53 protein-coding genes (2 of these 53 cut by a window edge) are annotated in these 57671 nt (G+C 56.9%); 15 read left to right on the forward strand and 38 right to left on the reverse strand.

The window, feature by feature from the left end; genetic code table 11:
- From pepB to trmJ, 10 genes are all read right to left on the reverse strand, one after another.
- A protein-coding gene (gene pepB / locus MKleb_RS20385; RefSeq protein ID WP_025106597.1) for an aminopeptidase PepB crosses the window boundary here: on the reverse strand, window positions 1–1261 show its 5' portion. 26 nt of this gene lie to the left of the window's left edge; the window shows 1261 of its 1287 coding nt (coding positions 1–1261); the start codon lies at window positions 1259–1261; the stop codon falls past the left edge of the window.
- Between the two features lie 106 nt (window positions 1262–1367).
- A complete protein-coding gene (iscX, locus tag MKleb_RS20390) occupies window positions 1368–1568 on the reverse strand; it encodes a Fe-S cluster assembly protein IscX (RefSeq protein ID WP_004104502.1) in 201 nt (66 codons plus the stop codon).
- Between the two features lies 1 nt (window position 1569).
- Complete coding sequence (fdx, locus tag MKleb_RS20395; protein ID WP_004104503.1) at window positions 1570–1905, reverse strand: ISC system 2Fe-2S type ferredoxin; 336 nt, start codon at window positions 1903–1905, stop codon at window positions 1570–1572.
- Between the two features lies 1 nt (window position 1906).
- On the reverse strand, window positions 1907–3757 hold the full coding sequence (gene hscA / locus MKleb_RS20400; RefSeq protein WP_025106596.1) for a Fe-S protein assembly chaperone HscA: 1851 nt from the start codon (window positions 3755–3757) through the stop codon (window positions 1907–1909).
- Window positions 3758–3772: 15 nt separating this feature from the next.
- Complete coding sequence (hscB, locus tag MKleb_RS20405; protein ID WP_004104505.1) at window positions 3773–4288, reverse strand: co-chaperone HscB; 516 nt, start codon at window positions 4286–4288, stop codon at window positions 3773–3775.
- Between the two features lie 75 nt (window positions 4289–4363).
- Window positions 4364–4687: an iron-sulfur cluster assembly protein IscA gene (gene iscA, locus MKleb_RS20410; RefSeq protein WP_004104506.1), complete on the reverse strand. Its 324-nt coding sequence runs from the start codon at window positions 4685–4687 to the stop codon at window positions 4364–4366.
- Window positions 4688–4706: 19 nt separating this feature from the next.
- Window positions 4707–5093, reverse strand: coding sequence for a Fe-S cluster assembly scaffold IscU (gene iscU, locus MKleb_RS20415; RefSeq protein WP_002913991.1), 387 nt, complete (start codon window positions 5091–5093; stop codon window positions 4707–4709).
- 26 nt (window positions 5094–5119) lie between these two features.
- Window positions 5120–6334, reverse strand: a complete 1215-nt coding sequence (gene iscS, locus MKleb_RS20420; RefSeq protein ID WP_004134936.1) for a cysteine desulfurase — start codon at window positions 6332–6334, stop codon at window positions 5120–5122.
- Window positions 6335–6510: 176 nt separating this feature from the next.
- Window positions 6511–7002: a Fe-S cluster assembly transcriptional regulator IscR gene (gene iscR, locus MKleb_RS20425; RefSeq protein WP_004853217.1), complete on the reverse strand. Its 492-nt coding sequence runs from the start codon at window positions 7000–7002 to the stop codon at window positions 6511–6513.
- A 237-nt stretch (window positions 7003–7239) separates the two neighbouring features.
- Window positions 7240–7980 carry a tRNA (cytosine(32)/uridine(32)-2'-O)-methyltransferase TrmJ gene (trmJ, locus tag MKleb_RS20430; RefSeq protein ID WP_025106595.1) on the reverse strand — a complete coding sequence of 247 codons (741 nt, stop codon included), beginning with the start codon at window positions 7978–7980 and terminating at the stop codon, window positions 7240–7242.
- Window positions 7981–8100: 120 nt separating this feature from the next.
- Here trmJ and suhB point away from each other — a divergent pair, with 120 nt between their 5' ends.
- A complete protein-coding gene (gene suhB / locus MKleb_RS20435) occupies window positions 8101–8904 on the forward strand; it encodes an inositol-1-monophosphatase (RefSeq protein WP_004853221.1) in 804 nt (267 codons plus the stop codon).
- 54 nt (window positions 8905–8958) lie between these two features.
- On the opposite strand, the gene MKleb_RS20440 is transcribed toward suhB, so the two are convergent.
- Window positions 8959–9945 carry a nickel/cobalt transporter gene (locus MKleb_RS20440; RefSeq protein ID WP_025106594.1) on the reverse strand — a complete coding sequence of 329 codons (987 nt, stop codon included), beginning with the start codon at window positions 9943–9945 and terminating at the stop codon, window positions 8959–8961.
- Complete coding sequence (locus MKleb_RS20445; RefSeq protein ID WP_025106593.1) at window positions 9936–10574, reverse strand: DUF1007 family protein; 639 nt, start codon at window positions 10572–10574, stop codon at window positions 9936–9938. The genes MKleb_RS20440 and MKleb_RS20445 overlap by 10 nt, the downstream gene beginning before the upstream one ends.
- Before the next feature lie 124 nt (window positions 10575–10698).
- Between MKleb_RS20445 and csiE the strand changes: the two genes are divergently transcribed.
- Complete coding sequence (gene csiE, locus MKleb_RS20450; RefSeq protein ID WP_032750899.1) at window positions 10699–11976, forward strand: stationary phase inducible protein CsiE; 1278 nt, start codon at window positions 10699–10701, stop codon at window positions 11974–11976.
- Here csiE and MKleb_RS20455 read toward each other — a convergent pair.
- From MKleb_RS20455 to MKleb_RS20470, 4 genes are all read right to left on the reverse strand, one after another.
- Entirely contained in the window at window positions 11973–13106 is a 1134-nt protein-coding gene (locus MKleb_RS20455; protein WP_004853228.1) for a 3-phenylpropionate MFS transporter, read from the reverse strand. The genes csiE and MKleb_RS20455 overlap by 4 nt on opposite strands.
- A 77-nt stretch (window positions 13107–13183) precedes the next feature.
- A complete protein-coding gene (locus MKleb_RS20460; RefSeq protein WP_217076165.1) occupies window positions 13184–14020 on the reverse strand; it encodes an aldose 1-epimerase in 837 nt (278 codons plus the stop codon).
- Window positions 14020–15456, reverse strand: a complete 1437-nt coding sequence (locus MKleb_RS20465) for a sugar porter family MFS transporter (RefSeq protein ID WP_025106590.1) — start codon at window positions 15454–15456, stop codon at window positions 14020–14022. The genes MKleb_RS20460 and MKleb_RS20465 overlap by 1 nt, the downstream gene beginning before the upstream one ends.
- A gap of 70 nt (window positions 15457–15526) precedes the next feature.
- Entirely contained in the window at window positions 15527–18802 is a 3276-nt protein-coding gene (locus MKleb_RS20470; protein ID WP_108703520.1) for a DUF5107 domain-containing protein, read from the reverse strand.
- 112 nt (window positions 18803–18914) lie between these two features.
- Here MKleb_RS20470 and MKleb_RS20475 point away from each other — a divergent pair, with 112 nt between their 5' ends.
- Both MKleb_RS20475 and MKleb_RS20480 read left to right on the forward strand, forming a co-directional pair.
- Window positions 18915–20111 carry an ROK family transcriptional regulator gene (locus MKleb_RS20475; RefSeq protein ID WP_025106588.1) on the forward strand — a complete coding sequence of 399 codons (1197 nt, stop codon included), beginning with the start codon at window positions 18915–18917 and terminating at the stop codon, window positions 20109–20111.
- Window positions 20112–20184: 73 nt separating this feature from the next.
- Window positions 20185–20607 (forward strand): DoxX family protein, encoded by a 423-nt coding sequence (locus MKleb_RS20480; protein ID WP_025106587.1) that lies wholly within the window; start codon window positions 20185–20187, stop codon window positions 20605–20607.
- A 55-nt stretch (window positions 20608–20662) separates the two neighbouring features.
- On the opposite strand, the gene glyA is transcribed toward MKleb_RS20480, so the two are convergent.
- Window positions 20663–21916 (reverse strand): serine hydroxymethyltransferase, encoded by a 1254-nt coding sequence (gene glyA, locus MKleb_RS20485; RefSeq protein WP_009654385.1) that lies wholly within the window; start codon window positions 21914–21916, stop codon window positions 20663–20665.
- A gap of 325 nt (window positions 21917–22241) precedes the next feature.
- Between glyA and hmpA the strand changes: the two genes are divergently transcribed.
- Window positions 22242–23432, forward strand: a complete 1191-nt coding sequence (hmpA, locus tag MKleb_RS20490) for an NO-inducible flavohemoprotein (RefSeq protein WP_025106586.1) — start codon at window positions 22242–22244, stop codon at window positions 23430–23432.
- A 58-nt stretch (window positions 23433–23490) separates the two neighbouring features.
- Here the strand turns inward: hmpA and glnB are convergent, their stop codons facing one another.
- From glnB to purL, 5 genes are all read right to left on the reverse strand, one after another.
- Window positions 23491–23829: a nitrogen regulatory protein P-II gene (gene glnB / locus MKleb_RS20495; RefSeq protein ID WP_002914032.1), complete on the reverse strand. Its 339-nt coding sequence runs from the start codon at window positions 23827–23829 to the stop codon at window positions 23491–23493.
- A 65-nt stretch (window positions 23830–23894) separates the two neighbouring features.
- On the reverse strand, window positions 23895–25232 hold the full coding sequence (glrR, locus tag MKleb_RS20500; protein ID WP_014230390.1) for a two-component system response regulator GlrR: 1338 nt from the start codon (window positions 25230–25232) through the stop codon (window positions 23895–23897).
- On the reverse strand, window positions 25219–25923 hold the full coding sequence (gene qseG, locus MKleb_RS20505) for a two-component system QseEF-associated lipoprotein QseG (protein ID WP_217076166.1): 705 nt from the start codon (window positions 25921–25923) through the stop codon (window positions 25219–25221). Before qseG ends, glrR begins: the two co-directional genes overlap by 14 nt.
- 13 nt (window positions 25924–25936) lie before the next feature.
- Entirely contained in the window at window positions 25937–27373 is a 1437-nt protein-coding gene (locus MKleb_RS20510) for a sensor histidine kinase (protein WP_025106584.1), read from the reverse strand.
- A gap of 562 nt (window positions 27374–27935) precedes the next feature.
- Window positions 27936–31823, reverse strand: coding sequence for a phosphoribosylformylglycinamidine synthase (gene purL, locus MKleb_RS20515; protein ID WP_025106583.1), 3888 nt, complete (start codon window positions 31821–31823; stop codon window positions 27936–27938).
- 174 nt (window positions 31824–31997) lie between these two features.
- Here purL and mltF point away from each other — a divergent pair, with 174 nt between their 5' ends.
- Window positions 31998–33614: a membrane-bound lytic murein transglycosylase MltF gene (mltF, locus tag MKleb_RS20520; protein ID WP_014839219.1), complete on the forward strand. Its 1617-nt coding sequence runs from the start codon at window positions 31998–32000 to the stop codon at window positions 33612–33614.
- Here mltF and tadA read toward each other — a convergent pair.
- Together tadA and yfhb are read right to left on the reverse strand one after the other, a co-directional pair.
- Window positions 33611–34117, reverse strand: a complete 507-nt coding sequence (gene tadA / locus MKleb_RS20525) for a tRNA adenosine(34) deaminase TadA (RefSeq protein ID WP_014230397.1) — start codon at window positions 34115–34117, stop codon at window positions 33611–33613. The two genes, mltF and tadA, sit on opposite strands and share 4 nt — an antisense overlap.
- Before the next feature lie 58 nt (window positions 34118–34175).
- The gene (gene yfhb, locus MKleb_RS20530; protein ID WP_004853258.1) at window positions 34176–34811 is read right to left on the reverse strand and encodes a phosphatidylglycerophosphatase C; all 636 of its coding nucleotides are present in this window, start codon (window positions 34809–34811) and stop codon (window positions 34176–34178) included.
- 209 nt (window positions 34812–35020) lie between these two features.
- On the opposite strand from yfhb, the gene MKleb_RS20535 reads away from it, so the two are divergent.
- Both MKleb_RS20535 and MKleb_RS20540 read left to right on the forward strand, forming a co-directional pair.
- Window positions 35021–35869 (forward strand): MurR/RpiR family transcriptional regulator, encoded by an 849-nt coding sequence (locus MKleb_RS20535; protein WP_025106582.1) that lies wholly within the window; start codon window positions 35021–35023, stop codon window positions 35867–35869.
- Window positions 35870–36035: 166 nt separating this feature from the next.
- Window positions 36036–36296, forward strand: coding sequence for a YfhL family 4Fe-4S dicluster ferredoxin (locus tag MKleb_RS20540; RefSeq protein ID WP_004114478.1), 261 nt, complete (start codon window positions 36036–36038; stop codon window positions 36294–36296).
- Between the two features lie 46 nt (window positions 36297–36342).
- Here the strand turns inward: MKleb_RS20540 and acpS are convergent, their stop codons facing one another.
- From acpS to rpoE, 11 genes are all read right to left on the reverse strand, one after another.
- Window positions 36343–36723, reverse strand: coding sequence for a holo-ACP synthase (acpS, locus tag MKleb_RS20545; RefSeq protein WP_014230399.1), 381 nt, complete (start codon window positions 36721–36723; stop codon window positions 36343–36345).
- Window positions 36723–37454, reverse strand: a complete 732-nt coding sequence (gene pdxJ, locus MKleb_RS20550; RefSeq protein ID WP_014839220.1) for a pyridoxine 5'-phosphate synthase — start codon at window positions 37452–37454, stop codon at window positions 36723–36725. Before pdxJ ends, acpS begins: the two co-directional genes overlap by 1 nt.
- An 11-nt stretch (window positions 37455–37465) precedes the next feature.
- A complete protein-coding gene (gene recO / locus MKleb_RS20555; RefSeq protein ID WP_004853269.1) occupies window positions 37466–38203 on the reverse strand; it encodes a DNA repair protein RecO in 738 nt (245 codons plus the stop codon).
- Between the two features lie 198 nt (window positions 38204–38401).
- Entirely contained in the window at window positions 38402–39307 is a 906-nt protein-coding gene (era, locus tag MKleb_RS20560) for a GTPase Era (RefSeq protein ID WP_004104571.1), read from the reverse strand.
- Entirely contained in the window at window positions 39304–39984 is a 681-nt protein-coding gene (gene rnc, locus MKleb_RS20565; protein ID WP_004104573.1) for a ribonuclease III, read from the reverse strand. Before rnc ends, era begins: the two co-directional genes overlap by 4 nt.
- A 226-nt stretch (window positions 39985–40210) precedes the next feature.
- Window positions 40211–41185, reverse strand: coding sequence for a signal peptidase I (gene lepB, locus MKleb_RS20570; protein WP_025106581.1), 975 nt, complete (start codon window positions 41183–41185; stop codon window positions 40211–40213).
- A 15-nt stretch (window positions 41186–41200) separates the two neighbouring features.
- A complete protein-coding gene (lepA, locus tag MKleb_RS20575) occupies window positions 41201–43000 on the reverse strand; it encodes a translation elongation factor 4 (protein WP_025106580.1) in 1800 nt (599 codons plus the stop codon).
- Between the two features lie 185 nt (window positions 43001–43185).
- Window positions 43186–43665: a SoxR-reducing system protein RseC gene (gene rseC / locus MKleb_RS20580; protein ID WP_025106579.1), complete on the reverse strand. Its 480-nt coding sequence runs from the start codon at window positions 43663–43665 to the stop codon at window positions 43186–43188.
- Entirely contained in the window at window positions 43662–44618 is a 957-nt protein-coding gene (gene rseB, locus MKleb_RS20585) for a sigma-E factor regulatory protein RseB (protein WP_004853278.1), read from the reverse strand. Before rseB ends, rseC begins: the two co-directional genes overlap by 4 nt.
- Entirely contained in the window at window positions 44618–45268 is a 651-nt protein-coding gene (gene rseA / locus MKleb_RS20590; protein ID WP_004853279.1) for an anti-sigma-E factor RseA, read from the reverse strand. The genes rseB and rseA overlap by 1 nt, the downstream gene beginning before the upstream one ends.
- A 32-nt stretch (window positions 45269–45300) precedes the next feature.
- Window positions 45301–45876: an RNA polymerase sigma factor RpoE gene (gene rpoE / locus MKleb_RS20595; protein ID WP_004104583.1), complete on the reverse strand. Its 576-nt coding sequence runs from the start codon at window positions 45874–45876 to the stop codon at window positions 45301–45303.
- Between the two features lie 424 nt (window positions 45877–46300).
- On the opposite strand from rpoE, the gene nadB reads away from it, so the two are divergent.
- Window positions 46301–47920 carry an L-aspartate oxidase gene (gene nadB, locus MKleb_RS20600; RefSeq protein WP_004853280.1) on the forward strand — a complete coding sequence of 540 codons (1620 nt, stop codon included), beginning with the start codon at window positions 46301–46303 and terminating at the stop codon, window positions 47918–47920.
- Here the strand turns inward: nadB and trmN are convergent.
- Window positions 47905–48645, reverse strand: coding sequence for a tRNA(1)(Val) (adenine(37)-N(6))-methyltransferase TrmN (gene trmN, locus MKleb_RS20605; RefSeq protein WP_014839225.1), 741 nt, complete (start codon window positions 48643–48645; stop codon window positions 47905–47907). The two genes, nadB and trmN, sit on opposite strands and share 16 nt — an antisense overlap.
- Before the next feature lie 132 nt (window positions 48646–48777).
- Here trmN and srmB point away from each other — a divergent pair, with 132 nt between their 5' ends.
- Window positions 48778–50109 carry an ATP-dependent RNA helicase SrmB gene (srmB, locus tag MKleb_RS20610; protein ID WP_004853282.1) on the forward strand — a complete coding sequence of 444 codons (1332 nt, stop codon included), beginning with the start codon at window positions 48778–48780 and terminating at the stop codon, window positions 50107–50109.
- Between the two features lie 45 nt (window positions 50110–50154).
- Here the strand turns inward: srmB and grcA are convergent, their stop codons facing one another.
- Window positions 50155–50538, reverse strand: a complete 384-nt coding sequence (gene grcA, locus MKleb_RS20615; RefSeq protein WP_004104596.1) for an autonomous glycyl radical cofactor GrcA — start codon at window positions 50536–50538, stop codon at window positions 50155–50157.
- A gap of 311 nt (window positions 50539–50849) precedes the next feature.
- On the opposite strand from grcA, the gene ung reads away from it, so the two are divergent.
- Window positions 50850–51539: a uracil-DNA glycosylase gene (gene ung / locus MKleb_RS20620; protein WP_025106578.1), complete on the forward strand. Its 690-nt coding sequence runs from the start codon at window positions 50850–50852 to the stop codon at window positions 51537–51539.
- A gap of 55 nt (window positions 51540–51594) precedes the next feature.
- On the opposite strand, the gene MKleb_RS20625 is transcribed toward ung, so the two are convergent.
- Window positions 51595–52668, reverse strand: a complete 1074-nt coding sequence (locus tag MKleb_RS20625) for a tRNA/rRNA methyltransferase (protein ID WP_004123719.1) — start codon at window positions 52666–52668, stop codon at window positions 51595–51597.
- A gap of 203 nt (window positions 52669–52871) precedes the next feature.
- On the opposite strand from MKleb_RS20625, the gene trxC reads away from it, so the two are divergent.
- The 4 genes from trxC to pssA form a co-directional block, all read left to right on the forward strand.
- Complete coding sequence (trxC, locus tag MKleb_RS20630) at window positions 52872–53297, forward strand: thioredoxin TrxC (protein ID WP_004104599.1); 426 nt, start codon at window positions 52872–52874, stop codon at window positions 53295–53297.
- 69 nt (window positions 53298–53366) lie between these two features.
- On the forward strand, window positions 53367–54065 hold the full coding sequence (locus MKleb_RS20635) for a tRNA-uridine aminocarboxypropyltransferase (protein ID WP_025106577.1): 699 nt from the start codon (window positions 53367–53369) through the stop codon (window positions 54063–54065).
- Between the two features lie 35 nt (window positions 54066–54100).
- Window positions 54101–56779: a bifunctional acetate--CoA ligase family protein/GNAT family N-acetyltransferase gene (locus MKleb_RS20640; RefSeq protein WP_025106576.1), complete on the forward strand. Its 2679-nt coding sequence runs from the start codon at window positions 54101–54103 to the stop codon at window positions 56777–56779.
- A gap of 93 nt (window positions 56780–56872) precedes the next feature.
- Window positions 56873–57671, forward strand: the 5' portion of a protein-coding gene (gene pssA, locus MKleb_RS20645; protein WP_014230410.1) for a CDP-diacylglycerol--serine O-phosphatidyltransferase. It continues 557 nt past the right edge of the window; 799 of the gene's 1356 nt are visible here — the first part of the coding sequence; the start codon lies at window positions 56873–56875; its stop codon lies beyond the right edge, outside the window.

The following is a 57671-nucleotide window of genomic DNA, read 5'->3' on the forward strand; positions in this document are numbered from 1 at the left end:
TAGTGCGCACGCCGAGGCCGGTCGCGCCCGCCGACCACTGCTCAACCGCAGATTTGCGGTAGGTCGCCGAGCAGTCGATATGCAGCCAGCCTTCATGATAATTCTCCACGAAGTGGGACAGAAAGCCCGCCGCGGTGCTGGCGCCGGCCGGATAGGCCGCGCTGCCGGTATTGTTCAGTTCAGCAAAGTTGGACGGCAGCTGGCCGCGGTGGAACTCAGCCAGCGGCAGGCGCCAGAAAGCTTCGTTTTCAGCCTGCGCGCTCGCCAGCAGGCGATTCGCCAGCGCATCATCAAAGCTGAACAGCGCGTGATAATCATTGCCCAGCGCGGTTTTCGCCGCGCCGGTCAGCGTGGCGGCATCGATGATCAGCGCCGGCTTTTGCGCCGAAGCATCGATCAGGCCGTCCGCCAGCACCAGGCGACCTTCCGCATCGGTGTTCATGATTTCCACGGTTTTGCCGTTGCGATAGTGAATAATATCGCCCAGTTTGAAGGCGTTACCGCTAATCAGGTTATCGGCGCAGCACAGATACAGCTTCACGCGCTTGTTCAGGCCGCGCGTGATGGCGAACGCCAGCGCGCCGGCCACCGTCGCCGCGCCGCCCATATCGGACTTCATCGAGTCCATAAACGCGCTCTGCTTGATGCTGTATCCGCCGGAGTCAAAGGTGATGCCTTTACCGACCAGGCAGGCGTACACCGGGGCTTCTTTGTCGCCGGTTGGGTTATAGTCCAGCGCCAGCAGGACCGGCGGACGCTCGGAGCCGCGGCCGACGGTGTGGAGGCCCAGGTAGTTCTGTTCGCGCAGATCTTCGCCCTTGGTGATGCGATAAGAGACGTTATCGCAGGCCACGCTGCACAGCAGGTCTACCGCACGCTGCGCCAGCTGTTCCGGCCCCAGCTCTTCCGCCGGGGCGTTGATGGTGTCGCGGACCCAGTCAATAATGGTCAGGCGGTTATCCAGTTCGCTTTTCTGCGCATCGTCGAGGGCCGGCCACTCCACTTTGCGGCTGCCTTTCGGGCCTTTATAACCGGCCCAGAACGCCCATGCGCGATCGGTATCCCAGCCCTTGCCGTCAAGCGCGACATGTTTGATGCCCATGCCGTCAATTTTTCGCGCCGCGCGCTGAATCAAACCGAGGTCGTCTTTGCCGTTCAGATGCAGGGCGATGCCGTCGTTATTAATGCTGTAAGATGCTTTTTCTCCCCAGCGCGCATCGGCTGGCTGAGCGGTAAGCGTAATTTTCATAGCTTCGGTCATTATCATTATCCTTCTTAGCAAACGGGCCGCCGTATGGCAGCCCGTAAAGTTCTTTCGCTCGTTGATTCATCCGGCTTAAACCACCGGGTAAATCATGACGCGAAAATTATTCTGCTTCGTCTAACCAGACTAGCAGAATCGCCTCAAGAATTTTTTCATTGGATGCGTTCGGATCGTCATCAAACTCTTCCAGATCGCAAATCCACTGATGCAGATCGGTGAAGCGAACGGTTTTCGGGTCGAGATCCGGGAAAGCGTCGTACAGCGCTTCGCCGATTTCACGACTATCGGTCCATTTCAGTCCCATATTAATGCTCGCGTGCGTGGTTGATGGTGTAACGCGGAATTTCGATGACCAAATCTTCGTCAGTCACCCGCGCCTGGCAGCTCAGACGGCTGTCGGGCTCAAGCCCCCAGGCCTTATCCAGCATGTCGTCTTCATCTTCGGTACTTTCCGCCAGCGAGTCAAAGCCTTCACGCACGATGCAGTGGCAGGTGGTACAGGCACAGGATTTTTCGCAGGCGTGTTCAATCTCAATACCGCTACGCAGCGCTGCATCAAGAATGGTCTCACCGGTCTCAGCTTCCACAACTACGCCATCCGGACACAGGTCCTGGTGGGGCAGAAAAACAATTTTTGGCATTTTAAACCTCGTCCACGGATTGGCCTTTCAGCGCAATACGGACCGATTGATCCATACGACGTGCGGCAAATTCCTGGGTTTGTGTGTCGATATTTTTAATCGCTTCTTTGATTGCATCGGCATCATCGCCTGCCGCTGCGGCGCGCACTTGCTCCGCGGCGTCATCGATAGCCTGACGCTCTGCGGCGCTTAACAGCGCGGCGTCGGCGGCCAGCGCGCTGACCAGACTTTCCAGTACGCGCGCGGCTTCAACTTTTTGCTCGGCCAGCATACGCGCCTGGACATCCTGTTCGGCGTAGCTCATCGAATCTTTAATCATGCTGGCGATCTCGCCATCGGTCAGACCGTAGGACGGTTTCACCTGGATAGAGGCCTCAACGCCGGTCGATTTCTCCATCGCCGTCACGCTCAGCAGGCCATCGGCATCCACCTGGAAGGTCACGCGAATATGCGCCCCGCCCGCCGGTAATGCCGGAATGCCGCGCAGCGCAAAGCGCGCCAGGGAGCGGCAGTCCTGCACCAGCTCGCGCTCGCCCTGCATAACGTGGATAGACATCGCCGTCTGACCATCTTTGAAGGTAGTGAACTCCTGCGCGCGCGCCACCGGAATGGTGGTGTTACGCGGGATAACCTTTTCCACCAGGCCACCCATGGTTTCCAGCCCCAGAGAGAGCGGAATGACATCAAGCAGCAGCAGCTCGCTGTCCGGCTTATTGCCCACCAGGATATCCGCCTGAATCGCCGCGCCGATGGCGACAACTTTATCCGGGTCGATAGAGGTCAGCGGCGTACGGCCAAAGAATTCGCCGACGCGTTCGCGCACCAGCGGCACGCGGGTCGAGCCGCCCACCATCACCACTTCCAGCACCTCTTGCGCCTCAACGCCGGCGTCTTTCAACGCGCGACGGCAGGCCAGCAAGGTGCGTTTGACCAGCGGCGCGATCAGGGCATTAAACTGGCTACGGGTCACCTCCCCCTGCCAACCGCCGACGTTCACCTGCGCCGTCTCGGCATCGCTGAGGGCGATTTTCGCCGCGATCGCCGCGTCAAGCAGCTCGCGCTGCAGGCGGTTATCGCTGCGATCGTTCAGGCCAGCCTGCTCGCGCAGATAATCGGCCAGCAGATGATCGAAATCGTCGCCGCCGAGCGCGGAATCGCCGCCGGTGGCCAGGACTTCAAACACGCCGCGGCTCAAGCGCAGCACGGAGATATCAAAAGTACCGCCGCCGAGATCGTAAACCGCGATGACCCCTTCCTGACCGGAGTCCAGGCCGTAGGCTATCGCCGCCGCGGTCGGCTCGTTCAGCAGACGCAGCACGTGCAGGCCCGCCAGACGCGCCGCGTCTTTGGTTCCCTGCCGCTGAGCATCATCGAAGTAGGCCGGCACGGTAATCACCACGCCGTCGAGCTCGCCCGCCAGCGCCTCGGTGGCGCGTTCGGCCAGCGCTTTTAGAATGTCGGCAGATACGCGGATCGGATTGAGCAAACCTCCCGTAGTCTGAATCATCGGCAGGCCGTTTTCGCTGGCCTGCAGCTGATAAGGCAGATGTGGGTAGCGGGCCTCGATATCGGCCAGAGAGCGGCCCATCATGCGTTTGACGGAGCTGATGGTGTTGACCGGATCCAGAGCGGCGTTTTGTCGCGCGTCATAGCCCACCGTCAAACCCGAAGCCTGATAGTTCACCACCGACGGCAGCAAATAGCGCCCCTGATGGTCGGGCAGAGTTTCGGCCTGGCCGCTACGCACGGTAGCCACCAGTGAATTGGTGGTGCCCAGGTCGATACCCGCCGCCAGACGTCGCTGGTGCGGCGCGGCGCTCAGTCCGGGCTCACTAATTTGTAATAAGGCCATAATTGCTTCCGAAAATTAAAAATCGAGCAGTTTTTCTTCGAGTTGTTCCGCACTGCTTCGCAGTTTATCGAGAAAACGCAGCTTGCGCACGGTATCCGCCGCCGCCTCCCACGTCTCGTTATTCAGTTGTTCAACCATCAGCTGATGCCGGGTATCAAATTGCGCTTTGACCCGCTTGATAAAGCTTTCCAGCCGCGCTTCATCTTTCGCCTTGCCTATCTCATCGAGCTCTTCGCGCAGTTCCAGCTGTTCCATCAGGAACGCGGTATCGCGCACGGTATGCTGCTCGCTGGCGAGATCGAAACCGTGAAGTGAAAGGAGATATTCGGCGCGGGTCAGCGGATGACGAAGGGTTTGCCACGCCTGATTAATGGTGGCGGACTGCTGCACCGCGGCGAGCTGTTCGGCCGCGCTGCCGCTGGCGAACTTATCGGGATGATACTGGCGCTGTAGCTCCTGGTACCGGGCAGCCAGGGGTTCTAACGAAAGGGTATAGCTGGCCGGTAACCCGAAGAGGGTAAAATAGTCCATAGCAACCTCAGGGTTAACGAGATAAAGCAAACCCCACTTACGGACGTCCGCAGTGGGGTTTAGATTACATTGCGATTATACGTTAAAGCTTTCGCCGCAGCCGCACTCGTCTTTCACGTTCGGGTTGGTGAACTTAAACCCTTCGTTAAGACCTTCTTTGACGAAGTCCAGCTGCGTACCGTCGAGGAACTGCAAACTTTTGCCGTCGATCACGACCTTCACGCCTTTGTCTTCAAACACGGTGTCTTCTGCCGCCGGCTCGTCAACAAACTCCAGTACATAAGCCATACCCGAGCAGCCGGAAGTTCTGACTCCCAGGCGCAGACCAAACCCTTTACCGCGGTTGGCCAGAAAGGTGTTGACTCGCGCTGCTGCACTGTCGCTTAAAGTAATCGACATAACAAACCTCAACTCTTAATTATTTTGCTTCACGTTTGCTTTTGTAATCCGCAATCGCGGCTTTAATCGCGTCTTCCGCCAGAATAGAGCAGTGAATTTTCACCGGCGGCAGCTCAAGCTCGTCTGCGATATCGGTGTTTTTGATCGCCTGAGCTTCGTCCAGCGATTTCCCTTTCACCCACTCGGTCACCAGGGAGCTGGAAGCAATAGCGGAACCGCAGCCGTAGGTCTTGAAACGCGCGTCTTCAATGATACCTTCATTGTTGACTTTAATCTGCAACTTCATCACGTCGCCGCACGCCGGTGCGCCAACCATGCCGCTGCCGACGTTTTCGTCGCTATTGTCGAAAGAGCCGACGTTGCGCGGATTCTCGTAATGATCGATAACTTTTTCGCTGTAAGCCATGATGAATTCTCCTTATTGGTGCCGAATTAGTGATGTGACCATTCAATGCTGTTCAGATCCACGCCCTGCTTGAACATTTCCCACAGCGGAGAAAGTTCGCGCAGACGACCAATGGAGTTGCGAACCAGATTGATGGTGTAGTCAATCTCTTCTTCGGTAGTAAAACGACCTAAAGAGAAACGAATAGAGCTATGCGCCAGCTCGTCGGTCATCCCCAGCGCGCGCAGCACGTAGGACGGCTCGAGGCTTGCGGAAGTACAGGCGGAACCGGAGGAGACCGCCAGGTCTTTCAGCGCCATAATCAGCGACTCGCCTTCAACGTAGTTAAAGCTGACGTTGAGAATGTTCGGCGCGCCCTGCTCGAGATCGCCGTTCAGGTAGACCTCTTCCATATCTTTTACGCCGTCCCACAGACGGTTACGCAGGCCGCGCAGGCGGGCCATTTCACTTTCCATCTCTTCTTTCGCGATACGGTAAGCTTCACCCATACCGACGATCTGGTGGACAGGCAGCGTCCCGGAGCGCATGCCGCGCTCGTGACCGCCGCCGTGCATCTGCGCTTCGATACGAATACGCGGTTTACGACGCACGTACAGCGCGCCGATGCCTTTCGGGCCATAGATTTTGTGGCCGGAGAAGGACATCAGATCAACTTTCAGCTGGCTCAGGTCGATAGGCAGTTTGCCCACGCTCTGGGTCGCGTCAACGTGGTAAATGATACCGCGGGCGCGGCACATCTCGCCGATGGTAGCGATATCCTGCACCACGCCGATTTCGTTATTCACGTGCATAATGGAAACAAGGATGGTGTCATCACGCATCGCGGCTTCCAGCTCTTTTAAATCGATAATGCCGTTACGCTGCGGGGCGAGGTAGGTCACTTCAAACCCTTCGCGCTCCAGCTGACGGCAGGTGTCCAGCACGGCTTTATGTTCGGTTTTGCTGGTGATGATGTGCTTGCCTTTTTTCTGATAAAAGTTGGCTGCACCTTTAATCGCCAGGTTGTCGGATTCCGTCGCGCCGGAAGTAAAAACGATTTCGCGCGGGTCAGCGCCGACCAGCTCGGCAATCTGATTACGGGCGATATCTACCGCCTCTTCAGCCTGCCAGCCAAAACGGTGTGAACGCGAGGCCGGGTTACCAAAGGTCCCGTCCAGGGTCAGGAACTGCATCATTTTCTCGGCAACACGCGGGTCCACCGGCGTGGTTGCGGAGTAATCGAGATAGATCGGTAATTTCATTGCTCTATAAACTCCGTACATCGCTTCAATGCAAGGAATCAGGCAACCGGCTGGATGTACGACCGAGTACACAGGATGTCGGAACATCCTGGCCTGATTCGAAAATCTTTTTTATCTTTTTTACTCAGCTCGTTTCATCTTGCAGCCGATAGCTGCAAGATGAAACTGAACGAGAACTACGCGCGCAGTTTGACGTCGATGGCGTCCTGAGCGCGGGTGCTACGCTGGGATTCATGGTTGTGCTGACGGCCGGAGACATCAAGGATTTCCTGGTTATTCACCAGTTCGCCCAGCGTGATGTTATTCAGAAAACCGGTCAGTCGCTCGCTCAGATCGCGCCACAGCGCGTGAGTCAGACACTTATCGCCGCCCTGGCAGCCGCCTTTACCCTGACAACGGGTGGCGTCAACGGATTCGTCCACTGCGCTGATAACTTCGCCAACCGCGATGCTACCCGCTTCTTTACCTAACAGATAACCGCCGCCTGGACCACGTACGCTGGAAACCAGGCCATTTTTGCGCAGGCGAGAGAACAGCTGTTCCAGATAGGAAAGCGAAATTCCCTGACGCTCTGAAATATCAGCCAACGGAACCGGACCCGATTCAGAGTTGAGCGCAACGTCAAGCATCGCGGTCACGGCATAACGCCCTTTAGATGTCAGTCTCATGTCTTACTTAACCTCAAACTCGCCCCTGCCCGGGCTTTTTATTAATATGGGTATTGCATAGCAAGGGCAAGTCTGACATTCCCGAGTAAATTGGTCAACTATTTACTTGACTGTTTTAGTCAGGTATTTGGCTTTCCGTGCCGTTTCACTTCAGCGCGGCCTGGTGCCCTCGCCCCGGCCCTCTCCCACAAGGAGAGAGGGAGCCCGCAGTACCGCGCCGCCGGGCAACGGCGTGCACTATGACTCTTTATTTTTCTGCTGCTGCTCAATTGACGCCAGCATGCCGCGCAGGATGTTCAGCTCCTGGCTTTCCGGGCGGGCGCGGGTAAACAAACGGCGCAGCTTGTTCATCACCTGGCCCGGGTGGCTGGCGCGGATAAACCCGGTTGCCAGCAGCGTCTGCTCCAGATGACCGTAGAAACGCTCTAAATCATCCACCAGCGGATACGGGGTTTCTTCATGCTCGACGACAGGTTCATTTTGCTCCTGCGCCGCCAGCCAGGCCATACGCACTTCATAGGAGATAACCTGCACCGCCATCGCCAGGTTCAGCGAGCTGTATTCCGGGTTGGCAGCGATTGCCACATGGTAGTGACACTTCTGCAGCTCTTCGTTAGTCAGGCCGACGCGTTCGCGGCCAAAGACCAGCGCGATCGGCGCATGCTGCGCTTCGGCAACGCTTTTCAGGCCGCATTCACGCGGGTCGAGCATCGGCCACGGCAGCGTACGGGAGCGCGCGCTGGTCCCCACGACGAGGCTACAGCCCGCCAGCGCTTCATCAAGGGTATCAACGATGTGTGCATTGCCAATGACGTCGCTGGCCCCCGCCGCCAGAGCGATGGCCTGAGAATCGGGTTTGACCAGAGGATTGACCAGCCACAGGTTGGTTAACCCCATGGTTTTCATTGCGCGGGCGACGGAGCCCATATTGCCGGTGTGTGAGGTTTCTACCAGTACGATTCGAATATTTTGCAGCATTATGGTTCTTCGGCTAAAGATTATTCGTGCATGCTATCATAAAACGAAGACATAAGGAGATTTCACTGTTACTATATGCGCCGTTTTTTCCCGTTCTTTAACATCCAGTGAGAGATACCGATGCATCCGATGCTGAACATCGCCGTGCGCGCAGCGCGCAAGGCGGGTAATTTAATTGCCAAGCACTACGAAACCCCTGACTCCGTAGAAACCAGCCAGAAAGGCAGCAATGATTTTGTGACCAACGTCGATAAAGCCGCCGAGGCGATGATTATCGAAACCATTCGCAAATCTTACCCGCAGCACACCATCATCACCGAAGAAAGCGGTGAGCACGCTGGTGAAGATCAGGATGTTCAATGGGTTATCGATCCACTGGATGGCACCACCAACTTCGTCAAACGTCTGCCGCACTTCTCCGTCTCCATCGCCGTACGCATTAAAGGCCGTACTGAAGTGGCCGTGGTTTACGATCCGATGCGTAACGAACTGTTCACCGCGACCCGCGGTCAGGGCGCGCAGCTGAACGGCTACCGCCTGCGCGGCAGCAGCGCTCGCGACCTGGATGGCACGATCATCGCCACCGGCTTCCCGTTCAAAGCAAAACAGCACGCGACCTCTTACATGAACATCCTCGGCAACATGTTCACCGAATGCGCGGATTTCCGCCGCACCGGTTCCGCTGCCCTGGATCTGGCCTACGTTGCCGCTGGCCGGGTTGACGGCTACTTTGAAATCGCGCTGAAACCGTGGGATTTCGCGGCAGGCGAGCTGATCGCCCGTGAAGCAGGCGCTATCGTCTGCGACTTTACCGGCGGCCATAACTACCTGCTGACCGGCAACATCGTTGCAGGTAACCCGCGCGTCGTTAAAGCGATGCTGGCCAATATGCGCGAGCATCTGAGTGAAGCGCTGAAGCGTTAATATCTCACTGAATGAAAAGCAAAAAGGAAGCCGCGGCTTCCTTTTTTTATCGCATTAAAACGGCCGCAGGCCGCCGCCCGATGGCATCGCGCTACTCCACATCACGATGGCCGCCGCCAGTAAAATCACGCCGCCGGCCAGCGCCAGCGTTGCCCAACCGATCTGCTTCCACAGCGCCGGCGCCCGATTCGCGCTCAGCCTGACCGCCAGCTGGCGGAAACCATGAACCAGCAGCGCCAGCGCGCTAATCGTCAGCGAGGTTCCCGCCGCCATCGCCATCGCGGCCGCCATGCCCCAGCCAAATACGCCGATAACCTTGCTGAATAACAGCACCATAATGGCTCCGGAGCAGGGCCGCATCCCCATTGACAGCACGATAGCCAGCCGCGCCCGCCAGTCATCGCCGCTTTGCAGCTGTTCCGGCGCCGGCAGATGCTGGTGTCCGCAGCCGCAGCCGCAGCTGGCGTGATGAACGTGATGCGCGGTGAAGGCGGTGAATGTCGGCCGGCGCAGCAGCATCCGCAGCTTTTTCAGCGCCCGCCAGCACAGCAAAAGGCCCAGCGCGCCGACCAGCAGATAGCTTCCCTTTTCCAGCCAGAAGCTGCTCAGATGCAGCTGTCTTGCCGGCAGCCGCAGCAGCGTCAGTACCACCACCACTAAGACGATAGCCACCAGCCCCTGCAGCAACGAAGCGGCCAGCGTCAGGCCGATGCTCGATTTCAGCTTCGACGGATGGGTTGCCAGCCAGGTGGTTATGACCACCTTGCCGTGCCCCGGCCCCAGCGCATGCAGGATGCCGTAGGCGAAGCTAAACCCCAGCAGCGACAGCCCGGCGGCGGCAGGATTCTCCGCAACCGCCTGCAGAAGCCGACTCAGTTCGACATTCAGCGCGCGCTGCCAGACCGCGCTTTGCAGCAGCACCTGCGGCCAGGCCCGCCATAGCCAGAAGCCAGCTCCGGCTGCCAGCAGCAGAAACAGCGCCAGCGGCCACAGCTGACGCCAGCGCGGCGAACGGCCGGTTTGAGCAAAAATCACTGACATTGCAGCGTCACCTTTTGCGCGAAGTAATTCCCCAGTTCCATATCCTCCGGCGGCGCATCCGCCTTATCCAGCGACTGCGCGTAGGACAACATTTTTTCGTTAGGCTTCGGCGTCATCACTTTTGCCGTGCAGCTTGTCTTCATCGCCGTCGGTAGTGTGAAGTCTGCGTCTTTGTCGTAATACATATCAACATAATAGGTCGGGTCGTAGGTGGAAAAGGTGAAGGTTTGCCCGGCCAGAGGCTGCGGCTTCGCCAGCGGCAGGGTAAAGGTGAGCACCGCCTGATGACCGCTGCGTTCAAGGCCATAACCAGCGGGCCGATTATCAAACTTCACCCGCTGGCCGTTGTGCCATAGCTCGCTGAAATAGTGCTGGCCCAGCACGTTCGCCATCACTTCCGCCGCCAGCTTTTTCCAGATTTCGCTACCGGGTTTAGCGTTGCCCGCATCATAGAGCAGATCGGCGGAGGTGATTTCATCCATCGTCCAGCGCATTTTAAAGCCGGTGAGCAGCCCATTTTCCGCCACGGCCTCCGTTTGCAAACTGATGAAACTGTGCGGATGCGCCGCCGCAGATAGCGATAAAAACATGAAAAACGCTACGCTGACGCATTGTTTCACTCTCTTCATCTGTTCCTCGCGTGAAAAATTCTGTGAACCCCGCCAGCAGTCCTGATGTAAAGACCCGGAAATGCCCTGTTCACCCTCAATACATTAACTACTCTTAACGAAAACCCTAACTGGAACTAACCGGATGATGACAGTGATTGAACCACCATCTGTGCTTTCCAGTCCACAGCGCCGTAGCCAGGTGCTCCTGATGTTTTATCTGCCCGGGCAGTCCGTGACGCCCGAATGGCTGGGTAACCTCACCCAGGTTGATGAGGATACCGCCCGGCAGGACATTGCGGAGACGGGACGCGAGATTCAGCGTTATCACCGCTTGACCCTTGCTTCACAAGCGGACGGCAGCTATCGGATGGAAGGCGCCGCGCTCGATCAACGCTTATGCCTGCTGCACGGCCTGCGCCGCGGGCTGCGCCTGTGCCCGCATTTTGTCAGCCACCATTTTACCCCGGCATTGAAAACGCAGCTTAAACAGCAGGGTATCGCACGCACGCTGTATGACGACACCAATCTTCAGGCATTGGTCAACCGCTGCTCGCGCGCCCTGAACCGGCAGTTTGACTGCCGCGACGTGCATTTTCTGCGTCTTTATTTACAGTATTGTTTGCTGCAGCACCACCTTGGACAGAGCCCCACTTTCACCCACGAGCAGCAGCGCTGGGCGCAAGCCGCCGCCGAGTTTTCCCTCGCCGAGGAGATTGTCCGCCACTGGCAGCGGCGGGTTGCGGCAACGCCCCATGCCGGAGAACAGCTGTTTCTGGCCCTGCTGTTTATGCTGTTGAAAACCCCCGATCCTATCCGCGATGGTCATCAGCACGATCGCCGTCTGCATCTGGCCATTTCCGGGCTGATTCACCGCTTTCAGAACCTGGCGGGCCGTCCGTTTAGCGATGAACAGGGGCTGAGCGATCAGCTCTATATTCACCTTTCGCAGGCGCTACACCGCAGCGTTTTCGCTATCGGTATCGATAACGCGCTGCCGGAGGAGATTGGCCGTCTTTATCCCCGTTTGATGCGCACAACGCAGGCTGCGCTGGCGGAGTTCGAAGCCAGCTGGCAGGTACGCTTTAGCCAGGAGGAAGTCAGTTTAATCGCGGTGATCTTCGGCGCCTGGCTGATGCAAAAAAGCGATCTGCAGGAGAAACAGGTGGTTCTGCTGACCGATGATAACCCGGACCTTGAGCAGTCGCTGGAGCAGCAGCTGCGCGAGTTAACCCTGCTGCCGCTCAATATAAAGTATTTGAGCGTGAGCACCTTTCAGAAAGAGGGCGCGCCGAAGGAAGTGACGCTGATCGTCACTCCCTATGCCACGGCGCTGCCGCTGTTTTCGCCGCCGCTGTTTCACGCCGAAGAGACGTTCAGCGATCATCAGCAGCAGCAGATTTGCAAAATGCTGGAGGCCTAAGCCACCGCTTTTGGCCGCACCACCAGCGCCGGTAAGGCCACCAGCGCCATCACCCAGAAAACGCCCTGGTGCAGATGCTGGTAGAGGAAACCGGCAAAGACCGTCATCACCGCAATGCTGCCGCCCATCGCGACGGCGGAGTAGACCGCCTGCAGGCGGATCACTTCGCTGCCCTGACGCGCCGCAATGTAGCGCATCGCCGCCAGATGGCACACCGTAAAGGTGCCGCAGTGGAGGATCTGCGCGACGATAAGCCAGGGTAGCGCCGTCGTCCAGCCCATCAACGTCCAGCGAATTAGCCCGCACACCGCGGACAGCAGCAGCAGATCGCGGGCGCTAAAGCGGCGGAAGACTTTTTTGCTCAGCGCGAAAATCACCACTTCCGCCACGACGCCAAGCGACCACAGGTAGCCCACGGCGGAGGCGGAATACCCCGCTTCCTGCCAGTAGATAGCGCTAAATCCGTAGTAGGCGGCGTGCGCGCCCTGCAGCAAACAGACGCAGGCGAGGAAGCGCCAGCTTTGCCTCACCAGCGTAAGCCAGGCCGCCAGGCCGGCCGCTTCCTGCTGGCGGGATTCGCCCTGCGGCTGCACCGACGGCTTCAGCAGCATGCCGAGCAGCATGGAGGCAATACCGACGCTGAGCATCACCAGTATCATCCGGTAGTCATACAGGCTGACCAGCTTCCCGGTCAGCGCCGAGCCAATGACGAAAGCTATCGACCCCCACAGGCGCACGCGCCCGTAGTCCATGGTGATCTGCTTTTGCCAGGTATTCGCCAGCGCGTCGGTCAGCGGCACCAGCGGCGAGAAAAAGAGGTTAAAGCCGACGATAATCACCATCAGCCAGGCAACCTGGTGGCCGATCCAAAATGCGAGCGCAAAGAGCAGCGTCAGCAGCGCCAGAATGCGCAGAGAAGAGATAAGACGGGACGGGTCGCTGACCCGCGGCGCAATCAGCAGGCTGCCAAGAAAGCGCGACACCAGCCCGGCGCCGAGCAGCATGCCGATGGTTTCCGGCGTCAGGCCAAGTCCGGAAAGCCAGACGCTCCAGAAAGGCAGGAAGATACCGTAGCTAAAAAAATAGGTGAAGTAACTTAGCGCCAGCCAGCGCGTGGAGTGTAAGACCATGATTCCCTCCCGAATGGAGGCGACAGTCTGGCGATAAAGCGGGGCGGGCGCAAGATACCCTCGCCCCAGATATGGCGCTATTCGCGCCCCTGTACGTCTATTTTCAGCGAAAAACTCAGCGTATCTCCGGCGCCTAAAACCCGCAGCCCCGGCTGTCCGTCCATGTTATGGGCGTTTACCGGATGACTTTGCGGCTCGAGGCAAAGGAACGGCTCGCCCTGCATTCTGAAAAGCATCAACCACGGAGTTTGCGAAAGAATTGTGATATCCATCACATCACTAATCACCCTCGCCCGCCCGCTCCAGCCGGAATAGCCCACGTTCAGCCAGCGATCCTCACCGTACTGCGCGTGGCTGAAATCGGCGTAGCCGGGCAACTGGCCTTGCCAGCCGAGAGGAAGATGCTGCTCCCCTTCCGGCCAGTAGCCGGCGGCTGCAAACTGCACCGTACCGCGCTTATCAAAAGGAAAAAACGGATGAAAACCGCAGCCATAGGGGATGGGCGTGCTACCGCAGTGGGTAAGCGTCAGCGCAGCCACCAGCTGGTTACGCAGCAGCTGGTAGCGGATCTGCGCCAGGTAATCGAAACCGCAGGCATGCTGCCGACGTAGCTGTAACACGCAATAGCCGCCGCCGCGCGCAATCATATCCCAGCGCTGCAGCCAACCGTCGCCGTGGAGAAAAAAATGCGCGTCGGCGTGGTTGCGAGGCAGAACTATCTCACGTCCCTGAAAAATAAAGCGGTTCCCGGCGACGCGATTGGCCAGCGGCAGCATCGGAAACATGCCGCCGGCGGGGTTTTCATACAGCACCGGCGCCTGATAATGCCGCGAGTATAAACTTTGCACTTTGCCGCCCAGAGAAGCGACGCGCATCCGCAGATGCGCGTTTTCCAGAATCCACTCTTCCGCCATTAGCGCGTCTGCTCCTGCTTCATCGCCTGAGCGCCCGCATGACGTTGCGCCAGCTGCTCTTCCAGGGCTTCGAGAGTGACCCCCTTCGTTTCCGGCACGTTGCGCAGAATATAGAGGTAGCCGGCAGCGCAAATGACGCCATACAGCAGGAAACTGCCCGCCGCGCCCAGTCCAGCATTAAGCAGCGGGAAAGTGTAGGTTAACAAGAAACAGGCAATCCACAGCGCCAGGGTGCCTAAGGACATCGCGAGTCCGCGAACGCGGTTGGGGAAGATTTCCGCCAGCAGTACCCAGGTAACCGGCGCCAGGGTCAAGGCGTAAATAGCAATCGCCGCCAGCACCAGCAGCAGAACGGGCCAGCCCATGATGCCCATGCCATAGGCGGCGGCAATCAGAACATAGATCAGCGTCAACCCTGAGGCACCGAGCAGCATTAATTTACGGCGGCCGATTTTATCCACCAGCGGCAGCGCGGCGAGGGTAAACACCAGGTTGACGATTCCCGTTGCGACGATCGATTTCAGCGTGCTGTTAATATCGAATCCCGCCGAGGCAAAAATCTCCTGCGCGTAGTTAAAGATGACGTTAATTCCGCACCACTGCTGGAAGACGGCGAGGACCATACCAATGATAACGATCGGTTTAACCTGCGGAGCCAGCAGCGCGCCGTAGGATATTTTATGGTTATCTTTTTCCAGCGTGTGCGCGATGTCGCGTAATATCCTGTCGGCATAGTCGGCGGAGCCAATGCGCTCCAGCGCGGCCCGGGCGCGATCCGGCTTACCGGCCTTCATGAGCCAGCGCGGCGACTCAGGAACAAAAAACATCAGCACCAAAAACGCCAGCGCAGGCACCAGTTCCGCGCCGAACATCCAGCGCCAGCCCATCTGCCCGTTCCAGGTCTCCACAATCATCTGCTGCGTCGCCCCCGTCGCTACGGGTTCCGCAATCATCAGGTTGATAAGCTGAGCGGCCAGCACGCCAATCACGATAGTGAGCTGGTTTATCGCAACAAAGCGCCCTCTTTTTTCTGCCGGGCTGACTTCCGCGATGTAAAGCGGGCTGAGCGCGGATGCCAGACCAATGCCCACGCCGCCCACAATGCGGTAAACCACAAACATGTCGAAACTGCTGGCGACCGCCGTCCCCCACGCCGAAGCGCTGAACAGCACGGCGGACAGTATTAAGGGCAGCTTGCGCCCCAGTTTATCGGCGCACCATCCCGAGATTAATGCGCCGAAAACGCAGCCCACCAGCGCTGAGCTCATTGCCCAGCCGGACTGCGCCGGGTCGGTAATGGAAAACCAGGCTTCATAAAACGGCTTTGCGCCGCCAATCACCACCCAGTCATAGCCAAAGAGTAAACCACCGCAGGCGGCGACCAGACAGATAGTCCAGACGTAGCCCATTTTCAGATGTGTCTGCGCGTTATTCATAATGATTCCTCTATAAGGGAAACGCAGGGAACAGTAGGGTTCAGGCGGGCCAGGCCCGCCCGTTTCAGGTTCAGGAAAACATGCCGCTTTGCAGGGCATGACGAATCAGATGCGCCTTATCATGAGCCGGGTTCAGCTGCAGCAGCCGCTGCATCGCCTGCTGGCTGGCGGATAAGTTGCCCAGCCCCAGATGGCCCAGCGCTTCAATAAACAAACAGTGCTGCTGATGCTGCTGCTGCGCTGAAACATCGAGCACCACCAGATCCGGGAGAGAAACGGCAAAAAAGTCGGCTTGCGGAACGTCATCCCGATGCTGCCTGGCCCAGGCGATAAAATTCTGGAAGTGCTGCTCGGCCTGCGCCGGATTACCGCTCTTACGCAGCGCGATGCCCTGCCAGAAAAGGTAATCGGCGGGCTGATCGTTGTAGTAACGCCCGGCGTCCAGCGTTGAGCCCCCTTGCAGGGCAAGCTGGTAATATTCCGCTGCCCGGTGCGCATCCCCAGTCTGTTCCGCGCAATAGCCCAGCAAATACCAGATATCGTTGTCCGTCTGCCCGGGCAGCCGCCCCTCTCCCAGGTTATCGGGATAGCGTAACGCTTCATTCAGGCAGCGAGCGGCCTGCGTGAACGCCTTACGTTCGATCAACTGTAAAGCGCGATGGAGCTGATTGAGCAAATACTGGCCGGTAACTTTCCCCTCCCCGCCTTCCCAGGGATGAAATACGCGCGTACCGAGAATAGCGGCGGCATCGGCATAATGGCCGGCCGCGTTCCACAGGCTTAACAGCTCAGCGGTCAGGTCATCCCGTTTCAGCACCACCGCTTTGCGCGCCGCCAGCGTTTCCAGTCGTTCGTTTACCGGCGTACCCAGTGATTTTTTCAGGAAATCAAGCTCAAAGAGGAAGCGCGCGTTTTCGGGCTCAAGCTCTACGGCCCGCTGCAGATAAGCCAGCGCCTGCGCGGCATCCTGTTGTTTGTTCCAGGCGTAGACCCCCAGCAGACGATGAGCGGGCGCATAGTCGGGAGATTTTTCCAGCGTCTCGCGCCAGCAGCTTACCGCCTCTTCATAGCGACGTTTGCTGTACCAGAAGCAACCGAGCAGATAGCGGGCAAAAGCGCTATCGCTCAGGGTTTGCAGCATCTGGACTTCATCGAGCGTATTGGGGAAACGCACTTTTCGCGCATGGCAGCGCTCGGCTTCGGCAATTAACCGTTGCCGTTTATTCACATCATCGCTTAACGAGGCGCGCCACAGTATCGGCAGCGCCTCCTGGCAATCCAGAACCTCAAGCACCTCCTTCGCCGCCTGCTTCTGACCGATGGAGAGCAGCCAGCCCGCCAGCAGGCTGCCGTTGATCCCTCTGCGCCCCGTTACGCGCAGCAGGCCCGCGCGCGACTCATCGCCCGGCGCAATCATCCAGCGCGCGCAGTGCAGCGGATAGCTCAACGGGTATTGTTCGAGGCAGACGACAATATACGCCTGTGCCTCTTTCGTCCGCCCGCTGTTCGCTAACGCCAGCGCTTTCAGCCCCATAGCCAGATGGTTGCTGGCGTTAAACTGCAGGCTGGTGTTGACCTTTTCCAGCGCGTCGGCGGTATCGCCACGCTTCATCGCCAGCCTTGCCAGCGCCCACCAGGCGGCATCGCGGCAGTTACCGCTCCAGGACGCTTTGTAATAGCAATCCCATGCTCCAGCTTCATCGCCCTGCCTTTCCAGCGCGCTGCCAAGCAGCATGCTGGCTTCGCCATCGCGCGGATTTTTATTCAGACGATGGGCGCGAAGTAGCGCGGCCCGGGCACATTGCTCCGCCAGCCCCCAGTCGGCGCAATTAAACGCCAGCGTCCCGAGGGCAACATTATTGCGGTAATCCTGCGGATCGAGGGCTATCGCCCGGCGATAGTAATCCGCGGCATAGCGGCTTGCATGATTGTATTGTTCAAGATGCTGGCCGATAAAATAGAGCTCATCGCCGTTATGAATCTCTTCCGGCATCGCCGGCGCGCAGGCAGGTTCGGGCAGGGGCGTCTGCTGAGTAATATGTTCCTGATAATCCAGCAGCGGCTGGTTGTCTGCGGTTTTCACCCTAATGGTTAAGCGCCGGGCGTCATTTTCCGGCAGCGTATGCTGCCAGCTCTCGCCGGGCTTCAGCGTAAGCTGAGTTTCATACAGCGGCTGCTTTTCCGCGCTGAGTTCAACAACAATATTTTCCAGCGGCGCAATGGCGTAAACGCCGAGCTGCAGCTGCTCCGTCTCACGAACCAGCTTCAGCGCCAGCTGCGTATTGGCATTTTGCACCATCCCCAGCTCGCTGTAGGGAAGGAAGTTTTGCACAAACACCTTCTCTTCATAAGGCGCAAGCCAGGTAAAGTCAGGCTGGTTATCGGTGTAGACGCCGGTCATCAGCTCGATATAGGGGCCATTTTCGTCGGTCAGATTGCGGTCCCACGCCTGGCCAAAGTCGCCATAGCCCCAGCTCCACTGTTTTTTGCCCGGCGAGACGTGATGGTCGGCAACATGCAGCAGCCCACCGCGCTCGTCGTGGTGATAAGCGCCGACAAAGTCGTAGTCCGATTTCTCCGCCATATACGAGGTGGGTACCGGAACGTTTTTATAACGGGAGATATCGACGCCCGCAGAATAGTCCACTTTGTAGTAGGTGCCGGTGGCGATGGGAAAAGCGGAAACATCGCGCTTGCCGTGATCGAATACGGCGGTGACGTCGGGTGGAAACACGCTCTGGTGAGCATCGCCGCCTTTGACCGCCGGGTTGGCCCACCACAGGAAATGACGCGGCGTTGCGTTACCATTAAAAACCTTACCGGTAATTTCAATCAGCGCGCGGTCAGGATAGAGAGTAAACCCGGTCATGACCTGCAAACCGCGCATGGGCTCCGCTTCCCCCATCCATACGGTTTGCACGCCGTTTTCCCCGCGCTGGATCGAAAAATCGACCGGCATAAAGGTCGTCGGTCGGTGATGCTGCGGCCAGTTGAACTCGATACCGCCGGAGATCCAGGGCCCCAGTAGCCCTACCAGGGCGGGCTTAACGACTTCATTGTAATAGACGAAATCGCGCTGTTTGACTTTGTCATACGCCCGGTGAATACGTCCGCCGAGCTCCGGCAGCAGCATGATACGAATGAAATCATTCTCCATCCATACTGCCTGATAATCGCGCATTTCACGCTTGCCGGTCAGGGTATCTATCACGCCGTAGGGATAGACGTTGCCGGAGGAACCCTGATAAACGCGCTTTTCCAGAAACATGGGGTTCGGATCCTCCGCCCCCGTCGTCCACGTAGGTAATGTGATTGTTTCCTGCCAGACCTTAACCGAACCGTACATGACGCCTCCACTAAACGAAATAAAGTAAAACTTGCTATGAGAGGAGTTTATATCGCCATTTAGCTGCTAAAATGCGCAACGCTCACGCAATATAGTTAAGGGAGTTAAGTGTATGCAGCGCACCGGTTTGAATAACGCCCGGGTCAGGCAGGCCAACAAATCTATTTTTCTCTCCCACCTCTGGCGGGAGAAACAGCTCAGTAAATCCCAGCTTTCCCAGCTCACCGGGCTCTCTATTCCGGCTGTGAGCAACATTCTTGCCGAACTGCTTAGCGAGGGATTGATCGGCCATTCCACGGAAAAAATGAGCAAGCGCGGCGTGAACAGCGGAAGCTACCAGATCCCCGAACACGGTGCCTGGACGCTATGCATGAATATCACGCCGACCAGCATTGAGTATCAGCTTGCCGATGCCCGACTGCTGGCGGTTGACGGCCACCAGCATTTGCCCATCGATGCCCCCACGCCGCAGGCCCTTCTGGAGGCCATCGTGGAATGCTGGCGAGGTATACACCGCCGCTACCCGCAGCACAGCATCAATCTCGCGCTTGGCGTTCATGGGCAGGTTGATCCGGTAACCGGGGTGTCACAAACCATGCCCCAGGCGCGCTGGAAAACGCCGATTGAAATAAAGTATCTGCTGGAGGAACAGCTCGGCGTGCAGGTGCGGGTGGATAATGACTGCGTGATGCTGGCGCTGGCGGAGAAGTGGCAGCATCAGGGTATACAGCCGGATTTTTGCGTGATTAACGTCGATTACGGTATCGGCTCGTCATTTGTGATTAACGATCAGATTTATCGAGGAAGCCTCTACGGCAGCGGGCAGATAGGACACACGATTGTGAATCCTGACGGCAAGGCCTGCGACTGCGGGAGATACGGTTGCCTCGAAACCGTAGCGTCCCTCAGCGCGTTGAAAAAGCAGGCGCGGATGTGGCTCAAAACGCAGCCGGAAGCGCAGCGCTCTCCCGAGCAATTAACCACGGCATCGCTCATTGAAGCCTGGGAACAGGGAGACGTGCATATTCGCGCATGGGTTGATAGCGCGGCCAACGCCATTGGCTTAAGCCTTTATAATTTCTTAAATATTTTGAATATTAATCAGATCTGGCTATACGGACGCAGCTGCGCCTTTGGCGAACAATGGCTGGAAAGTATCGTTAAACAAACCGGCTTTAATCCCTTTGACCACGGCGATACGCCGCGAGCGCACGCCACTCAAATCGGCTTTGGCAAACTGACCCGCGCCCAGCAGCTGATGGGGATCGGTTATCTGTACGTGGAGGAACAGCTGCAAACGCTGCGTTAATCGTCAGCGGACGTGGCGGAGCGCAAATTTGTGTATTACGTTTAAATCACACGTCTCTCATAACGAGCTGATTATGAACACTCTACGCTACTTTGACTTTGGCTCCTCCCGCTCTCTGCTGCTGCTGATTGCGCGTATCGCGGTGGTGGTGCTGTTTATTCTTTTCGGCTATCCCAAGCTGCTCGGCTTTAGCGGCACGGTGCAGTACATGGCCTCCTCCGGCGCGCCGATGCCAACGCTTGCGGCCATCATTGCCATTATTATGGAAGTGCCGGCGGCCATTTTAATTGTGCTGGGCTTTTTCACCCGCCCGCTGGCGGTGATCTTTATTTTTTATACCCTCGGTACCGCGGTGATTGGCCATCACTACTGGGATATGACCGGCGATGCGGTTCTGCCGAACATGATTAACTTCTGGAAAAACATCAGTATTGCCGGCGCCTTCCTGCTGCTGGCGATAACCGGTCCCGGAGCGATTTCGCTCGACCGCCGCTAATCAACAGACGCAAAAAAGGCCGCATCAGCGGCCTTTTTTATGTCAACGCTAACGCTTACGCATAAACCGGGAAGCGTGCGCAGATATCCAGCACTTTACCCTTCACGCGCTCAATGACCGCTTCGTCATTGATGTTGTCCAGCACGTCGCACATCCAGCCGGCCAGCTCTTTCACTTCCGCTTCTTTAAAGCCGCGACGGGTGACCGCCGGAGAACCGATACGGATGCCGGAGGTCACAAACGGGCTCTTCGGATCGTTCGGCACGCTGTTTTTGTTGACGGTGATGTTAGCACGGCCCAGCGCAGCGTCCGCTTCTTTACCGGTCAGGTTTTTATCGACCAGATCCAGCAGGAACAGGTGGTTTTCAGTGCCGCCGGAAACCACTTTGTAGCCGCGGTTCAGGAACACTTCTACCATTGCCTTCGCGTTTTTCGCTACCTGCTGCTGGTAAACTTTGAACTCCGGCTCCATCGCTTCTTTCAGCGCAACGGCTTTCGCCGCGATAACGTGCATCAGCGGGCCGCCCTGGGCGCTCGGGAATACGGCAGAGTTCAGTTTTTTGTACAGCTCTTCGCTGCCGCCTTTCGCCAGGATCAGGCCGCCGCGCGGACCGGCCAGGGTTTTGTGGGTAGTGGTGGTCACGACGTGAGCATGCGGAACCGGGTTCGGGTAAACGCCAGCGGCGATCAGACCGGCAACGTGGGCCATGTCGACGAACAGGTATGCGCCGATGCTGTCAGCGATTTCGCGCATTTTTGCCCAGTCAACCACGCCGGAATAAGCGGAGAAACCACCGATAATCATCTTCGGTTTATGTTCCTGAGCCTGCTTAGCCATGTCTTCATAGTCAATTTTACCGGACTCATCGATGCCGTAAGGAATGATGTTGTACAGTTTGCCGGAGAAGTTGACCGGGGAGCCGTGAGTCAGGTGACCACCCTGCGCCAGGTTCATACCCAGAACGGTATCGCCCGGCTGCAGCAGTGCAGTATAGACCGCGAAGTTAGCCTGGGAGCCGGAGTGCGGCTGCACGTTAGCGTAGTCAGCGCCGAACAGCTCTTTGGCGCGATCGATAGCCAGCTGCTCTACGATATCGACGTATTCACAGCCGCCGTAGTAGCGCTTGCCCGGATATCCTTCAGCGTATTTGTTGGTCAGCTGAGAGCCCTGCGCCTGCATAACGCGCGGGCTGGTGTAGTTTTCGGAGGCGATCAGTTCGATGTGCTCTTCCTGACGTACTTTTTCTTGCTCCATAGCCTGCCACAGTTCGGCATCATAATCGGCAATGTTCATTTCACGCTTTAACATCCGCATCTCCTGACTCAGCTAACAATAAAATTTCGGCCTAAAAAGGCGGTCCACCTGGACAACGGCCCACAGTATAACTGAATCATTCTGCGATAACAGGTCTTGACAAAGGATTTTACGCAAACGATTGGCTCCGCGTTACACAAGGCTTTGAGCAATAAAGCACCTTCGATTATCAACGGATTTCTTTTCAGGTTTGTGATGCAAATAATTCATGTTGTAACTGCCTTATGGGAAAGTGTTAAAGAACCATTTACAAAGCAGGGTTATTTTTATAAGATGCATTTTAAATGCATCATTAAGATAACCTATAAAGGAAGCTGCTATGCTCGACGCGCAAACCATCGCTACGGTGAAAGCCACCATCCCTCTGCTGGTTGAAACCGGTCCGAAACTGACCGCCCATTTTTACGACCGCATGTTTGCTCATAATCCCGAACTCAAAGAAATCTTTAATATGAGTAATCAGCGCAACGGCGACCAGCGCGAGGCGCTGTTCAACGCCATTGCCGCCTATGCCAGCAATCTTGAGAACCTGCCCGCCCTGCTGCCGGCGGTGGAAAAAATCGCCCAGAAGCACACCAGCTTCCAGATCCAGCCCGAGCAGTACAATATTGTCGGCACCCACCTGCTGGCCACCCTTGACGAGATGTTCAGCCCGGGTCAGGAAGTGCTGGATGCCTGGGGCAAGGCCTACGGCGTGCTGGCCAACGTCTTTATTAATCGTGAAGCGCAAATCTACAGCGAAAGCGCCAGTAAAACCGGCGGCTGGGAAGGCACCCGCGCGTTCCGCATCGTCAGAAAAACGCCGCGCAGCGCGCTGATTACCAGCTTTGAGTTTGAGCCGGTCGACGGCGGCGCGGTAGCGGAATATCATCCAGGCCAGTATCTGGCGGTCTGGCTGAAGCCGGAAGGCTTTCCGCATCAGGAAATTCGTCAGTACTCTTTGACCCGCAAACCCGACGGCAAAGGCTATCGCATTGCGGTTAAGCGTGAAAACGGCGGCCAGGTTTCAAACTGGCTGCATGATTCTGCGAAAGAAGGCGACGTGATTTACCTGGCCGCGCCGGCCGGCGATTTCTTCCTCAACGTGGCGCCGGAAACGCCGGTCACGCTGCTCTCCGGCGGCGTCGGTCAGACGCCGATGCTGGCGATGCTGGACACGCTGGCAAAAGCACAGCATCCGGCGCAGGTGAACTGGTTCCACGCGGCAGAGAATGGCGACGTGCACGCCTTCGCGGAGGAAGTGAAAGCGCTGGGTGAAACCCTGACGAAGTTTACTTCTCACGTCTGGTACCGCAGCCCGAGCGAAACGGACCGTGACGCCGGCGCGTTTGACAGCGAAGGTTTGATGGATTTATCGGCCCTGGCCGACAAGATCGGCGACCCGCAGATGCAGTTCTATCTCTGCGGCCCGGTGGCGTTTATGCAGTTTGCCGCGAAGCAGCTGGTAGATCTGGGCGTGAGCAGCGGCAACATTCATTACGAGTGCTTCGGCCCGCACAAGGTGCTGTAAACAGAGCGATGGATGCAGGCGGCCCGGAAATTATCGGGCCGCCATTCGGTTTGTCAGCTTAAATCGCCGCGTCGTCTTCTTCGCCGGTGCGGATACGAATCACGCGCGCGACATCAAAGACAAAGATCTTACCGTCGCCGATTTTGCCGGTCTGCGCCGTACGGATAATGGTATCCACGCAGGTGTCAACGATATCATCGGTGACAACGATTTCGATTTTCACTTTCGGCAGAAAATCGACCATATACTCCGCGCCGCGATACAGCTCGGTATGCCCCTTCTGGCGGCCAAAACCTTTCACTTCCGTTACCGTCATCCCGGTGATGCCGACTTCGGCCAGCGCTTCACGCACGTCATCCAGTTTGAAGGGTTTAATAATCGCATCAATCTTTTTCATGGTGTTCCTGTTTTAGTCGCGTAACCGGTTGCTAACCGTATCATAACTTGCGTCATCACACGGAGCTACTCTTTAAAGTCGTTAGCGTCGAGCTCGTGGCGCGACAGCAGCTTATAAAATTCGGTGCGGTTGCGCCCCGCCATCCGCGCCGCATGCGTGACGTTGCCTTTAGTGATTTGCAGCAGCTTGCGCAGGTAATTGAGCTCAAACTGATTCCGCGCCTCAACAAAGGTCGGCAGCGCGGTGTTTTCCCCTTCCAGCGCCTGCTCCACCAGGGCGTCGCTAATGACCGGCGAAGAGGTTAGCGCCACGCACTGCTCAATCACGTTCACCAGCTGGCGCACGTTGCCCGGCCATTTTGCGGCCATCAGCCGCTTCATCGCATCGGTGGAGAACGCGCGAACAAAGGGTTTGTGGCGATCGGCGGACTGGCGCAGCAGATGGTTCGCCAGCAGCGGAATATCTTCCGTACGCTCGGCCAGCGGCGGGATTTTCAGATTCACCACGTTGAGACGATAAAACAGATCTTCGCGAAACTCGCCGCGCGCCATGGCCTTCGGCAGGTCGCGATGGGTCGCAGAAATAATCCGCACATCAATGTCGATATCGCGGTTGCTGCCCAGCGGGCGCACTTTACGCTCCTGCAGGACGCGCAGCAGTTTAACCTGCAGCGCCACCGGCATATCGCCGATTTCATCAAGAAACAGGGTCCCACCTTCTGCAGCCTGGAATAGCCCCTCGCGATTGCTGACCGCGCCGGTAAAAGCGCCGCGGGCGTGGCCAAACAGCTCTGACTCCAGCAGCTGCTCGGGAAGCGCGCCGCAGTTAATGGCGACAAAAGGTTTATCGCGGCGCGGGCTGGCGTTATGAATTGCCTGGGCGACAATCTCCTTGCCGGTACCGCTCTGGCCGTTAATCAGTACGCTGACGTCCGACTGCGCCACCATCCCGGCCTGCTCCAGCAGACGCTCCATCAGCGGGCTGCGGGTCACAATCGCCTGGCGCCAGCGCTCATCGGTGGTGGGCGCGCTCTGCTCCAGCGCGTCATCAATCGCTTTATACAGAGCGTCTTTATCCACCGGCTTGGTGAGAAAGCTAAATACGCCCTGCTGGGTCGCGGCAACGGCGTCCGGAATGGAACCGTGCGCGGTGAGAATGATCACCGGCATTCCCGGCTGAACCTTCTGGATTTCGCTGAACAGCTGGAGGCCGTCCATCTCGTCCATCCGCAGGTCGCTGACTACCAGGTCGACTTTGTCACGGCTCAGGGTGCGCAGGGCCTCCGGCCCGCTCTCGGCGGTCAGTACGCTGTATCCTTCGCTGACAAGACGCATGCCCAGCAGCTTCAGCAGCCCCGGATCGTCGTCCACCAGCAGCAGGCGGGCGGGTTTACGGATCGTCATGAATCACCTCCGGGACCTTCTCGCCGCCGTGCCCGGCGTCCGGGCTGAAGTTCCCGCCGGGTTTACGGCTGGAGAGCTGGCGCTCGATGTCGGTGAGATTCTCCAGCTTGCGGGTCGTCAGTTCGAGCTGACTGCGAAGTTCAATTTCCTGATGACGCAGCGTCTCCAGCTCCGCATCGCTTGACTGCTGCAATTTGGCGTAGCGGGAGCGCTCCTCAATCAGCTGAAGCTGCCGGCCCTGGGCATCGCGCCAGAGCTGATAAAGCGGGCGAACCTGGGCGGCGATTTGCGGGCTGAAGGCATCCAGACTGGCCACCAGATCGCGACGTTCGTTGGGCGTAATTTTGGCATCGGCCAGTAAAATGCCGCGTTTAAAGGCATCCTGCCAGCTGTTGGCATCGTGCTGCCGGGCTTCAGCCCGCGCCTGTACCGGAGGAAGGCGATCCGCGCAGTCAATTCCCCGCAGCCAGTAAAGCGGGTTTTTATCACTGGCCTCGCTTTGCAGGCTCCAGATATCGGCGCACTCCACCGAAAGAAAATCGGCGACCTGATGCTGCGGCAGCGCGGAGAGCGTTTTGCCATCCGCGGCGTGTGGTGATGTAGAGGCGGAACATCCCGCCAGCGCCAGGCAGGACATGCCTGACAGCAGCCATCCCCTGAGGGGACGGACAAGTGCGAAGAAGTGGGACATATTCACCCGATAGTTATACGTTATTTTGTCCAGACTCGGCGACGGGGAGCGTGATACGAAAACAGATTAGCCCTGATTTATCATCAACCAGGCTCAGCTCGCCCTGCATTTGCCGTACGCAGTCGCGGGCAATGCTCAGCCCCAGACCGCTGCCTTTTACCGCCCCTTTACGCTGGTGGCTTCCCTGATAAAAAGGCTCAAAAATCATGTTTCTCTCTGCGGGCGGGATCGGCTCGCCGTCGTTAATGACGTCAATGCGCACCTGCTCGCCGTGCCGATAGCTATGAATGCGAATGTTACCGGATTCAGCACCATAGTGCACCGCATTGGAGTAGAGATTATCCAGGACGCTCACCAGCAGAGCGGGCTCCGCTTCGCATAAACGCTCGCTGAGCAACAGTTCGGTATGCATCATTTTAGCTCTTGCCGGCAGGCTATGGGCAGAAACCACATTTTCCACCAGTTCGGCCAGGTTTACCGTCTCGCGCGCAATCGGGCCATCGGCCTGTTTACGGTTGTAATCCAGCAGCTGCTCGATCAGCTTTTGCAGGTTGCGGCTGCTGTTATCGAGAATTTCAACGATCTCCTGCTGTTCGGGCGTCAGCGGCCCGGCCACCCGGTCGGCAAGCAGTTCCGTCCCTTCGCGCATGCTGGCCAGCGGCGTTTTCAGCTCATGGGAAAGATGGCGCAGGAACTGATGACGCTGGGATTCCAGCCAGGCAAGGCGTTCGCTCAGCCAGATAATGCGTTTACCGACGGAGCGCAGCTCGCGCGGACCGGTAAACAGCGCGGCGTCGTCCAGCGACTTCCCTTCCCCCAGTCGGTTGATCATTCTCTCAATGCCCTTCACCGGGCCGATAATCATGCGGGTGAACAGCAGCACCAGCGCCAGGCTGAGCAGGAACAGCACCAGCGCCTGCCAGCCGAAGAACTGCCCGCGCTCGGCGATTTCCTGCTGCAGCTGCTGCCCGCGCGAATAGACCACCGTTCGGGTTGCCTGCACCATATCGCTATTGGCCGAGGCAAACGCTTCCAGGCTGGCGGCTGACTTCGCCGCCGGACCGCTATTTTTACACTGCAGCTCGGCCAGATCGTCGAGATCCTGACGCAGCGCCTGCCAGATTTTCTCATCGGGCAGGACGCCCGCGTGAGCATCAAGCATTTCGCTGTAGCGTTGGCGCTGATTCTGGTAGACCCGCGCCAGCGTCGGATCGTCCAGCACGCAGTACTGACGGTAGCTACGTTCCATCTCCAGCGATGCGTTAATCATCGCTTCGCTGCGGCGGGCGTCGATAAGGGTAGTACGGTTGATATGCGCCGCCTGCGCGCTCAGCGCGTTGAGGCTTTGCCACGCCTGCCATGCCAGCACCAGCAGCGGCAGCAGGATCAGCACGAAGGATAGCGTGACCAGCTGGCGCAGCGAACGGGGGAAAAGGGAGAGTCGCTTCACGGATAGGGTCTCAATCATTAGCTCATGACGATGCTAACCGAGGACGCAATAAACATCTACGCCGGAAATAATAAAGCCAGGCTACAGGAGCCTGGCTTTATTAAGAAATGAGGCGGTGCCTTACTCGACGTTTCGCCCGATGACTGATAAAGCAGAGCTGTTATCAGGAGTTGGACGGCAGGCACCTGTTTGTGCGTCATTCGAAGTTTATGTAGCGCGTCCCGAAGGGGCTGACATAAGAAGGTGAATGAGCCACTGGTTATAATTATGCACGAACTATGCCACATCTCAAAACATTTTATTAACACAATGAAATATAATACCTTTTTACTATTCATGGGCATGAATGATGATGGTCGGTTTTCGCGCAAAGTGTCGCTGATTAGCAACACCGGATGAATGGTTTAGCAATGCTATTATAAATCAATATCTTAAGTGTCACCTTTTGACGACACCGCTATAGCGCGTTTGTCGGCGATCCCCGACACCTGCTGTCGATACGCCTCACCAATAAAAAAGCCCCCTGCGCGGGCAGGAGGCTTAATGCGATTTGTGAGCGGTTTTAGCCCAGCTGTTTACGCGCGTTGCGGAAAATACGCATCCACGGGCTGTCTTCGCCCCAGTTTTCCGGATGCCAGGAGTTCGACACGGTGCGGAACACGCGTTCCGGGTGTGGCATCATGATGGTCGCGCGCCCGCTTTCGCTGGTCACCGCGGTGATACCGTTCGGCGAACCGTTCGGGTTAGCCGGATAGTTTTCCGTCACCTTACCGACGTTGTCGACGAAGCGCAGCGCCACCAGGCCTTTGCTTTCCAACTGCGCCAGATGCGCGCCATCGCGGACTTCCACCTGTCCTTCACCGTGAGATACGGCAATCGGCATCATTGACCCCACCATCCCCTGCAGCAGCAGCGACGGGCTCTGGGTCACTTCAACCAGGCTGAAGCGGGCTTCAAAGCGGTCCGACTGGTTACGCACAAAGCGCGGCCACAGCTCGCTGCCCGGGATCAGCTCGCGCAGGTTAGACATCATCTGGCAGCCGTTGCATACGCCCAGCGCCAGGGTTTGCGGACGATGGAAGAAGGTGGCAAATTCGTCGCGAACCCGCTCATTGAACAGGATCGATTTCGCCCAGCCCTCACCCGCGCCTAAAACGTCACCGTAGGAGAAGCCGCCGCAGGCCACCAGCACCTGGAAGTCAGCAAGACCGGTACGCCCCGCCAGCAGGTCGCTCATGTGCACGTCGATGGCATCAAAGCCCGCGCGATGAAACGCCGCGGCCATTTCGACATGGGAGTTCACGCCCTGCTCGCGCAGCACCGCAACCTTCGGACGCGCGCCGGTGGCAATATAAGGCGCAGCGATATCCTCATTGATATCGAAGGAGAGCTTCACGTTGAGGCCCGGATCGGCATCGTTGGCTTTCGCCTCGTGCTCCTGGTCGGCGCACTCCGGGTTATCGCGCAGACGCTGCATTTGCCAGGTGGTTTCTGCCCACCACATGCGCAGCGTTGTGCGGCTTTCGCTGAATACCGGGTGACCGTCGGCCTCGATGATAAAGCGATCGCCCGTCGTGGCCTGGCCAAGATAGTGAACGCAATCCGCCAGACCATGAGCGGCCAGCAGCGCTTCCACCGCCTGGCGGTCGGCGGCACGAACCTGAATCACCCCGCCAAGCTCTTCGTTAAACAGCGCGGCCAGACGATCCTCGCCGAGCGCGGCGATATCAACCTTGACGCCGCAGTGGCCGGTAAAGGCCATCTCGGCCAGCGTGACCAGCAGACCGCCGTCAGACCGGTCGTGCCACGCCAGCAGCTTCCCTTCGGCCACCAGCGCCTGCATTGCGTCCCAGAAGCCTTTCAGCTGCGCGACATCGCGCACGTCGGCGGTCACATCGCCAAGCTGACGATAAACCTGCGCCAGCGCGGTCGCACCCAGCGCATTGTTCCCCTTGCCTAAATCAATCAGCAGCAGGGCGTTGTCTTCGGTCGCGAGCTGTGGGGTGACGGTACGGCGTACGTCTTCCACGCGAGCAAAGGCGGAAATCACCAGCGACAGCGGAGAGGTCATCTCGCGCTGTTCAGCGCCTTCCTGCCAGCGGGTTTTCATCGACATGGAGTCTTTACCCACCGGAATGGTCAGTCCCAGGGCCGGACAGAGCTCTTCGCCAACCGCTTTTACCGCTTCATATAAACCGGCGTCTTCGCCCGGGTGACCGGCTGCGGCCATCCAGTTTGCCGACAGCTTCACGCGATTGAGCGCGCCAATCTGCGTCGCCGCGATGTTGGTCAGCGCCTCGCCGACCGCCAGTCGGGCGGAAGCGGCAAAGTCCAGCAGCGCCACCGGCGCGCGCTCGCCAATAGACATGGCTTCGCCATAGTAGCTGTCGAGACTGGCGGTGGTCACCGCGCAGTTAGCCACCGGGATCTGCCACGGACCCACCATCTGATCGCGCGCCACCATACCGGTGACGGTACGGTCGCCGATGGTGACGAGGAAGGTTTTCTCCGCCACGGTCGGCAGGTGCAGCACGCGATTCACCGCGTCGGCAATAGTGATTCCCTGGCGTTCCAGACTCTGGCCCTGGGCTTTGAGCGTCTGCACGTCGCGGGTCATTTTCGGCGTTTTGCCCAGCAGCACGTCAAGCGGCAGGTCGATCGGGCGATCGTCAAAGTGAGTATCGTCGAGGCTCAGATGCAGCGCTTCGGTCGCTTCGCCAATCACCGCATACGGCGCGCGTTCGCGGCGGCACAGCTCATCAAACAGCGGCAGCTGCTCCGGCGCGACCGCCAGCACATAACGTTCCTGCGATTCGTTACACCAGATCTCCAGCGGGCTCATGCCCGGCTCATCGCTGAGGATATCGCGCAGCTGGAATTTACCGCCGCGTCCGCCGTCGCTGACCAGTTCAGGCATCGCGTTCGACAGACCGCCGGCGCCGACGTCGTGGATAAACAGAATCGGGTTGGCGTCGCCCAGCTGCCAGCAGCGGTCGATAACTTCCTGGCAACGACGTTCCATTTCCGGGTTGTCGCGCTGTACGGAGGCGAAATCGAGATCGGCATCGGACTGGCCGGAAGCCATTGAAGAGGCCGCGCCGCCGCCAAGACCGATGTTCATCGCCGGACCGCCGAGAACAATCAGCTTCGCGCCGACGACGATCTCGCCCTTCTGCACGTGTTCGCCGCGAATGTTGCCGATACCGCCCGCCAGCATAATGGGCTTGTGATAGCCGCGCAGCTCTTCGCCGTTGTGGCTGCTCACTTTCTCTTCATAGGTACGGAAGTAACCGTTGAGCGCCGGACGACCAAATTCGTTGTTAAACGCCGCGCCGCCCAGCGGGCCTTCGGTCATGATATCCAGCGCGGTGACGATACGCTCCGGCTTACCGAAATCCTCTTCCCACGGCTGCTCAAACCCCGGAATACGCAGGTTGGAAACCGAGAAGCCCACCAGACCCGCTTTCGGCTTCGCGCCGCGCCCGGTGGCGCCTTCATCGCGAATTTCGCCGCCGGAACCGGTCGCCGCGCCCGGCCACGGAGAGATCGCCGTCGGGTGGTTATGGGTTTCGACCTTCATCAGAATATGCGCGTCTTCCTGGTGGAAGTCGTAGCGGCCGGTTTCGTGGTCGGCGAAGTAGCGCCCCACGGCTGAACCTTCCATTACCGCGGCGTTGTCTTTATAAGCAGACAGCACGTAGTCCGGGGTTTTCTCGAAGGTGTTTTTGATCATTTTAAACAGCGACTTCGGCTGCTTTTCGCCATCAATGACCCAGTCGGCGTTAAAAATCTTGTGTCGGCAGTGCTCGGAGTTAGCCTGCGCGAACATATAGAGTTCGATATCGTTCGGGTTGCGCCCCAGCTTCTGGAAAGCATCCTGCAAATAGTCGATTTCATCATCCGCCAGCGCCAGCCCCAGACGGAGGTTGGCGTCAATCAGCGCCTGACGGCCCAGGCCCAGCAGATCAACGCTGGTGACCGGGGTTGGCTGATGGTGGGCGAAGAGTTTTTCACCCTCTTCCAGCGCGCCGAAGACGCTTTCCATCATGCGGTCATGCAGTTCGGCCGCCACCTGCGACCACTGTTCGTCATTCAGGCTGCTCGCTTCGACGTAATACGCCACGCCGCGCTCCAGGCGCAAAACCTGTGACAGGCCGCAGTTATGGGCGATGTCGGTAGCTTTAGAAGACCAGGGAGAGATGGTGCCGGGACGGGGGGTAACGAGCAGTAGCTTGCCGGTCGGGGTATGGCTGCTTAAGTTCGGGCCATACTTGAGCAATCTTGCCAGGCTCTCGCGATCGTCGCCGCTGAGCGGGGCGCTGAGGTCGGCAAAATGAACGTACTCGGCATAAAGGGTGCTGACCGGAAGGTTGGCCGCCTGGAAACGTGCCAGCAGTTTATTGATACGGAATGCCGACAGTGCAGGTGAACCACGCAAAATTTCCATCATAAGTCTCTCGTCTTCGAAGCTTTCATGGTGAGCCAGGGGGGAAACGGGCGCCATTATAGTGAATCCTGCGCCCCGACGAAACCGTTTGCGTAGAAATAAAATGATTGCCGGGGTTTATCAATTAATGTGACTCATCTCGCGAATAAGTTGCCAACTGGCGCATTCTTAAGCAAAATGCCGCTCATTCCAGGACAACCTTTTACTTTTTCTGGTCATAATCTGCTGAGGAACGCGAAGCTGCAGAAGATTAACTATCTGAAAAAACTAAAGATTAATTATCTGCTCATCGGCATTGTGACCCTCCTGCTGGCGGCTGCCCTGTGGCCGTCTCTCCCGTGGATGGGAAAACCAGAAAACCGCGTGGCGGGGATCATGGCGCGCGGAGAACTGCGAATCAGCACCATTAATTCGCCGATGACCTTCGCGACCATCAATGACAAGACCTATGGTTTTGATTATGAGCTGGCGCAGCAGTTTGCCGACTACCTCGGCGTCGAGCTCAAAGTCACCGTCAGGCAGAATATCAGCCAGCTATTCGACGACCTCGATGAAGGCAAAGCCGACATGCTGGCAGCCGGGCTGGTCTACAACTCCGAGCGGGTGAAAAACTATCAGGTCGGGCCGACCTACTATTCCGTTTCGCAACAGCTGGTGTATCGCAAAGGCAACCTGCGTCCGCGCACCCTGGCAAACATCACCGCCGCGCAGCTGGCCATCGCTCCCGGACACGTGGCGATTAACGATCTCCAGGCATTGAAAAAGCAAAAATATCCCGACCTTGAGTGGCACGTGGACGATAAGCGAGGCACGACGGCGCTGATGCAGGCGGTTATCGATGGCAAACTCGACTATACCGTCGCTGATTCGGTCGCCGTCAGTCTGTTCCAGCGCGTTCACCCGGAGCTGGCCGTCGCCCTCGATATCAGCGACGAACAGCCGGTCACCTGGTTTAGCGAAAAAGGTGAGGATAATTCCCTGCCGGCGGCAATGCTCGATTTCTTCAATAACATTAACGAAGATGGCACCCTGGCGAGGCTGGAGGAGAAATACCTCGGCCACGGCAACGATTTTGACTACGTTGACACCCGCACCTTCCTGCGCGCCGTGGAGAGCGTCCTCCCTGACCTGCAGCCGATGTTTGAAAAATACGCCCGACAGATAGACTGGCGGCTGCTGGCGGCTATCTCATGGCAGGAATCGCACTGGGATCCGCAGGCCACCTCTCCGACGGGCGTTCGCGGGATAATGATGCTGACCCGCAATACGGCGCAAAGCCTGGGCCTGACCGATCGTACCGACGCCGAGCAAAGCCTCGACGGCGGCATGCGTTATTTACAGGACATGATGAATAAAGTGCCGGAGTCGGTCCCACAGGACGAGCGCATCTGGTTTGCGCTGGCGGCTTATAATATGGGCTACGCGCACATGCTTGACGCGATGGCGCTGACCAAAAAGCAGAAAGGCAACCCGAATAGCTGGGCGGATGTGAAGCAGCGTCTGCCGCTGCTAAGCCAGAAAAACTACTACAGCCGACTGAAGTACGGCTTTGCACGCGGGCACGAAGCCTACGCCTACGTCGAAAATATCCGCAAATATCATATCAGCCTCGTGGGCTATCTCTCTGAAAAAGAGAAAAAAGACGCGCAGATGGCGGCCTTAGGTGAACACTATCCGGCGGTCATGCCGGATGAGCTGGATAAAGAAGAGCAGTACACCAGGTCCTTTTTTAACTTTCGCGCCGAAACGCTGGTCGATAACGCAAAATTAAAAATCCCCGGAATGGGGCATTAATCTTGCGCCTGTTGGCCAGCTCGCTTTAGCGCTTTTTTCTCTTCCCGCCGCCAGCGGAAGAAATCGCTCAGCATGCCGGAACAGGCCTCCGCCATAACACCTTCCGCTATTTCTACCCGATGGTTCATGCCCGGATGATGCAGCACATCAATCAGCGACCCTGCGGCGCCGGTTTTCGCATCCCTGGCGCCAAACACCAGCCGGGAAATACGGCTATGCACCATTGCGCCGGCGCACATCACGCAGGGCTCGAGAGTAACGTACAGCGTTGCGTCAATCAGGCGATAGTTTTGCAACACCAGCCCGCCCTGACGCAGCGCCATAATCTCGGCGTGCGCGGTGGGATCGTGGCGGCCGATGGGCCGGTTCCAGCCCTCGCCGATGACCTGATGATTATGCACCAGCACGGCGCCGACCGGCACCTCGCCCTCTTCCCAGGCGCGTTTGGCCAGCGTCAGGGCGTGACGCATCCAGTATTCATCATTTAATTCATGGTCAGACAAAGCGGGCACTCCTGCAGAAAAGCGGGGCGCATTATACATGGGCGCTATGTATTACACACTATTCTAACTGCTGAAGATCGCCCTGCGGCGTTACCCGCCAGCGGTGCTGGCAAAAAGAGAGCAGCGGGTTGTCCTGCTCGCTGTCGCTGTAGCCGCTATACAAGCGCAGCGGTGCGCCGATCTTTTGTTCCAGCTGCGTCACTTTTTCATTACCGAGACAGCGCAGGGTTAACCCCCAGCCGCCGTAGCGTCGCTCCATTCGGCTGGCGATCAGATTCACCCGCGGCAGCCAGGCGGTATCAAAATAGACCTGTTCAACCAGCGACTGCGGCGAACCGGTGATCAGCCAGACGTCAGCGTCCGTGCTGGTCAGATAATGTTTAAGCCGCGCCTGAACAACCGGGAATGCCGTGACGTGCTGGCGAAACCAGCGAACAAAATTGGCCTCCAGGCGTTTAAGCTGCTGCTCGCTGCGTCCAAAGGTTGATGCCCAGAGCAGCAGGCTCATCGGCCAGCGCGCGGCGCGACCGTATAACATCAGTCCGGCCGCGATAACCGGCAATAAAGGAAGCAGCAGCAGCGCGTTCAGCGGCTGATGGCGCAGGGCATAGCGCAAAAAGCTGCCGAACATATCCTGCTGATGCAAGGTTCCATCCAGATCAAAGAAAACCACTCTCCGCGTGCTGCTATTCAAAACCCACTCCCCTGAACGATCGCATGATAACCAATAGCTTAACAGCCTTACGTCGCCAATAGCGAAAACATACGCTGCTGTTGAATCCGTATTAAGAAAACGTCTTTGCCGAGAAATCTTAGGCACAGAATTTTTAATTCGCGATAATCCTCTTATAATCGAATACAAAATTCTTTCAGCCGAGGGTGAAGCTGTCCTCCGGAGCCGCTATGAACTGTTTGACCCGTATTCGCCAGCGCTATCCGACGTTGGCCGCAAGCGATAAAAAACTGGCCGATTTCATTCTGGCTCAACCGGATCAAACCCGCCACCTCAGCTCGCAGCAGCTGGCGGGCGAAGCCGGCGTCAGCCAGTCAAGCGTAGTGAAATTTGCGCAGAAGATGGGGTTCAAAGGCTTCCCGGCGTTAAAGCTGGCGTTGAGCGAAGCCCTGGCAAGTGCGCCGACTCCGCAATCCGTACCGGTGCATAACCAGATTCGCGGCGACGATCCCCTGCGCCTGGTTGGCGAAAAGCTGATTAAAGATAACGTCGCGGCCATGCACGCCTCGCTGGACGTCAACACCGAAGAGAAGCTGCTGGAAGCCGTCACGCTGTTGCGCCACGCCCGTCGGGTCATCATTACCGGCATCGGCGCGTCGGGCCTGGTGGCGAGAAACTTTAGCTGGAAGCTGATGAAAATCGGTATTAACGCGGTATCAGAACAGGATATGCACGCCCTGCTGGCGACGGTACAGGCGATGTCTTCGGACGATCTGCTGCTGGCCATCTCCTATTCCGGTGAACGACGCGAGATCAATATGGCGGCCGGTGAAGCGCTGCGGGTAGGAAGCCAGATCCTGGCGATCACCGGCTTTAACCCCAACGCGCTTCAGCAGCAGGCAACGCTGTGCCTGTACACCATTGCGGAAGAGCAGGCCACGCGTAGCGCTGCGATCTCCTCCACCAGCGCGCAAATGATGTTGACCGATCTTCTGTTTATGGGGCTGGTGCAGCAGGATCTTGAGCACGCTCCGGAGCGGATTCGCCATAGCGAAGCGCTGGTGAAAAAGCTGGTGTAACCCCGGGTGCCCTGCCCGCTGTCAAAAGCACACACTCTCTTATTGGCTCAGGCCGGGCAAAATTTCTCCGCTGCGGATGGTCGCACCGCGGTTGAAAAGAGCTGGCCCGGGCGAAAAATGGGCGTATAATGCCCGCCCTGTTTGTGTTGTTTCTGAGAATTTCCTGATGGCGCTGTTAATCACCAAAAAATGCATCAACTGCGATATGTGCGAGCCGGAGTGCCCGAATGAGGCGATATCCATGGGTGATAGCATTTATGAAATTAACAGCGATCGCTGCACCGAATGCGTTGGCCACTATGATACGCCGACCTGCCAGAAGGTGTGCCCGATCCCAAATACCATTCTGAAAGATCCGGCCCATAACGAAAATGAAGAGCAGCTGTGGGATAAGTTTGTCCTGCTGCACCACGCGGACAAACTGTGATATTGCCGGATGGCGGCGTTAACCGACCTCTCCGGCCTGTAACACTCTAGCTTTCGATAATCACCGTGGCGCAGGCATAGTGACGCTCGTCGGCCAGCGTCACGTGAATGCTGCTTACGCCCATGCGCTCGGCCAGACTTTTCGCTTCGCCCCACAATCGCAGCTTTGGCTTACCCAGCTCGTCGTTGTAAACCTCAAACTGATTAAACGCCAGCCCATTGCGGATGCCGGTACCAAGCGCCTTGGCCGCCGCTTCTTTAACGGCAAAACGCTTGGCCAGAAAACGGACCGGCTGCTGATGCTGTTCCCATATCGCCCACTCGCTATCGCTCAGGACGCGACGCGCCAGACGATCGCCGCTGCGGGCAATTACCGCTTCAATACGGGCAATTTCTACAATATCAGTACCCAGTCCGAGAATGGCCATCAGGCGCGCGCTTCCTGCATCAAGCGCTTCATTTCCGCCACCGCCTCTTTCAGGCCGCTCATCACCGCACGGCCAATAATCGCGTGGCCGATGTTCAGCTCGTGCATTTCCGGCAGCGCGGCAATGGCCTTCACGTTATGGTAGGTCAAACCGTGACCGGCATTAACCTTCAGCCCCAGGCTGGCGGCATAGGTCGCCGCTTTGGCAATACGCTCCAGCTCTTTTGCCTGCTCAGCGTCAGTTTGCGCATCAGCGTAGCATCCGGTGTGAATTTCGATATAAGGCGCGCCAACGTCCGCTGCCGCCTTAATTTGCGCGTTGTCCGCGTCAATAAACAGCGAAACCAGGATACCGGCATCGGCAAGGCGTTTACAGGCGTCGCGCATTTTGTCGATCTGGCCCGCCACGTCCAGTCCACCTTCGGTGGTCACTTCCTGACGTTTTTCCGGCACCAGGCAGCAAAAATGGGGCTGAGTCTCACAGGCAATCTTCAGCATCTCTTCCGTCACCGCCATCTCAAGGTTCATGCGGGTATCCAGCGTCTGGCGCAAAATACGGACATCGCGATCGGTAATATGGCGACGATCTTCGCGCAGATGGACGGTAATACCGTCAGCGCCGGCCTGCTCGGCGATAAAGGCCGCCTGTACCGGATCCGGATAAGCGGTACCGCGAGCGTTGCGTAATGTCGCAATGTGGTCAATATTGACCCCCAACAGTAATTCAGCCATGACAATCCTCGTTAATCGTTATTTGTTTTATCGGCTCGCGCTGCCCGCGCGGGCAAAAACTGACGAAAAAGCTCGCGACTTTTTAGCGGCTTCCCGCCCAGATAGGGCTTCAGGGCGATACGGGTGAAACGCTTTGCCGCGCGCAGCGCATCGCTGTCCGGAAATTCACGGCTCGCCAGCGCCTTAAGATGGTGCCCGGTAAAGGTGTTGTTATCAATAACCACGCTGGCGATAAAGCCTTTTTCTTCACGGTAGCGATAGGTCATTGCGTCGTCAACCGCTTCTCCGCTGCCGGCGCAGTGCAGGAAATCCACGCCATATCCCAGATGCCCCAGCAGCGCCAGTTCAAAACGCCGTAGCGCCGGTTCCGGCGAGCCGCTTGCGCCAGCCAGAGACTGGATACAGTGCAAATAATCGAAGAAGAGTTCGGAAAAGCGCGTTTCATGCTCAAGCACGCGAGAGAGAAGTTCGTTGACGTAAAGGCCGCTGTAGAGCGTGATGCCGCTGAGAGGGAGCGCCAGCGAGACGGCTTCCGCGCTGCGCAGCGTTTTGACTTCGCCGCGCCCGCCAAAGCGAAGCAGTAAGGGAGTAAAAGGCTGAAGCGCGCCTTTGAGGTTCGAACGTTTGGAACGTGCGCCTTTAGCCACAAGGCGCACGCGGCCGGATTCTTCCGTGAAGACGTCCAGCATCAGGCTGGTTTCGCTCCAGGGACGGCTATGCAGTACGAAAGCGCGTTGCCAGCCTTCCATCATACTCGTCGTCTTTCAAGCCGCAGGTGCGTTGGCTGCGCCCACTCACCCCAGTCACTTACTGAAGTAAGCTTCCGGGGACTCGCGGTCTTGCCGCGTGACTCAGCCTCTGGCCTCGCTCCTTCGCAGCCAGCGCAAGCGCTGTTCAAAACACTTTGTGTTTTGTCCTGCACCTCGAAAGCCATAGAGTATCCAAACTTAGAGATCGTCGCCGTAACCGAGACTGCGCAGCGCGCGTTCGTCATCAGCCCAGCCGGACTTCACTTTCACCCACAGCTCGAGGTGAACCGGTGCTTCAAACATATCCTGCATGTCTTTACGCGCTTCGATACCGATGGTTTTGATTTTGGCCCCTTTGTTGCCAATCACCATCTTCTTCTGCCCTTCACGCTCAACCAGAATCAGACCGTTGATATCGTAGCCGCCGCGCTCGTTGGTTACAAAACGTTCGATTTCCACGGTAACGGAATACGGCAGTTCAGCGCCGAGGAAACGCATCAGCTTTTCACGAATGATCTCGGAAGCCATAAAGCGCTGAGAGCGGTCGGTGATGTAATCTTCCGGGAAGTGATGAATCGCTTCCGGCAGATGCTTACGCACGATACCGGCGATGGTATCAACGTTCAGCCCCGTTTCCGCGGAAATCGGCACGATATCAAGGAAGTTCATCTGGCTGCCAAGGAACTGCAGGTGCGGCAGAAGATCGGCTTTTTCCTGTACGTTATCGACTTTGTTGACCGCCAGAATCACCGGCGCTTTACCATCGCGCAGTTTGTTGAGCACCATCTCGTCGTCCGGCGTCCAGCGGGTACCTTCAACGACGAAAATAACCAGCTCTACGTCGCCAATGGAGCTGCTTGCCGCTTTGTTCATCAGACGGTTAATCGCGCGTTTTTCTTCCATATGCAGGCCCGGGGTATCGACGTAGATCGCCTGATACGGACCTTCAGTATGAATACCAACGATGCGGTGACGCGTCGTCTGCGCTTTTCGGGAAGTGATCGAGATCTTCTGCCCGAGCAGCTTGTTCAGCAATGTGGATTTGCCCACGTTTGGACGACCAACGATGGCAATAAATCCGCAGTAGTTCTTTTCTTCGCTCATTCCAGCTCCAGCTTTTTCAGCGCCTGTTCGGCGGCAGCCTGCTCCGCCTTGCGACGGCTAGAACCCGTGCCAACCACCGGTTCACTCAGGCCGCTAACCTGGCAGTGGATAGTAAATTCCTGATCGTGCGCTTCACCGCGAACCTGTACCACCAGGTAAGACGGCAGCGGCAGATGGCGCCCCTGCAGATACTCCTGCAAGCGCGTCTTCGGATCTTTTTGCTTGTCACCCGGGCTGATTTCATCCAGACGACTCTGGTACCAGGAGAGAATAAGGCGCTCAACGTTCTGAATATCGCTGTCGAGGAAAATCCCGCCGATTAACGCTTCAACGGTGTCCGCCAGTATAGATTCACGGCGAAAGCCCCCGCTTTTCAGTTCACCCGGCCCAAGACGCAGACATTCACCTAATTCGAACTCGCGGGCAATTTCTGCCAGCGTGTTGCCTCGTACCAGGGTCGCGCGCATGCGGCTCATATCGCCTTCGTCTACCCGAGGGAAACGATGATAGAGCGCGTTCGCGATCACAAAGCTCAATATTGAGTCGCCTAAAAACTCCAGGCGCTCATTATGTTTGCTGCTGGCACTGCGGTGAGTTAATGCCTGTTGCAACAGCTCCTGATGATGAAAAGTGTAGCCCAGCTTCCGTTGAAGCCGATTAATTACGATGGGGTTCATGCGTTACCAATAGATGAATGCGTCAAAAATGCAGCACACGAAACCGACCTGAGTAAAAACCAACGCGGTTTCGTGTGCTGTGTCAATCTTACGAGAGACAACCTAAAACTTCGGGGGGATATTCTATACGCAACGACAAGGGATGTCGTTAGTTTGAATAGATTTAAATTTTAAATAATTCACGCTGCCGTTATTGCGTCGGCAGCGTGAATAAAGCAGGAAAAATTTACTGGATACCACCGATACGCGATAAACGTACGCCGGTAGGCCATTCGCCTTCCTGTTTTTCGAAACTCATCCAGATTGCGGTTGCTTTACCCACCAGATTCGCTTCCGGCACAAAGCCCCAATAACGGCTATCGGCGCTGTTATCGCGGTTGTCACCCATCATAAAATACTGCCCCGGCGGGACAATCCAGGTCGCCAGCGGCAGACCGGACTGATGGTAATACATCCCCACCTGGTCCTGAGCAATCGGTACGGTCAATATACGGTGCGTCACTTCGCCCAGCGTCTCTTTACGTTCGGTCAGACGGATGCCATCGGCTTTCGTCTCGCCTTTCGGCAGTTGCCAGAAACCGCTGGTCGCTTCGCCGCCGTTGCTGCGGGAGAAGGTCTGTACGAAATCACTCGGCTCAACGTTGGAGTAAGTGACCGGCAGCGCGTTGCCGCAGGCCTGGCCAGAACTACAGCCCGGCTGGATAGTGACCTGCTTGGCAATCGGATCGTAAGTCACTTTATCACCCGGTAAACCGACCGCACGCTTGATATAATCCAGGCGCGGATCTTGCGGATATTTAAAGACGACAATATCGCCGCGCTTCGGATGTCCGGTTTCGATCAGCGTCTTCTGGTAAATCGGATCTTTAATGCCGTAGGCAAACTTCTCAACCAGAATAAAATCGCCGATCAGCAGCGTCGGCATCATCGATCCGGAGGGGATCTGGAAGGGCTCATAAATGAATGAGCGAACCACCAGCACAATCGCCAGTACCGGGAAGATTGACGCGCCGGTTTCCAGCCAGCCCGGTTTCGGGCCGACCTTTTTCAGCGTTTTCTTGTCCAACTGGTCGCCGGTCGCCGCCTGCGCAGCGGCCTGACTTTCGCGACGTTTTGGCGCAAAGATAAACTTATCCAGGCACCACAACAGACCCGTCACCACAGTAGCGATGACCAGGATCAGGGCAAACATGTTCGCCATGCCAACTCCTTAGGGTTATTTGCCGTCTTTACCAACGTGCAGAATGGCGAGGAACGCTTCCTGCGGAAGCTCAACGTTACCGACCTGCTTCATGCGTTTCTTACCGTCTTTCTGCTTCTGCAGCAGCTTTTTCTTACGGCTGACGTCGCCGCCATAGCATTTCGCCAGGACGTTTTTACGCAGCTGTTTTACGGTAGAGCGGGCAATGATGTGGTTGCCGATGGCAGCCTGGATAGCGATATCGAACTGCTGACGCGGGATCAGCTCTTTCATCTTCTCTACCAGTTCGCGGCCGCGGTACGGCGCATTGTCGTTATGCGTGATCAGCGCCAGCGCATCCACACGCTCGCCGTTAATCAACACATCCACACGCACCATGTTGGAAGCCTGGAAGCGCTTGAAGTTGTAGTCCAGCGACGCATAGCCGCGGGAGGTAGACTTCAGTCGGTCGAAGAAGTCGAGCACCACTTCCGCCATCGGGATTTCATAGGTCAGCGCAACCTGATTGCCGTGGTAGACCATGTTGGTCTGTACGCCGCGCTTTTCGATACACAGGGTGATGACGTTGCCCAAAAACTCCTGCGGCAGCAGCATATGACACTCCGCGATCGGCTCGCGCAGCTCCTGAATATTGTTCAGCGGCGGCAGCTTCGACGGGCTGTCGACGTAGATAACCTCTTTCGAGGTGGTTTCGACTTCATAGACTACCGTCGGCGCCGTGGTGATCAGATCCAGATCGTATTCACGCTCCAGGCGCTCCTGGATGATCTCCATATGCAGAAGACCCAGGAAGCCGCAGCGGAAACCGAAGCCCAGCGCCGTAGAGCTTTCCGGTTCATAGAACAGAGAAGCATCGTTGAGGCTCAGTTTGCCCAGCGCGTCGCGGAAGTTTTCATAATCATCGGAGCTGACCGGGAACAGGCCGGCATAGACCTGCGGTTTCACCTTTTTAAAGCCGGGCAGTGCTTTATCTGCCGGGTTGCGCGCAAGCGTCAGCGTATCGCCGACCGGCGCGCCGAGGATGTCTTTAATGGCGCAAACCAGCCAGCCTACCTCGCCGCATTTCAGCTCGGTACGGTCCACTTGCTTCGGCGTGAAGATGCCCAGGCGATCGGCGTTATACACCAGCCCGGTACTCATCACCTTAATTTTATCGCCTTTGCGCATGGTGCCGTTTTTGATACGCACCAGAGAAACGACACCGAGGTAGTTATCAAACCAGGAGTCGATAATCAGAGCCTGCAGCGGCGCTTCCGGATCGCCTTCCGGCGGCGGAATATCGCGCACCAGGCGCTCCAGCACGTCCGGTACGCCAACGCCGGTCTTCGCTGAACAGCGCACCGCATCGGTGGCATCAATACCAACGATGTCTTCAATCTCTTCCGCTACGCGTTCCGGATCGGCTGCGGGCAGGTCGATTTTGTTCAGGACCGGTACGACTTCAAGGTCCATTTCCATCGCCGTATAGCAGTTAGCCAGCGTCTGGGCTTCGACGCCCTGGCCGGCATCAACCACCAGCAAAGCGCCTTCACAGGCGGCAAGCGAACGAGAAACTTCATAAGAGAAGTCGACGTGGCCGGGGGTGTCGATAAAGTTCAGCTGATAGGTTTCGCCATCAGTTGCTTTGTAATCCAGGGTGACGCTCTGCGCCTTGATAGTGATACCGCGCTCACGTTCAAGATCCATGGAGTCCAGAACCTGGGCTGCCATTTCACGATCGGAAAGGCCACCGCAAATCTGGATAATACGGTCAGACAATGTCGACTTACCGTGGTCGATGTGAGCGATGATGGAAAAGTTACGTATATTCTTCATATTTAGAGTTAATTATGCCTTACGCGAATCATGAGGCCGCTGTTCTGTGCCTGACGTTTTTTAATCCGAAAACGCCGCATTCTACACTACATCCACGAAACCAGGAAATGCTCTTACCGCTAGCATAACCGGAGTAAACGATGAGTTCTTGCGGGAGTTGTAAATAAAGATAAGGGCCAGTGAAATCACTGACCCAGCTGGGAGGAAGGCGTCTCGATGCGGACTAAATCTGGCGGTAAACCGACGCTGATAATAACCGGCTGCCACGACTGCCGGGAGGCTAAGCCAGGCGAAAGACCGCGAGCGACCAGAAACCCGCCAACGCCGCCCAAAATTGCCCCGCAAAGCGAGGCAAAGTCGTTGGCAAACAGCACCTGGAATATCGATGCCATCAAGAACAAACCGACTAACGGCGCCATATAAACCAATACCGCCGACCCGAGCAGGCTGCTTTCGGCAATGCCCAGTTCGACTTTTTGCCCGGCCGACAGCGGCTGTTCGCAGGGGACGCTAAGGGTATGGCTGGTTTGCGGCCCAAGCTTATTCAGCACCCGGCTTCCGCAACCGGCGCGAGAAGCACAGCTGCTGCAGGAGGCTTTCACATCGCAGTGCACCAGCGCAACGCCATTTTGCCAGGAAACGACCGTCGCCCACTCTTTAATCATTGTACTGCCCTGAATTTAATACTATCGGAAATACGCTTCGCCGTTTGCGGCGGCAGCTCGCCAACGATGGTTATCTCTGCGTTATCACGCACGGTAGTCGCCACGGTACGACGGCCGGTACGCAGCAGCTGATCGCTGCTATTTGCCGTGGCGCGATTGATATTGACAGAGAAACTAAACAGCCCGTCGGAATACAAACGGGACTCTACCGGGCCATCGAAAGTGGGCAGACGACGCTGGCTGCTGGAGACTTCGGCCACGCCCTGCGGCAGCCAGGTTGGCGCCCAGTTAAAGTTGGCCTTATTGCCCCCTTCCGGCACCGACAGCTGCGGAGGCAGGTTAGCCTTAGACAGGGTTTCCATACTGGCGCTAACGTTATCGCCAACGTTGAACGAGACGACGCGGAACTGCTCAAGCGTTTCGCCGTCGCGATCAAGCAGATCAACGCGCAGAGGCAGCTTAGTTTCAGCATCTAACCATGCGATATAGCTATAGCGGGTGCCATCGCGAGCCACGACGCGCACAACATCGCATAAACGATCGGCAATACGCGTCCGCCCCACGGAAATGAAGTCGTAATAGGATGACAGACGTTTAAAGTCGGAGTAGACCAATGAAGGCAGCGAATCAACGATATAGTCGCCGTTCAGGGTGAAAGGATCGAGTCCGGGCTCAAAATAGCTGATTTCCGTTCCGCGCAGCACCACTTCCCGACGCGGCCCGTCAAGCTGGAGCAGCTGTGCCAGGGTGCGATTGTTTAGTTTAGCGTGTCGATAACGCAGCGACTCAACACCCTGCTTGTTGATGCTGACGAAAGAGAGCTCGTAATTAAGGGACTGGCTGGCCAGGTTCATCTGCTGCAACAACGCCCCGGACGATGTATCAGCCGAGGCGTTGACGGAGAAGAACAGGCTGCCTGCCATGAGCGACATGGCACACCAAAGTTGCTTCATTACTGCGATTGTGTTCCTAAAGTTTGATAGCCCGGCACCTGAACAGCGGCTTGCTGAGTCTGGGCCTGGCCAAACTGAAGCTGTTCCGCATGCAGGCGACGCTGCAATTCATAGTCCTGCAGCATAGCATTAATTCTGCGGCGCTGTTCCTGCACCTGAGCCTGCTGACCGCTACCTGCCGAAGCATCCGCCGGCACGCCCAGGCTGACCGGGCTGGCCTTACCCATCATCGGCATGGTGTTAAACACCGGCGCCTCTGGCTGCTGGGATGAATCAGACTGGCCATTATACTGCTGAACGCCGACAATCACAGCAAGGGATACGCACGCGGCAACGCCCATCTGGGTAAGCGAGCTGGCCCACGGGCGTACTTTTTGCCAGAAAGGCATCTGACGCCACTGGTGCGGTGCGGGCTGAGATTCAGGAATTAGAGGAACCGTCTGACGAACGGGCTCGTTTTCAATGGCGGCCATGACGCGAGCTGAGATATCAAAATGGAGCACCTCACTCGTATCGCCTCGCAGCGTATCGCGGATGAGATGGTAGCTCTCCCAGGTTTTTTGCATTTCAGATGAACGCTCCAGCTCGTTGAGCAGTTCGTTATCCAGCGTTTCACCATCCATTAAGGCCGAAAGTTTTTCTTTCTGCATGCCTGATACCCTTTTCCAGTATTCCGCTATCGTCAACGCCTGATTAGCGGTTGAACTTTATTATCAATAGCTTCTCGCGCCCGGAAGATGCGCGAACGCACTGTGCCCACCGGACAATCCATGATGGCGGCTATTTCTTCATAGCTCATGCCATCCAGCTCCCGCAAGGTAATTGCCATGCGTAAATCTTCCGGAAGCGATTCAATGGTACGAAAAACTATTTGTCTCAGCTCTTCTGACAACATTAAGTTCTCAGGGTTCGAAATTTCTTTCAATGCCCCGCCACTTTCGAAGTTTTCAGCATCATTCGCATCAACATCGCTGGATGGCGGACGGCGTCCCTGAGCAACAAGATAATTCTTCGCCGTGTTTACGGCGATGCGATATAACCAGGTGTAAAAAGCGCTATCCCCCCGGAAAGAATCCAGCGCACGCCATGCTTTAACGAACGATTCCTGAACAACGTCAGCGATATCGCCCGGCGGCACGTAGCGGGAGACCAGACTTGCAACCTTATGCTGATAGCGCACCACCAGCAGGTTAAATGCTTTCTGATCTCCTTTCTGGACCCGTTCAACGAGGACCTGATCCGTTAACTGCTCGCTCATCCGAGGTAATGTCTCCCCAAACCCAATTCCCATGCGTATTCAAAAACACCACCCAATTACTGCATCAAGTGAGCAAGCAGAGGGTTGGAGTGTCTGAAAACAATAAAGTTCCGTTACGCCTTTGTTTTTCGTCCGGCACCGGCTGACGGATTGTTATCTCTCATTATATGTCCCGGTTGCTAAACGATATGTAAGATAATAAGAAAAAGCGCAAGACCCGCCAGAAGGGTAACGTAACCCGGCTTTTATTTCACTATAAAATCTGAAGCTCACGAGCCGCTTCGCAAAACCTTTTTTCCATTTACAGCCCGCCTCATTACGCCGCTATGTTTAGTCCTCGCAACGCTGAGTAAAAAAAATGTACGACTTCTCGCTGGCTGGTGCTATTGTTCGCTTATTGTGTTTAGTAAATTAAACAAAGGCCATGAAAACAACTTCCGATTCCTCCTGTGATGTGCTGATTATTGGCAGCGGCGCTGCCGGATTATCCCTTGCCTTACGCCTGGCGGAACGCTGCGCGGTCACGGTTCTCAGCAAAGGCCCTATCAGTGAAGGTTCTACTTTCTACGCTCAGGGCGGTATTGCCGCCGTATTTGATGAAACCGATAGCGTTGAATCGCACATCGAGGATACGTTGATAGCCGGAGCGGGTCTTTGCGATCGCCATGCGGTCTCATTCGTGGCGAGCAACGCCAAACCCTGCGTTCAGTGGCTAATCGATCAGGGCGTGCTGTTTGATACTCAGGTTCAGGCGAACGGCGAAGAGAGCTACCATCTGACCCGCGAGGGAGGTCACAGCCACCGCAGAATTCTCCACGCCGCCGATGCGACCGGTAAAGCCGTTGAGACTACCCTGGTGAGCCAGGCGCTGGCCCACCCAAATATCCGCATACTGGAACGCAGTAACGCCGTTGACCTTATTATCTCCGATAAAATCGGCCTGCCCGGCACGCGCCGGGTGGTGGGCGCGTGGATCTGGAATCGTAATAAAGAAGCGGTTGAAACCTGTAGCGCAAAGGCCGTGGTGCTGGCTACCGGCGGCGCGGCTAAAGTTTATCAATATACGACGAATCCTGATGTCTCTTCCGGCGATGGTATCGCGATGGCCTGGCGTGCCGGCTGCCGGGTCGCCAACCTCGAATTTAATCAGTTCCACCCAACCGCGCTGTACCATCCGCAAGCGCGCAACTTCCTGCTGACGGAAGCGCTGCGCGGCGAGGGCGCGCTGTTGAAACGCCCTGACGGCACGCGGTTTATGCCGGACTTTGACGAGCGCGGCGAGCTGGCTCCGCGCGATATCGTCGCCAGAGCCATCGATCATGAGATGAAGCGCCTTGGCGCTGACTGCATGTATCTGGATATCAGCCATAAACCGGCAGAATTTATTCGCCACCACTTCCCGATGATCTACGAGAAGCTGCTGGGGCTGGGCATCGATCTGACAAAAGAAGCGGTGCCCGTGGTTCCTGCCGCGCACTACACCTGCGGCGGCGTCATGGTTGACGATCACGGGCGCACCGACGTCGACGGGCTGTATGCCATCGGCGAAGTAAGCTATACCGGATTACACGGCGCTAACCGGATGGCATCAAACTCATTGCTTGAGTGCCTCGTCTACGGGTGGTCCGCCGCCGAAGATATCGTTAAGCGTCTGCCGTTCGCGCAGGCGGTCAATGAACTGCCATCATGGGACGAAAGCCAGGTTGAAATACCTGATGAACTGGTCGTGATTCAGCACAACTGGCATGAGCTGCGCTTGCTGATGTGGGATTATGTCGGCATCGTGCGCACCACCCGCCGTCTTGAGCGCGCCCTGCGCCGCATTACTATGCTGCAGCAGGAGCTGGACGAATACTACGCCCGCTTCCGCGTCTCCAATAATTTACTGGAGCTGCGAAACCTGGTGCAGGTTGCCGAGCTGATTGTGCGCTGCGCCATGCTGCGTAAAGAGAGCCGCGGGCTTCACTATACGCTGGACTATCCTGACCAGTTGCCGGAGAGCGGGCCGTCGGTGCTCTCGCCGCTGGCTCACATAAAAAGATAAAAGTCCTGGGTCAGAGCGGTAAATCCTTCGGAATACTGCTGCTCTGGCCCACGGATGACCAATCTGTCGCTAAAGCACTCCTCCCCCGCCGTCGGCGAAAAAGCCAACAGAACCCGATGCGGCGGGCGCACTTCCGTTTCCGCCACGTCGGTACGCAGACGCAGATGCCAGCCCATATTCTGCGCCCGCTGCACAAAGGCGTTACCAATGTCGACCGGAAGCACGACGCAGAAAAACCCCTCCTCCGTAATAAGCTCGGCGGCGCAGGTTAATAATGTTGCGTGATCGAGGGAGGAGGTATAGCGAGCCTGCTCGCGCTGCGAGGTGGCGCAAGGTACACCTTCAGCGAAAAAAGGCGGATTGCTGACAATCAGCTCATAGCGCCGGGTTTGCTGCGGCTGCCATTGCTGAATATCCGCCTGATGAATCTGCAGGCGCTCGGCCCAGGGAGAATCCGCGGCGTTTTCTCGCGCCTGTTCTGCCGCTTCTTCATCCAGCTCCACGGCATCCACGATGACCGCCTCGCCGGTTCGCTGCGCGAGCATCAGCGCTAACAGACCGCTGCCCGCGCCGATATCCAGCACGCGCTTAACCTGAGCGATGGGGGCCCATGCGCCGAGTAAAATGCCGTCGGTACCCACTTTCATCGCACAGCGATCGTGGGCGACAAAAAACTGCTTAAACGTAAAACCATTGCGCGGCAGCGCGAACTTCGACTGGGACATCCTCGATAACCTTGCGGGCAAAAAACTCCTGAGCTTAAGGCTATGCACAATACCGGAGAACAGATAGCCTTACAAACAGATGAACATTGCGTCCGTAACGTCTATAATCGGCGGTCCACTCAGAGGTAGATCATGACTGTAACGACTTTTTCCGAACTTGAACTCGACGAAAACCTGCTGGACGCCCTCCAGGATAAAGGTTTCACACGCCCGACAGCCATTCAGGCCGCCGCTATTCCGCCTGCGCTTGATGGCCGTGATATTCTCGGTTCAGCCCCGACCGGCACCGGTAAAACGGCGGCGTATCTCCTGCCAGCGTTGCAGCATCTGCTCGATTTTCCGCGCAAGAAGTCTGGTCCGCCGCGCATTCTTATCCTGACCCCCACGCGCGAACTGGCGATGCAGGTTGCCGACCATGCGCGTGAGCTGGCAAAACATACTCATCTGGATATCGCCACGATCACCGGCGGTGTCGCCTATATGAACCATGCCGAAGTGTTCAGCGAAAACCAGGACATCGTGGTCGCCACGACCGGTCGCCTGCTGCAATATATTAAAGAAGAAAACTTTGATTGCCGCGCCGTTGAAACGCTGATCCTTGATGAAGCGGACCGCATGCTGGACATGGGCTTCGCGCAGGATATCGAACACATTGCCGGTGAAACCCGCTGGCGTAAGCAGACCATGCTGTTCTCCGCCACCCTCGAAGGTGACGCCATTAAAGATTTTGCTGAGCGTCTGCTGGAAGAACCGGTGGAAGTCTCTGCGACTCCCTCCACCCGCGAGCGTAAAAAGATTCACCAGTGGTATTACCGCGCCGATGACGTCAAGCATAAGACCGCGCTGCTGGTCCATCTGCTAAAGCAGCCGGAAGCGACGCGTTCTATCGTCTTCGTCCGTAAGCGCGAGCGCGTGCATGAGCTGGCGGGCTGGCTGCGTGAAGCGGGTATCAACACCTGCTGGCTGGAAGGCGAGATGGTACAGGCAAAACGTAATGAAGCGATTAGCCGCCTGACCGATGGCCGTATTAACGTGTTAATCGCCACCGACGTTGCCGCGCGCGGGATCGACATCGCGGACGTCAGTCACGTTTTCAACTTCGACTTGCCGCGCACGGCCGACATCTATCTGCACCGTATCGGTCGTACCGGACGCGCGGGTAAAAAGGGAACGGCCATCTCTCTGGTCGAAGCCCACGACCATCTGCTGCTGGGTAAAATTGGCCGCTATATTGAAGAGCCGTTAAAAGCCCGCGTCATCGATGAACTGCGCCCGACCACTCGCGCACCCAGCGAGAAGCAAACCGGTAAACCTTCCAAGAAGGTTTTAGCCAAGCGTGCAGAGAAGAAAGAGAAAGAAAAAGAGAAACCGCGCGTGAAAAAACGCCATCGCGATACCAAAAACATTGGTAAGCGTCGTAAACCAAGCGCAGCGGATGCTCCGCAGAAGTCAAACGAAGAGTAAAAAAAACGCCGGGATATCCCGGCGTTTTCACATTAAAACGGAATCTTACAGGCTTTCAGTAAAAGTACGGGCGATAACGTCGCGCTGCTGTTCCGGAGTCAGAGAGTTAAAGCGTACCGCATAGCCAGACACGCGAATGGTCAGCTGCGGGTATTTTTCCGGATGTTCAACCGCGTCCAGCAGAGTTTCGCGACGCAGCACGTTAACGTTCAGGTGCTGACCGCCTTCAACGCGGACTTCAGGCTTCACGTCTACCGGGATTTCACGGTATTCGATTTCACCCAGATTGCTCACTGCAACCACGTCATCTTCAGCAAAACCGGCTTTCGCGCACAGGCAGCGGGCTTCGCCTTTTTCGCTATCCAGCAGCCAGAAAGAGTTCAGCAGGTCGTCGTTTGCAGCTTTAGTAATTTGGATACCAGTAATCATTTTATGCCTCCCAGGCAGGGTTTGTTCGATTATTGGCCTTCGCGGCCAATTGGTAAAACCATTGTTCTATGAGTGTATATATATCAGCCGTACACCCGGCATTCTTTGATTTAAATCAACAAAAACCACATCACAAAAGTGGTCATAGGCGGATATTATTGTTTTACATCAAGTTACGCCATGCCACCTACCAAATAAATTTGTAAGTTTTCAATTTTTTTTGCATAAAGAGCGTCAATCGCGTGGGGCAAATTTTGTGATGTTGAAAGATGCAGTTAAGCTATGGCAATGACACTTTGCAGGAGAGCAAAATGACCGCCCCATTAACCTGGCATGACGTGCTGGCAGAAGAGAAGCAGCAACCCTATTTTGTTTATACCCTGAAAACCGTTGCTGACGAGCGGCAATCGGGAATCACCATCTATCCCCCGCAAAAAGATGTCTTTAACGCGTTTCGTTATACTGAGCTAAGCGACGTTAAAGTGGTGATTCTCGGCCAGGATCCTTACCATGGACCAGGGCAGGCGCACGGCCTCGCCTTCTCGGTTCTACCGGGCATTCAGATCCCGCCATCGCTGCTGAATATGTACAAGGAACTGGAAGGGACGATACCAGGCTTTCAGCGCCCGACTCACGGTTATCTCGAAAGCTGGGCGCGCCAGGGCGTGTTGCTGCTCAATACCGTATTAACGGTACGTGCCGGACAAGCGCACTCTCACGCCAGCCTCGGTTGGGAAACTTTTACCGATAAAGTCATTTCGCTGATTAACCAGCATCGGGAAGGCGTCGTCTTTCTGCTGTGGGGTTCGCATGCGCAGAAGAAAGGCGCGATAATCGATCGCCAGCGCCACTGCGTGCTCAAAGCGCCGCACCCGTCGCCCCTCTCCGCCCACCGCGGGTTCTTTGGCAGTAATCATTTCGTGCAGGCGAATCAGTGGCTGACCGAACGCGGCGAAGCGCCCATTGACTGGCTGCCCAGGCTACCGGCTGAAAGCGAATAGCTCTGAAAATGAAAATGCCAGCATTACGCTGGCATTTTGACTCTGAGACAAGGTGTTACGCCTTGTTCTGCCGCCACCATTCAGCCAGCAGCACGCCGGTTGCTACGGACACGTTCAGGCTTTCAACGTTGCCGGTGCCTTCAATCGCGATGTTCAGATCGGCGCTGGAGATAGCGGCGTCAGAAAGACCGTCACTCTCCTGCCCTAACACCAGCACCATTTTCTTCGGCAGCTCGGCTTTGAACAGCGGAGTCCCGTTATGGCTGGAAGTAGAAACAATCGCGTAGCCCGCTTTACGGAAGCGCTCGAGCGTATCGATGAAGCTGTCGCCCGTAATCGGCTCAACGTGCTCAGCGCCGCCTTCCGCAGTACGAATCGCGGCGCCGGACTCCATAACGCCGGCATCCTGCACAATCACGCCTTTGACGCCAAAGTGCGCGCAGCTGCGCATAATCGCGCCGAGGTTGTGCGGGTTGCCGACATCTTCCAGCGCCAGAACACAATCTTCAGCGTCGGCTTTAGCCACCCACTGCTCAACGGAAGTGCCGTGGCGCTTTTTAATCAGGAAGCAAACCCCGCCGTGGTGTTCAGTGCCGGACGCTTTCGCCAGCTCTGCTTCATCGACCACGTGATAGGCTTTACGATTCGCCGCCATCCAGCGCAGAGCTTCTTTGAAGCGCGGGGTCACGCTCTGGATAAACCAGGCGCGAACGATGGCGTCCGGACGGCTCTGGAACAGCGCCTGGCAGGCGTTTTCACCATAAACGCGGGTTTCTTCCGCGCGCTGGCGGCGCAGCACTTCAGGATCGATAAAGCTTTTTCCGCTGATCCCGCCGTGATCCGCTTTTACCGGCGCCTCATCGCCCGGCGCGCGGGATACGGTACGCCACGGAGAGGAACCCTCGCCGCCAAAGCCTTCACGCTTGCGATCGTCACGTTTACGATCGCCACCGCGGCTCTCTTTTTCATCGCGCGCAGGGCGGTTACGACCGTCAACACGAGACTTTCCTGGACGTCCCCCGCCCTTCCCGGTACGCGGGTTATGGGTACGTCGGTCAGAATCATCATCACTGCGGACATACATCACTTTGACCTTGCCGCTTTTATTTTTCAGTTCGTCGTCGCTCATTCATTTTCTCCACCTGCGCTGCGCGAAGCGCGCAGATTACCCGATGTGCCATCACTTAGCCATTATTTCATTTAAAAGCCTGAGTCTATCGTATTCATTGAATAGAACTCATTGTCCTTTATTCGCGGTGCATCGATAATATGTAACATTACAGAAACAAATCGGCCACGTGCCGCGCTGCAACCCATAACCAGAGGTTAGTTATGAATACCGTTTGTGCCAGTTGTCAGGCTCTGAACCGCATCCCCGACGATCGTAGCGCCGATGGCGCGAAATGCGGGCGCTGCGGTCACGATCTTTTTGATGGCGATGTGATCAACGCGACCGGGGCAACGCTGGATAAACTGCTGAAGGACGATCTGCCCGTGGTTGTTGATTTCTGGGCGCCGTGGTGTGGCCCCTGCCGTAACTTTGCGCCAATCTTTGAAGATGTGGCTGAAGAACGCAGCGGCGAAATGCGTTTCGTGAAAGTGAATACCGAGATGGAGCGTGAACTGAGCGCTCGCTTCCGCATTCGCAGCATCCCGACCATTATGATGTTTAAAAATGGCGAAGTTATCGACATGCTCAATGGCGCCGTACCTAAAGCACCTTTCGATAGCTGGCTAAACGAAGCAGGCCAGCAGTAAACCTCGCGGGGCACCGCTTGTGCCCCGTTTTCTCCTCTGCGACAATGGCGTTTTTTCTTAGCGATCCCCATGACTGATAACGCCGTCCTTCGCCTTCGCGCCGAACGCCTCGCGCGCGCCACCCGGCCTTTTCTTGCTCGCGGCAACCGTATCCACCGCTGCCAGCGTTGCTTGCTGCCGTTGAAGCAGTGCCTCTGCGCCACCCTCAAGCCGGCTGCCGCCGCCAGCCGTTTTTGCCTGGTGATGTTCGATACCGAGCCAATGAAGCCCAGCAATACCGGTCGCCTGATTGCCGATATCCTGCCGGAGACGGAGGCCTTTCAGTGGTCACGAACCGAACCGCCGCAGGCGCTTCTCGATCTCGTCGCCGACGCGCAATATCAGCCAATGGTGGTTTTTCCTGCCTCTTATGCTGGCCCGGAGCGTCAGGTACTTGATTCACCGCCCCCGGGTAAACCACCGCTGTTTATTATGCTCGACGGCACCTGGCCCGAAGCGCGAAAAATGTTCCGTAAAAGCCCCTGGCTTGACGCGCTGCCGATGATTTCCGTCGATCTGTCGCGTATCTCCGCTTATCACCTGCGGGAAGCTCACGCAGAAGGCCAATACTGTACTGCCGAAGTCGCGATTGCGCTGCTGGATCTCGCGGGAGATAAAAACGCAGCCACGGCCCTTGGCGAGCACTTCAGCGTATTCAGAACGCGCTACCTGGCAGGAAAAACTCAGCATAAGGGCAGTATCACAGCACAACTGACAGAAAACGTTTAAAATCATTCGGTCACTGGGGATCAAAGGAGACCGGTATGAGCCAACGAGGCCTGGAAGCATTGCTGCGGCCAAAGTCGATCGCCGTTATTGGCGCATCAATGAAACCACAGCGCGCCGGTTATCTGATGATGCGCAACCTGCTGGCGGGCGGATTTAGCGGCCCCGTTCTCCCCGTAACGCCAGCGTGGAAAGCGGTTCAGGGCGTACTGGCCTGGCCTGACGTCGACAGTCTGCCCTTCACGCCCGATCTCGCCGTACTTTGTACTAACGCCCGCCGAAATCTTGAGCTGCTGGAAGCGCTGGGGCAAAAAGGGTGCAAAACCTGCATCATTCTCTCCTCCATCCCCGAACAGTATCCCGCGCTGCTTGAATGCGCCTCCCGCTACCAGATGCGTCTGCTCGGCCCTAACAGCCTTGGCCTGCTTGCGCCGTGGCAGGGCCTCAACGCCAGCTTTTCGCCGGTGCCTATTCATCGCGGCAAACTGGCGTTTATTTCGCAATCGGCGGCGGTCTCCAATACCATCCTCGACTGGGCCCAGCAGCGCGAGATGGGTTTTTCTTACTTTATTGCGCTGGGGGATAGTCTGGACATCGACGTTGATGACCTGCTTGATTTCCTCGCTCGCGATAGTAAAACCAGCGCCATTTTGCTTTATCTCGAACACCTCAGCGATGCCCGTCGTTTTGTCTCTGCGGCCCGTAGCGCATCGCGTAATAAGCCGATCCTGGTGATTAAAAGCGGACGCAGTCCGGCTGCGCAGAAGCTTCTGCACGTCAACTCTGGCATGGATCCGGCCTGGGACGCCGCTATTCAGCGCGCAGGTTTATTGCGCGTACAGGACACGCACGAGCTGTTCTCAGCGGTCGAAACCCTCAGCCACATGCGCCCGCTGCGCGGCGAGAAACTGATGATAATCAGCAACGGCGCCGCTCCGGCTGCGCTGGCGCTGGATGAGCTCTGGCTGCGTAACGGCAAACTCGCCGCGCTCAGCGAAGAGACCAGCAGCGCTCTCCGTCAGGCATTACCTGAAACCATCGATATTGCCAACCCGCTGGATCTCCGCGATGACGCCAGCAGCGAGCATTACCTCAAAGCGTTGAACGTACTGCTGGATAGCCATGACTACGATGCGCTGCTGGTGATCCACTCTCCCAGCGCTGCCGCACCGGGAACAGAGAGCGCGCTGGCGCTGATTGACGCCCTGAAGCGCCACCCGCGCGGCAAATACGTTACGGTTCTTACCAACTGGTGCGGTGAGTTCTCTTCACAAGAAGCCCGGCGCCTGTTTAGCGATGCGGGGCTGCCGACCTATCGAACGCCTGAAGGAACCATTACCGCTTTTATGCACATGGTGGAGTACCGGCGTAACCAGAAACAGCTCAGGGAAACCCCGGTCCTGTCAGATTCGTTAACCACTAACGCTGCCGAAGCGTACAACCTGCTGCAACGGGCAATGAATGAAGGCGCAACGTCGCTGGATACCCATGAAGTGAGCCCCGTTCTGCACGCTTACGGTATTCATACCCTGCCGACGTGGATTGCCGCTGATAGCGCCGAGGCTGTACATATTGCCGAGCAGATTGGCTACCCCGTCGCTCTGAAGCTGCGCTCGCCTGATATTCCGCACAAGTCGGAAGTTCAGGGGGTTATGCTTTATCTGCGCACGGCTACCGAGGTACAGCAGGCCGCGGACGCGATTATAGATCGCGTCAAAATGACCTGGCCTCAGGCGCGTATTCACGGGCTGCTGGTGCAAAGCATGGCTAATCGCGCCGGGGCACAGGAGCTGCGGGTTGTCGTTGAGCACGATCCGGTTTTTGGGCCGCTGATCATGCTGGGGGAAGGCGGCGTCGAATGGCGGGCTGAGGATCAGGCCGCCGTCGCGCTCCCGCCGCTGAATATGAACCTTGCGCGCTATCTGGTTATCCAGGCCATCAAAAGTAAAAAAGTGCGCGGCCGCAGCGCGCTGCGCCCTCTCGATATTCCTGGCCTGAGCCAGCTTCTGGTACAGGTATCGAATTTGATCGTCGACTGTCCGGAAATACAGCGCCTGGATATTCATCCTCTTCTGGCTTCCGGCCACGAGTTTACCGCGCTTGATGTCACGTTAACTCTCGCACCGTTTACCGGCGATAGTGAAAGTCGCCTGGCCATACGCCCTTACCCTCAGCAGCAGGAGGAGTGGGTGGTGATGAAGAATGGTGAACGCTGTCTTTTCCGTCCCATCCTCCCGGAAGATGAGCCGCAGCTTATGGCCTTTATCGCTCAGGTCACGAAAGAAGATCTTTATTATCGTTACTTCAGCGAAATCAACGAATTTACTCATGATGATTTAGCCAATATGACGCAGATCGACTACGATCGAGAAATGGCCTTTGTTGCTGTGCGCACCACCGCCGAGGGGAACGAGATCCTCGGCGTAACGCGAGCGATCTCCGATCCGGATAATATCGATGCCGAGTTTGCTGTACTGGTGCGCTCCGACCTGAAGGGTATGGGGTTAGGCCGCAAGCTCCTGGAAAAGCTGATTGTCTACACGCAAAACCACGGCCTGCAGCGTTTGAATGGCATTACCATGCCGAATAATAAAGGCATGATCGGACTCGCCAGAAAGCTAGGATTCTCGGTTGATATTCAGCTTGAAGATGGAATTGTCAGTTTGTCTCTACATCTTGTACCTGAGCAATTACAAACGGCTGGCCGCAATTGTTGACTACTTTAACGGGTAGTAATGGTATTATTGCCCGCTTACGTCGTCTGCATGGTACAGAAGACCCTTCAATAAACAGAGAAGAAACGCACTGTGATGTTGTCAAAATTTAAACGCAATAAACATCAACAACACCTTGCCCAACTCCCTAAGCTTTCTCAGTCAGTTGATGATATCGAGTTCTTTTACGCTCCGGCAGATTTTCGGCAAGCGTTACTGGCCAGGATAGCTCAAGCCACCCAGCGTATTTGTATCATTGCGCTTTATCTGGAACAGGATGATGGCGGCAAAGGAATTTTGCAGGCGCTCTATGACGCTAAGCGTCAGCGTCCCGAATTAGATGTTCAGGTGTTGGTCGACTGGCATCGCGCCCAGCGCGGGCGTATTGGCGTCGCGGCGTCAAACACCAATGCCGACTGGTACTGCCGCATGGCGCAGGAAAATCCCGGTGTCGATATCCCGGTTTATGGCGTTCCGGTCAATACCCGGGAAGCGCTCGGCGTCCTCCACTTCAAAGGTTTTATCATTGATGACAGCGTTCTCTACAGCGGCGCCAGTCTGAATGATGTTTACCTGCATCAACACGATAAGTATCGCTACGACCGCTACCAGTGCATTCGCAACGGTAAAATGGCTGATGTGATGTTCGACTGGGTTGAGAATAACCTGGTGCAAGGGCGTGGCGTTAACCGCCTTGACAGGGCCGATCGGCCAAAAAGTCCGGAAATCAAAAATGACATCCGCCAGTATCGCCAGGAGCTCCGCGATAGCAGCTATCATTTTATCGGCAATGCTGACGATGACCAGCTGTCGGTCACTCCGTTAGTGGGCCTCGGGAAGACGAGTCTGCTGAATAAAACCATTTTTCATCTGATGCCCTGCGCTGAGCATAAGC

This window comes from Klebsiella sp. PL-2018, assembly GCF_019048985.1.
GTDB lineage: Bacteria > Pseudomonadota > Gammaproteobacteria > Enterobacterales > Enterobacteriaceae > Klebsiella > Klebsiella michiganensis.

What these genes read in the sequence shown, in the direction of transcription:
- iscX (WP_004104502.1), bottom strand. Translation starts at nt 1,568, where the DNA reads ATGGGACTGAAATGGACCGATAGTCGTGAAATCGGCGAAGCGCTGTAC.
- fdx (WP_004104503.1), bottom strand. Translation starts at nt 1,905, where the DNA reads ATGCCAAAAATTGTTTTTCTGCCCCACCAGGACCTGTGTCCGGATGGC.
- hscA (WP_025106596.1), bottom strand. Translation starts at nt 3,757, where the DNA reads ATGGCCTTATTACAAATTAGTGAGCCCGGACTGAGCGCCGCGCCGCAC.
- hscB (WP_004104505.1), bottom strand. Translation starts at nt 4,288, where the DNA reads ATGGACTATTTTACCCTCTTCGGGTTACCGGCCAGCTATACCCTTTCG.
- iscA (WP_004104506.1), bottom strand. Translation starts at nt 4,687, where the DNA reads ATGTCGATTACTTTAAGCGACAGTGCAGCAGCGCGAGTCAACACCTTT.
- iscU (WP_002913991.1), bottom strand. Translation starts at nt 5,093, where the DNA reads ATGGCTTACAGCGAAAAAGTTATCGATCATTACGAGAATCCGCGCAAC.
- iscS (WP_004134936.1), bottom strand. Translation starts at nt 6,334, where the DNA reads ATGAAATTACCGATCTATCTCGATTACTCCGCAACCACGCCGGTGGAC.
- iscR (WP_004853217.1), bottom strand. Translation starts at nt 7,002, where the DNA reads ATGAGACTGACATCTAAAGGGCGTTATGCCGTGACCGCGATGCTTGAC.
- trmJ (WP_025106595.1), bottom strand. Translation starts at nt 7,980, where the DNA reads ATGCTGCAAAATATTCGAATCGTACTGGTAGAAACCTCACACACCGGC.
- suhB (WP_004853221.1), top strand. Translation starts at nt 8,101, where the DNA reads ATGCATCCGATGCTGAACATCGCCGTGCGCGCAGCGCGCAAGGCGGGT.
- MKleb_RS20440 (WP_025106594.1), bottom strand. Translation starts at nt 9,945, where the DNA reads ATGTCAGTGATTTTTGCTCAAACCGGCCGTTCGCCGCGCTGGCGTCAG.
- MKleb_RS20445 (WP_025106593.1), bottom strand. Translation starts at nt 10,574, where the DNA reads ATGAAGAGAGTGAAACAATGCGTCAGCGTAGCGTTTTTCATGTTTTTA.
- csiE (WP_032750899.1), top strand. Translation starts at nt 10,699, where the DNA reads ATGATGACAGTGATTGAACCACCATCTGTGCTTTCCAGTCCACAGCGC.
- MKleb_RS20455 (WP_004853228.1), bottom strand. Translation starts at nt 13,106, where the DNA reads ATGGTCTTACACTCCACGCGCTGGCTGGCGCTAAGTTACTTCACCTAT.
- MKleb_RS20460 (WP_217076165.1), bottom strand. Translation starts at nt 14,020, where the DNA reads ATGGCGGAAGAGTGGATTCTGGAAAACGCGCATCTGCGGATGCGCGTC.
- MKleb_RS20465 (WP_025106590.1), bottom strand. Translation starts at nt 15,456, where the DNA reads ATGAATAACGCGCAGACACATCTGAAAATGGGCTACGTCTGGACTATC.
- MKleb_RS20470 (WP_108703520.1), bottom strand. Translation starts at nt 18,802, where the DNA reads ATGTACGGTTCGGTTAAGGTCTGGCAGGAAACAATCACATTACCTACG.
- MKleb_RS20475 (WP_025106588.1), top strand. Translation starts at nt 18,915, where the DNA reads ATGCAGCGCACCGGTTTGAATAACGCCCGGGTCAGGCAGGCCAACAAA.
- MKleb_RS20480 (WP_025106587.1), top strand. Translation starts at nt 20,185, where the DNA reads ATGAACACTCTACGCTACTTTGACTTTGGCTCCTCCCGCTCTCTGCTG.
- glyA (WP_009654385.1), bottom strand. Translation starts at nt 21,916, where the DNA reads ATGTTAAAGCGTGAAATGAACATTGCCGATTATGATGCCGAACTGTGG.
- hmpA (WP_025106586.1), top strand. Translation starts at nt 22,242, where the DNA reads ATGCTCGACGCGCAAACCATCGCTACGGTGAAAGCCACCATCCCTCTG.
- glnB (WP_002914032.1), bottom strand. Translation starts at nt 23,829, where the DNA reads ATGAAAAAGATTGATGCGATTATTAAACCCTTCAAACTGGATGACGTG.
- glrR (WP_014230390.1), bottom strand. Translation starts at nt 25,232, where the DNA reads ATGACGATCCGTAAACCCGCCCGCCTGCTGCTGGTGGACGACGATCCG.
- qseG (WP_217076166.1), bottom strand. Translation starts at nt 25,923, where the DNA reads ATGTCCCACTTCTTCGCACTTGTCCGTCCCCTCAGGGGATGGCTGCTG.
- purL (WP_025106583.1), bottom strand. Translation starts at nt 31,823, where the DNA reads ATGATGGAAATTTTGCGTGGTTCACCTGCACTGTCGGCATTCCGTATC.
- mltF (WP_014839219.1), top strand. Translation starts at nt 31,998, where the DNA reads ATGCCGCTCATTCCAGGACAACCTTTTACTTTTTCTGGTCATAATCTG.
- MKleb_RS20535 (WP_025106582.1), top strand. Translation starts at nt 35,021, where the DNA reads ATGAACTGTTTGACCCGTATTCGCCAGCGCTATCCGACGTTGGCCGCA.
- MKleb_RS20540 (WP_004114478.1), top strand. Translation starts at nt 36,036, where the DNA reads ATGGCGCTGTTAATCACCAAAAAATGCATCAACTGCGATATGTGCGAG.
- acpS (WP_014230399.1), bottom strand. Translation starts at nt 36,723, where the DNA reads ATGGCCATTCTCGGACTGGGTACTGATATTGTAGAAATTGCCCGTATT.
- pdxJ (WP_014839220.1), bottom strand. Translation starts at nt 37,454, where the DNA reads ATGGCTGAATTACTGTTGGGGGTCAATATTGACCACATTGCGACATTA.
- recO (WP_004853269.1), bottom strand. Translation starts at nt 38,203, where the DNA reads ATGGAAGGCTGGCAACGCGCTTTCGTACTGCATAGCCGTCCCTGGAGC.
- era (WP_004104571.1), bottom strand. Translation starts at nt 39,307, where the DNA reads ATGAGCGAAGAAAAGAACTACTGCGGATTTATTGCCATCGTTGGTCGT.
- rnc (WP_004104573.1), bottom strand. Translation starts at nt 39,984, where the DNA reads ATGAACCCCATCGTAATTAATCGGCTTCAACGGAAGCTGGGCTACACT.
- lepB (WP_025106581.1), bottom strand. Translation starts at nt 41,185, where the DNA reads ATGGCGAACATGTTTGCCCTGATCCTGGTCATCGCTACTGTGGTGACG.
- lepA (WP_025106580.1), bottom strand. Translation starts at nt 43,000, where the DNA reads ATGAAGAATATACGTAACTTTTCCATCATCGCTCACATCGACCACGGT.
- rseC (WP_025106579.1), bottom strand. Translation starts at nt 43,665, where the DNA reads ATGATTAAAGAGTGGGCGACGGTCGTTTCCTGGCAAAATGGCGTTGCG.
- rseB (WP_004853278.1), bottom strand. Translation starts at nt 44,618, where the DNA reads ATGAAGCAACTTTGGTGTGCCATGTCGCTCATGGCAGGCAGCCTGTTC.
- rseA (WP_004853279.1), bottom strand. Translation starts at nt 45,268, where the DNA reads ATGCAGAAAGAAAAACTTTCGGCCTTAATGGATGGTGAAACGCTGGAT.
- rpoE (WP_004104583.1), bottom strand. Translation starts at nt 45,876, where the DNA reads ATGAGCGAGCAGTTAACGGATCAGGTCCTCGTTGAACGGGTCCAGAAA.
- nadB (WP_004853280.1), top strand. Translation starts at nt 46,301, where the DNA reads ATGAAAACAACTTCCGATTCCTCCTGTGATGTGCTGATTATTGGCAGC.
- trmN (WP_014839225.1), bottom strand. Translation starts at nt 48,645, where the DNA reads ATGTCCCAGTCGAAGTTCGCGCTGCCGCGCAATGGTTTTACGTTTAAG.
- srmB (WP_004853282.1), top strand. Translation starts at nt 48,778, where the DNA reads ATGACTGTAACGACTTTTTCCGAACTTGAACTCGACGAAAACCTGCTG.
- grcA (WP_004104596.1), bottom strand. Translation starts at nt 50,538, where the DNA reads ATGATTACTGGTATCCAAATTACTAAAGCTGCAAACGACGACCTGCTG.
- ung (WP_025106578.1), top strand. Translation starts at nt 50,850, where the DNA reads ATGACCGCCCCATTAACCTGGCATGACGTGCTGGCAGAAGAGAAGCAG.
- MKleb_RS20625 (WP_004123719.1), bottom strand. Translation starts at nt 52,668, where the DNA reads ATGAGCGACGACGAACTGAAAAATAAAAGCGGCAAGGTCAAAGTGATG.
- trxC (WP_004104599.1), top strand. Translation starts at nt 52,872, where the DNA reads ATGAATACCGTTTGTGCCAGTTGTCAGGCTCTGAACCGCATCCCCGAC.
- MKleb_RS20635 (WP_025106577.1), top strand. Translation starts at nt 53,367, where the DNA reads ATGACTGATAACGCCGTCCTTCGCCTTCGCGCCGAACGCCTCGCGCGC.
- MKleb_RS20640 (WP_025106576.1), top strand. Translation starts at nt 54,101, where the DNA reads ATGAGCCAACGAGGCCTGGAAGCATTGCTGCGGCCAAAGTCGATCGCC.